Annotated in this window: 59 protein-coding genes, 1 tRNA gene and 3 pseudogenes (2 of these 63 running past the window's edge); 22 read left to right on the top strand and 41 right to left on the bottom strand. The window is 62.8% G+C overall.

Going from position 1 to position 54,789, the window contains the following annotated elements; translation table 11 throughout:
- From NKJ90_RS33560 to NKJ90_RS20870, 6 genes and pseudogenes are all read right to left on the bottom strand, one after another.
- Window positions 1-186 (bottom strand): annotated as a pseudogene (locus tag NKJ90_RS33560) (ATP-binding cassette domain-containing protein); its annotated part reaches 510 nt to the left of the window's first position; the annotation flags it as partial.
- Between the two features lie 318 nt (window positions 187-504).
- Window positions 505-954: pseudogene (locus tag NKJ90_RS33555) on the bottom strand (ATP-binding cassette domain-containing protein); the annotation flags it as partial.
- A gap of 130 nt (window positions 955-1,084) precedes the next feature.
- Window positions 1,085-2,068 carry a substrate-binding domain-containing protein gene (locus NKJ90_RS20885; RefSeq protein WP_031260540.1) on the bottom strand — a complete coding sequence of 328 codons (984 nt, stop codon included), beginning with the start codon at window positions 2,066-2,068 and terminating at the stop codon, window positions 1,085-1,087.
- A gap of 25 nt (window positions 2,069-2,093) precedes the next feature.
- A complete protein-coding gene (locus NKJ90_RS20880; protein WP_023760273.1) occupies window positions 2,094-2,870 on the bottom strand; it encodes an SDR family oxidoreductase in 777 nt (258 codons plus the stop codon).
- Between the two features lie 5 nt (window positions 2,871-2,875).
- Window positions 2,876-4,048: a galactonate dehydratase gene (gene dgoD / locus NKJ90_RS20875; protein ID WP_023760272.1), complete on the bottom strand. Its 1,173-nt coding sequence runs from the start codon at window positions 4,046-4,048 to the stop codon at window positions 2,876-2,878.
- 381 nt (window positions 4,049-4,429) lie between these two features.
- Entirely contained in the window at window positions 4,430-5,833 is a 1,404-nt protein-coding gene (locus tag NKJ90_RS20870) for an MATE family efflux transporter (protein WP_352486680.1), read from the bottom strand.
- Window positions 5,834-6,100: 267 nt separating this feature from the next.
- Here NKJ90_RS20870 and NKJ90_RS20865 point away from each other — a divergent pair, with 267 nt between their 5' ends.
- The 6 genes from NKJ90_RS20865 to NKJ90_RS20840 all read left to right on the top strand — a co-directional run bounded on the left by NKJ90_RS20865 (window position 6,101) and on the right by NKJ90_RS20840 (window position 12,537).
- Window positions 6,101-7,018 carry an AraC family transcriptional regulator gene (locus NKJ90_RS20865; protein WP_352486679.1) on the top strand — a complete coding sequence of 306 codons (918 nt, stop codon included), beginning with the start codon at window positions 6,101-6,103 and terminating at the stop codon, window positions 7,016-7,018.
- 241 nt (window positions 7,019-7,259) lie between these two features.
- On the top strand, window positions 7,260-8,531 hold the full coding sequence (locus NKJ90_RS20860) for an ABC transporter substrate-binding protein (protein WP_023760269.1): 1,272 nt from the start codon (window positions 7,260-7,262) through the stop codon (window positions 8,529-8,531).
- Between the two features lie 158 nt (window positions 8,532-8,689).
- Window positions 8,690-9,556: a carbohydrate ABC transporter permease gene (locus tag NKJ90_RS20855; RefSeq protein WP_023760268.1), complete on the top strand. Its 867-nt coding sequence runs from the start codon at window positions 8,690-8,692 to the stop codon at window positions 9,554-9,556.
- Between the two features lie 14 nt (window positions 9,557-9,570).
- Entirely contained in the window at window positions 9,571-10,383 is an 813-nt protein-coding gene (locus tag NKJ90_RS20850; RefSeq protein ID WP_023760267.1) for a carbohydrate ABC transporter permease, read from the top strand.
- 14 nt (window positions 10,384-10,397) lie between these two features.
- On the top strand, window positions 10,398-11,444 hold the full coding sequence (locus NKJ90_RS20845; protein ID WP_023760266.1) for an NAD(P)-dependent alcohol dehydrogenase: 1,047 nt from the start codon (window positions 10,398-10,400) through the stop codon (window positions 11,442-11,444).
- Window positions 11,445-11,451: 7 nt separating this feature from the next.
- A complete protein-coding gene (locus tag NKJ90_RS20840) occupies window positions 11,452-12,537 on the top strand; it encodes an ABC transporter ATP-binding protein (protein ID WP_023760265.1) in 1,086 nt (361 codons plus the stop codon).
- Window positions 12,538-12,547: 10 nt separating this feature from the next.
- Here NKJ90_RS20840 and NKJ90_RS20835 read toward each other — a convergent pair whose 3' ends face one another.
- From NKJ90_RS20835 to gcvA, 9 genes are all read right to left on the bottom strand, one after another.
- Entirely contained in the window at window positions 12,548-14,134 is a 1,587-nt protein-coding gene (locus NKJ90_RS20835; protein WP_023760264.1) for an FGGY-family carbohydrate kinase, read from the bottom strand.
- Entirely contained in the window at window positions 14,131-14,814 is a 684-nt protein-coding gene (locus NKJ90_RS20830; protein WP_023760263.1) for an HAD family hydrolase, read from the bottom strand. The genes NKJ90_RS20835 and NKJ90_RS20830 overlap by 4 nt, the downstream gene beginning before the upstream one ends.
- 14 nt (window positions 14,815-14,828) lie before the next feature.
- Window positions 14,829-16,307, bottom strand: coding sequence for a mannitol dehydrogenase family protein (locus NKJ90_RS20825; RefSeq protein ID WP_023760262.1), 1,479 nt, complete (start codon window positions 16,305-16,307; stop codon window positions 14,829-14,831).
- Window positions 16,308-16,465: 158 nt separating this feature from the next.
- Window positions 16,466-17,236 carry an L-iditol 2-dehydrogenase gene (locus NKJ90_RS20820; protein ID WP_023760261.1) on the bottom strand — a complete coding sequence of 257 codons (771 nt, stop codon included), beginning with the start codon at window positions 17,234-17,236 and terminating at the stop codon, window positions 16,466-16,468.
- A gap of 2 nt (window positions 17,237-17,238) precedes the next feature.
- Window positions 17,239-18,237 carry an ABC transporter ATP-binding protein gene (locus NKJ90_RS20815; RefSeq protein WP_023760260.1) on the bottom strand — a complete coding sequence of 333 codons (999 nt, stop codon included), beginning with the start codon at window positions 18,235-18,237 and terminating at the stop codon, window positions 17,239-17,241.
- A gap of 50 nt (window positions 18,238-18,287) precedes the next feature.
- On the bottom strand, window positions 18,288-19,112 hold the full coding sequence (locus NKJ90_RS20810) for a carbohydrate ABC transporter permease (protein ID WP_023760259.1): 825 nt from the start codon (window positions 19,110-19,112) through the stop codon (window positions 18,288-18,290).
- 11 nt (window positions 19,113-19,123) lie between these two features.
- The gene (locus NKJ90_RS20805) at window positions 19,124-19,996 is read right to left on the bottom strand and encodes a carbohydrate ABC transporter permease (RefSeq protein WP_023760258.1); all 873 of its coding nucleotides are present in this window, start codon (window positions 19,994-19,996) and stop codon (window positions 19,124-19,126) included.
- Between the two features lie 124 nt (window positions 19,997-20,120).
- Window positions 20,121-21,431 (bottom strand): ABC transporter substrate-binding protein, encoded by a 1,311-nt coding sequence (locus tag NKJ90_RS20800; protein ID WP_023760257.1) that lies wholly within the window; start codon window positions 21,429-21,431, stop codon window positions 20,121-20,123.
- Window positions 21,432-21,655: 224 nt separating this feature from the next.
- Window positions 21,656-22,561: a transcriptional regulator GcvA gene (gene gcvA / locus NKJ90_RS20795; protein ID WP_023760256.1), complete on the bottom strand. Its 906-nt coding sequence runs from the start codon at window positions 22,559-22,561 to the stop codon at window positions 21,656-21,658.
- Window positions 22,562-22,671: 110 nt separating this feature from the next.
- On the opposite strand from gcvA, the gene NKJ90_RS20790 reads away from it, so the two are divergent.
- Window positions 22,672-22,857 (top strand): hypothetical protein, encoded by a 186-nt coding sequence (locus NKJ90_RS20790; protein WP_023760255.1) that lies wholly within the window; start codon window positions 22,672-22,674, stop codon window positions 22,855-22,857.
- A gap of 41 nt (window positions 22,858-22,898) precedes the next feature.
- Here NKJ90_RS20790 and NKJ90_RS20785 read toward each other — a convergent pair whose 3' ends face one another.
- On the bottom strand, window positions 22,899-23,858 hold the full coding sequence (locus NKJ90_RS20785) for a sugar-binding transcriptional regulator (protein WP_023760254.1): 960 nt from the start codon (window positions 23,856-23,858) through the stop codon (window positions 22,899-22,901).
- Between the two features lie 255 nt (window positions 23,859-24,113).
- Between NKJ90_RS20785 and NKJ90_RS20780 the strand changes: the two genes are divergently transcribed.
- Window positions 24,114-24,746 carry an HAD family hydrolase gene (locus NKJ90_RS20780; protein WP_023760253.1) on the top strand — a complete coding sequence of 211 codons (633 nt, stop codon included), beginning with the start codon at window positions 24,114-24,116 and terminating at the stop codon, window positions 24,744-24,746.
- 4 nt (window positions 24,747-24,750) lie between these two features.
- Here NKJ90_RS20780 and NKJ90_RS20775 read toward each other — a convergent pair whose 3' ends face one another.
- The 9 genes from NKJ90_RS20775 to ureC form a co-directional block, all read right to left on the bottom strand.
- Window positions 24,751-25,518, bottom strand: a complete 768-nt coding sequence (locus NKJ90_RS20775; RefSeq protein WP_023760252.1) for a class II aldolase and adducin N-terminal domain-containing protein — start codon at window positions 25,516-25,518, stop codon at window positions 24,751-24,753.
- 82 nt (window positions 25,519-25,600) lie between these two features.
- A complete protein-coding gene (gene ureG, locus NKJ90_RS20770) occupies window positions 25,601-26,242 on the bottom strand; it encodes an urease accessory protein UreG (protein ID WP_023760251.1) in 642 nt (213 codons plus the stop codon).
- Entirely contained in the window at window positions 26,239-26,679 is a 441-nt protein-coding gene (locus NKJ90_RS20765) for a DUF3995 domain-containing protein (RefSeq protein ID WP_023760250.1), read from the bottom strand. Before NKJ90_RS20765 ends, ureG begins: the two co-directional genes overlap by 4 nt.
- Window positions 26,676-27,347 (bottom strand): urease accessory protein UreF, encoded by a 672-nt coding sequence (locus tag NKJ90_RS20760; RefSeq protein ID WP_023760249.1) that lies wholly within the window; start codon window positions 27,345-27,347, stop codon window positions 26,676-26,678. Before NKJ90_RS20760 ends, NKJ90_RS20765 begins: the two co-directional genes overlap by 4 nt.
- Window positions 27,340-27,924 carry an urease accessory protein UreE gene (ureE, locus tag NKJ90_RS20755; RefSeq protein ID WP_023760248.1) on the bottom strand — a complete coding sequence of 195 codons (585 nt, stop codon included), beginning with the start codon at window positions 27,922-27,924 and terminating at the stop codon, window positions 27,340-27,342. The genes NKJ90_RS20760 and ureE overlap by 8 nt, the downstream gene beginning before the upstream one ends.
- Window positions 27,921-28,526 carry a glutathione S-transferase family protein gene (locus NKJ90_RS20750; protein ID WP_023760247.1) on the bottom strand — a complete coding sequence of 202 codons (606 nt, stop codon included), beginning with the start codon at window positions 28,524-28,526 and terminating at the stop codon, window positions 27,921-27,923. The genes ureE and NKJ90_RS20750 overlap by 4 nt, the downstream gene beginning before the upstream one ends.
- A 45-nt stretch (window positions 28,527-28,571) precedes the next feature.
- Window positions 28,572-29,165 (bottom strand): hypothetical protein, encoded by a 594-nt coding sequence (locus NKJ90_RS20745; protein ID WP_023760246.1) that lies wholly within the window; start codon window positions 29,163-29,165, stop codon window positions 28,572-28,574.
- A gap of 31 nt (window positions 29,166-29,196) precedes the next feature.
- The gene (locus NKJ90_RS20740; protein WP_023760245.1) at window positions 29,197-29,631 is read right to left on the bottom strand and encodes a YfbO family protein; all 435 of its coding nucleotides are present in this window, start codon (window positions 29,629-29,631) and stop codon (window positions 29,197-29,199) included.
- 33 nt (window positions 29,632-29,664) lie between these two features.
- Window positions 29,665-31,377 carry an urease subunit alpha gene (gene ureC, locus NKJ90_RS20735; RefSeq protein ID WP_031260536.1) on the bottom strand — a complete coding sequence of 571 codons (1,713 nt, stop codon included), beginning with the start codon at window positions 31,375-31,377 and terminating at the stop codon, window positions 29,665-29,667.
- Window positions 31,378-31,586: 209 nt separating this feature from the next.
- On the opposite strand from ureC, the gene NKJ90_RS20730 reads away from it, so the two are divergent.
- Both NKJ90_RS20730 and NKJ90_RS20725 read left to right on the top strand, forming a co-directional pair.
- On the top strand, window positions 31,587-31,964 hold the full coding sequence (locus tag NKJ90_RS20730) for a hypothetical protein (protein WP_023760243.1): 378 nt from the start codon (window positions 31,587-31,589) through the stop codon (window positions 31,962-31,964).
- Between the two features lie 126 nt (window positions 31,965-32,090).
- Complete coding sequence (locus NKJ90_RS20725; RefSeq protein WP_023760242.1) at window positions 32,091-32,585, top strand: hypothetical protein; 495 nt, start codon at window positions 32,091-32,093, stop codon at window positions 32,583-32,585.
- Between the two features lie 20 nt (window positions 32,586-32,605).
- Here the strand turns inward: NKJ90_RS20725 and NKJ90_RS20720 are convergent, their stop codons facing one another.
- The 5 genes from NKJ90_RS20720 to NKJ90_RS20700 are packed head-to-tail and all read right to left on the bottom strand — an operon-like array spanning window position 32,606 to window position 34,968.
- Entirely contained in the window at window positions 32,606-32,911 is a 306-nt protein-coding gene (locus NKJ90_RS20720; protein ID WP_023760241.1) for an urease subunit beta, read from the bottom strand.
- A 2-nt stretch (window positions 32,912-32,913) separates the two neighbouring features.
- On the bottom strand, window positions 32,914-33,507 hold the full coding sequence (locus NKJ90_RS20715) for a HupE/UreJ family protein (RefSeq protein ID WP_031260534.1): 594 nt from the start codon (window positions 33,505-33,507) through the stop codon (window positions 32,914-32,916).
- A 31-nt stretch (window positions 33,508-33,538) separates the two neighbouring features.
- Entirely contained in the window at window positions 33,539-33,793 is a 255-nt protein-coding gene (locus NKJ90_RS20710; protein ID WP_023760239.1) for a DUF1272 domain-containing protein, read from the bottom strand.
- A gap of 10 nt (window positions 33,794-33,803) precedes the next feature.
- Window positions 33,804-34,106 (bottom strand): urease subunit gamma, encoded by a 303-nt coding sequence (locus NKJ90_RS20705; protein WP_023760238.1) that lies wholly within the window; start codon window positions 34,104-34,106, stop codon window positions 33,804-33,806.
- Between the two features lie 28 nt (window positions 34,107-34,134).
- Window positions 34,135-34,968, bottom strand: coding sequence for an urease accessory protein UreD (locus tag NKJ90_RS20700; RefSeq protein WP_023760237.1), 834 nt, complete (start codon window positions 34,966-34,968; stop codon window positions 34,135-34,137).
- Between the two features lie 214 nt (window positions 34,969-35,182).
- Between NKJ90_RS20700 and NKJ90_RS20695 the strand changes: the two genes are divergently transcribed.
- The 3 genes from NKJ90_RS20695 (at window position 35,183) to NKJ90_RS20685 (ending at window position 37,528) form a co-directional block, all read left to right on the top strand.
- Window positions 35,183-35,437: an acyl carrier protein gene (locus tag NKJ90_RS20695; protein WP_023760236.1), complete on the top strand. Its 255-nt coding sequence runs from the start codon at window positions 35,183-35,185 to the stop codon at window positions 35,435-35,437.
- A 5-nt stretch (window positions 35,438-35,442) separates the two neighbouring features.
- A complete protein-coding gene (locus NKJ90_RS20690) occupies window positions 35,443-36,651 on the top strand; it encodes a beta-ketoacyl-[acyl-carrier-protein] synthase family protein (protein WP_023760235.1) in 1,209 nt (402 codons plus the stop codon).
- A gap of 172 nt (window positions 36,652-36,823) precedes the next feature.
- Complete coding sequence (locus NKJ90_RS20685) at window positions 36,824-37,528, top strand: glutathione S-transferase family protein (RefSeq protein ID WP_023760234.1); 705 nt, start codon at window positions 36,824-36,826, stop codon at window positions 37,526-37,528.
- Between the two features lie 30 nt (window positions 37,529-37,558).
- Here NKJ90_RS20685 and NKJ90_RS20680 read toward each other — a convergent pair whose 3' ends face one another.
- From NKJ90_RS20680 to NKJ90_RS20660, 5 genes are all read right to left on the bottom strand, one after another.
- The gene (locus NKJ90_RS20680) at window positions 37,559-37,900 is read right to left on the bottom strand and encodes a hypothetical protein (protein ID WP_023760233.1); all 342 of its coding nucleotides are present in this window, start codon (window positions 37,898-37,900) and stop codon (window positions 37,559-37,561) included.
- A gap of 85 nt (window positions 37,901-37,985) precedes the next feature.
- Window positions 37,986-38,606 carry a nucleoside triphosphate hydrolase gene (locus NKJ90_RS20675; protein ID WP_023760232.1) on the bottom strand — a complete coding sequence of 207 codons (621 nt, stop codon included), beginning with the start codon at window positions 38,604-38,606 and terminating at the stop codon, window positions 37,986-37,988.
- A gap of 130 nt (window positions 38,607-38,736) precedes the next feature.
- Window positions 38,737-39,837 (bottom strand): hypothetical protein, encoded by a 1,101-nt coding sequence (locus NKJ90_RS20670; RefSeq protein WP_023760231.1) that lies wholly within the window; start codon window positions 39,835-39,837, stop codon window positions 38,737-38,739.
- 286 nt (window positions 39,838-40,123) lie between these two features.
- Window positions 40,124-40,795, bottom strand: a complete 672-nt coding sequence (locus NKJ90_RS20665; protein ID WP_245266696.1) for a hypothetical protein — start codon at window positions 40,793-40,795, stop codon at window positions 40,124-40,126.
- A 45-nt stretch (window positions 40,796-40,840) separates the two neighbouring features.
- Window positions 40,841-41,938, bottom strand: a complete 1,098-nt coding sequence (locus NKJ90_RS20660) for a hypothetical protein (RefSeq protein WP_352486677.1) — start codon at window positions 41,936-41,938, stop codon at window positions 40,841-40,843.
- A gap of 224 nt (window positions 41,939-42,162) precedes the next feature.
- On the opposite strand from NKJ90_RS20660, the gene NKJ90_RS20655 reads away from it, so the two are divergent.
- The 3 genes from NKJ90_RS20655 (at window position 42,163) to NKJ90_RS20645 (ending at window position 45,788) form a co-directional block, all read left to right on the top strand.
- Complete coding sequence (locus tag NKJ90_RS20655) at window positions 42,163-43,053, top strand: D-alanyl-D-alanine carboxypeptidase family protein (protein ID WP_023760230.1); 891 nt, start codon at window positions 42,163-42,165, stop codon at window positions 43,051-43,053.
- Between the two features lie 256 nt (window positions 43,054-43,309).
- Window positions 43,310-44,416: an ISAs1 family transposase gene (locus NKJ90_RS20650; protein WP_352486675.1), complete on the top strand. Its 1,107-nt coding sequence runs from the start codon at window positions 43,310-43,312 to the stop codon at window positions 44,414-44,416.
- Between the two features lie 448 nt (window positions 44,417-44,864).
- Entirely contained in the window at window positions 44,865-45,788 is a 924-nt protein-coding gene (locus NKJ90_RS20645; protein WP_023760228.1) for a DUF1003 domain-containing protein, read from the top strand.
- Window positions 45,789-45,792: 4 nt separating this feature from the next.
- Here the strand turns inward: NKJ90_RS20645 and NKJ90_RS20640 are convergent, their stop codons facing one another.
- From NKJ90_RS20640 to NKJ90_RS20630, 3 genes are all read right to left on the bottom strand, one after another.
- Complete coding sequence (locus NKJ90_RS20640; protein ID WP_352486674.1) at window positions 45,793-46,200, bottom strand: type I restriction-modification enzyme R subunit C-terminal domain-containing protein; 408 nt, start codon at window positions 46,198-46,200, stop codon at window positions 45,793-45,795.
- Between the two features lie 91 nt (window positions 46,201-46,291).
- A complete protein-coding gene (locus NKJ90_RS20635) occupies window positions 46,292-47,548 on the bottom strand; it encodes a helicase-related protein (RefSeq protein ID WP_352486673.1) in 1,257 nt (418 codons plus the stop codon).
- On the bottom strand, window positions 47,539-47,991 hold the full coding sequence (locus NKJ90_RS20630) for a DEAD/DEAH box helicase family protein (RefSeq protein ID WP_023760225.1): 453 nt from the start codon (window positions 47,989-47,991) through the stop codon (window positions 47,539-47,541). The genes NKJ90_RS20635 and NKJ90_RS20630 overlap by 10 nt, the downstream gene beginning before the upstream one ends.
- A gap of 473 nt (window positions 47,992-48,464) precedes the next feature.
- On the opposite strand from NKJ90_RS20630, the gene NKJ90_RS20625 reads away from it, so the two are divergent.
- Window positions 48,465-48,683 carry a hypothetical protein gene (locus NKJ90_RS20625; RefSeq protein ID WP_352486672.1) on the top strand — a complete coding sequence of 73 codons (219 nt, stop codon included), beginning with the start codon at window positions 48,465-48,467 and terminating at the stop codon, window positions 48,681-48,683.
- A gap of 52 nt (window positions 48,684-48,735) precedes the next feature.
- Window positions 48,736-48,812, top strand: a tRNA-Arg gene (locus NKJ90_RS20620).
- 362 nt (window positions 48,813-49,174) lie between these two features.
- On the opposite strand, the gene NKJ90_RS20615 is transcribed toward NKJ90_RS20620, so the two are convergent.
- On the bottom strand, window positions 49,175-49,849 hold the full coding sequence (locus tag NKJ90_RS20615) for a protein-L-isoaspartate(D-aspartate) O-methyltransferase (RefSeq protein WP_352486671.1): 675 nt from the start codon (window positions 49,847-49,849) through the stop codon (window positions 49,175-49,177).
- Window positions 49,850-50,561: 712 nt separating this feature from the next.
- Between NKJ90_RS20615 and NKJ90_RS20610 the strand changes: the two genes are divergently transcribed.
- From NKJ90_RS20610 to NKJ90_RS20600, 3 genes and pseudogenes are all read left to right on the top strand, one after another.
- On the top strand, window positions 50,562-52,319 hold the full coding sequence (locus tag NKJ90_RS20610) for an adenylate/guanylate cyclase domain-containing protein (protein ID WP_023761867.1): 1,758 nt from the start codon (window positions 50,562-50,564) through the stop codon (window positions 52,317-52,319).
- 267 nt (window positions 52,320-52,586) lie between these two features.
- A pseudogene (locus NKJ90_RS20605) lies at window positions 52,587-53,045 on the top strand (DUF6772 family protein); the annotation flags it as partial.
- The gene (locus NKJ90_RS20600) at window positions 52,990-53,325 is read left to right on the top strand and encodes a hypothetical protein (RefSeq protein WP_031260931.1); all 336 of its coding nucleotides are present in this window, start codon (window positions 52,990-52,992) and stop codon (window positions 53,323-53,325) included. The pseudogene NKJ90_RS20605 and the gene NKJ90_RS20600, both read left to right, overlap by 56 nt.
- On the opposite strand, the gene NKJ90_RS20595 is transcribed toward NKJ90_RS20600, so the two are convergent.
- The gene (locus tag NKJ90_RS20595; protein ID WP_023761870.1) at window positions 53,315-54,109 is read right to left on the bottom strand and encodes a SapC family protein; all 795 of its coding nucleotides are present in this window, start codon (window positions 54,107-54,109) and stop codon (window positions 53,315-53,317) included. The genes NKJ90_RS20600 and NKJ90_RS20595 overlap by 11 nt on opposite strands.
- 268 nt (window positions 54,110-54,377) lie before the next feature.
- On the opposite strand from NKJ90_RS20595, the gene NKJ90_RS20590 reads away from it, so the two are divergent.
- Window positions 54,378-54,647, top strand: coding sequence for a DUF6916 family protein (locus NKJ90_RS20590; RefSeq protein WP_023761871.1), 270 nt, complete (start codon window positions 54,378-54,380; stop codon window positions 54,645-54,647).
- 106 nt (window positions 54,648-54,753) lie between these two features.
- Here NKJ90_RS20590 and NKJ90_RS20585 read toward each other — a convergent pair whose 3' ends face one another.
- Window positions 54,754-54,789: the 3' end of a GNAT family N-acetyltransferase gene (locus NKJ90_RS20585; protein ID WP_245266819.1), read on the bottom strand. Its footprint extends 507 nt past the window's final position; only the last 36 of its 543 coding nucleotides appear in the window; its start codon lies off the right edge, out of view; its stop codon occupies window positions 54,754-54,756.

The following is a 54,789-nucleotide window of genomic DNA, read 5'->3' as shown; positions in this document are numbered from 1 at the left end:
TTCCGGGGCAAAGCCAATGCCGGCGACGATTGCCGCATGCGGACTGTTGGCGAGAACCGACACACCGTTCATGGCTATGGTTCCAGCGAGGCGGCGGTCATAGCCGACAATCGCCTTTGCCAGTTCGGATCGGCCCGCACCCACGAGGCCGGCGATGCCGAGCACTTCGCCTCGGCGAACCCTGAGGCTGACATCGCTGACGCGGTCGGTGCTCAGGCCCGCCACGTCCAGCAACAGTTGTCCCGCCCGCCACGTCTCGCGCGTGAACAGGTCGGCTATGTCGCGGCCGACCATGAGCTTGGCAATGGTCTGTTCGCTGGCACCGGCTGCCGGCGAATCGTCGACCAGCCGACCGTCGCGCAAAACGACGATGCGGTCGGCAAGGTCGATGATCTCGTTCAGCCGGTGCGAGATGTAGACGATCGATGTTCCCTCTTCGCGCAGTCGGCGGATGACTGAAAACAGGCGGCGCGCCTCGTCATCGGTCAGCGACGAAGTCGGCTCGTCGAAGGCGATCAGGCGGCCGCCGGCGCGGATGGCGCGCATGATCTCGATCATCTGCCGTTGCGCCGGGCCGAGTGTGCTGCACAGTTGCCGCGGCCGCATGTCCTGCTGCATGCCGAAGGTCGCAAGCACCCGGTCGGTCTGTTCCTCCAGCTTGCGCCAGTCCAGCAGCACCCCCGCCAGTCGCGGCAATTCACCGACGAAGATATTTTCGGCAACCGTCAGGTTCGGCACGATCTCCGGCTCTTGATGGATGACGCGAATTCCGGCCCGATGGCTGTCGCGCGGCTCGCCGAAAACAATCGGCGTGGAACCGTGCCGCACGGTGCCGCCGTCGGGGCCGAACACACCTTCGAGAATGCGCATCATCGTTGATTTGCCGGCGCCGTTCTCGCCGACCAAAGCGAGCACCTCGCCCGGCCGGAAGGCGATCGAGACGCTGTCGAGCGCCTGCACGACGCCAAAGCGCTTCGATACCTTGTCGAGCGAGAAGAATTCCGGTTGGGTCAAAGCTCACTCCTTGGGAATACGTGCAACCGTACAGCGTCATGCGCCTTACGTCGCATGACGCGTAGCCGGTTCACTTGCAGAGCTTGGCCTTGTAGTCCGAGGCAAAATTGTCGGCGGTGATGTATTCCGGGTCGGTGAAGGATTGAACCGGCAGCTGCGTTCCATCCTTGATCGAGGCCAACAGGATCTTTACCGCCAGCGCGCCATGGTTTGCAGAGTTCAGCCACATCGTACCACGGAATGCCGAAGGCTTTCCGGATCCGAAGGCCTCACAGGCGCGACTGCCGTCAATGCCGATGCCCATGCCCTGGTCCGGGGTATAGCCGGCGTTTTCCAGGGCACGCGCCCCACCCAGCACGCCGTCGTCATTGCAGGAATAGAATATCCAGTTGGTGACACTGGGGTTGGCGGTCAAGGTGGTGGTCATCACGTCGATGGCATTGACCATCGTGTTGTCGTAGGGGACGCGAACGATGTTGGCGGGCTTGAAGTCGGGCACCGCCTTCAGGAACGCCTCTTCGGCGCCCTTGTTGCGCTGCATGCAGGTATCCGCCTTGCGGTCCTCGATCGAGGCGATGCGCACCTCTTTTCCGGCCCAGCCGCCGGTCTTGTAGAGCTTGGCCAGCTCTTCGCCCACCCGCGCGCCGATATTGTACGCATTCATCCCGACATAGGGGACCTGGGAGCCGTCCTGGTAGTAGATGTCGTCGTCGACCGCCACCAGAGGAATTTTCGCTGCCTTGGCTTTCTCGGCGATGACCGGTCCCAGCGCCTTGTCGGGAACGACGATGGCGATGCCCTTGACGCCGTCACCGACCATTGTATCGAAAGTGGTGATCGTCAAATTGGCGTCGAACTGGACGTCCTGCGATACGAAGGTGGCTCCGCCCGCCTCTGCCGCTTTCTTGGCGCCGCCGACTTCGGCGACGAACCATGGATGGTCACCCATCTTGTTGATGTAGCCGATCTTGATGTCGTCGGCGCTTGCCGCGCCGGCCATCAATCCGCCAGCCAGTATCGCCAGTGCTGCCACTGTCTTGGTCGTCGATTTCATGTGGATCCTCCCTGCTTGATGGTTGTCAGTCGTGGTAGAGAACCGAGCGGCCACCATCGATGGTGATCGTTTCGGCATTGATGAACGGCGCTTCGTCGGAAGCGAGGAAAACGGCCGTCATTGCAACCTCGTCCGGTCGGCCAATGCGCTTGGGCGGATGGAGGTCATAGGCCCGCCGCTTCTCCTCGGCGGGGTTTGGAAATGTGTTCCAGTAGGCTTCCGCGATCGGCGTCTCGATATAACCGGGGGCGATCGCGTTCACGCGGATGCCGCGCGCCGCATATTCGATGGCGAGCGAGCGGGTTAGGCCGACAAGCGCATGCTTGGCAACCGGATAGGGAAAAGTGTGAGGAATGATCTTGAAAGCGTGGCAACTGGCTATGTTGACGATCGATCCCGAACCGTTCGCCAACATCGTCGGCAGAACCGCCTTGGCGCAGAACCATGCGGCCTGGAGGTCGAGCTTCAGGCAACGGTCCCATTCCTCGTCCGGCATCAGCAGGGGTTCGTGGAAGACGTTAGCGCCGGCATTGTTGACGAGAACGTCGATGCCGCCATAAGCCGCTATCGTGTGGGCTACCATGTCGGCTACCGCCGATTGGTCCGTGACGTCGATTTCGACGAAAAGCGCGTCGGCACCCTGGGCACGCAATGCGTCGGCGATTGCCTTGCCGCTTGCCGCATTCAGCTCGGCGATAACGGTCTTTGCCCCCTGCATGGCGAAGGCCCGGGCCGTGGCGGCACCAATGCCCTGTCCGGCGCCGGTGACGATTGCGATCTTTCCCTGAAGCCTGCCTGTCATGGCGCTCACCAATCGACCACGGTGCCGTCGGGCATGATCGCGTTGCGGGCATGCAACACTTCCTGCTTGAAGGGGTGGCGCGCTATGACATCCTCATTGACGGTGACGCCTAGTCCCGGCAGTTCAGGCACGTCCCAGCGGCCTGGTTTGCGTTGGATCGGCCAGGAAACGACGTCGTCGTACCAGGCGACCGCGCCGGACATCTCCTCCTGGATGATGACGTTCGGCGTCGATATGCCGAAGTGAAGTGCTGCAACGCCGGCGATCGGGCCGAGCGGGTTGTGCGGCGCAAGGCCGACGCCGGCCGTTTCCGCCAAGGCCGCGATCTTCTTGGTCTCGAGCAGGCCGCCGGTGTGGCAGATATCCGGCTGGGCAATGTTGAAGGCGCGCGCCGCGATCGAGTGGGTGAACTCGCGGCGCCCGATCAGCCGTTCGCCGGACGCGATCGGTACCGCCGATCGCGCGGTGATATGCGCCAGGCCGGCGACATCTTCAGGCGGCACCGGTTCCTCGGCGAACATTATGCGGGCCGGCTCGATCGCCTTGAGGTAGTCCATCGCCGCGTTGACGGAGGCCGGGCGTCCGTGAAAGTCGACCATGATGTCGATATCGGGACCGACGGCTTCGCGCAGCGCGCCAACCATGTTTGCAACGGCGTCCACTGCCTTCGCCGGCGAGACATAGTGGGTGTAGGGAATGCAGACGACCTTGACCGCATCATAGCCAGCCTGCGTCACGATGCGTCCGCGTTCGACGATCATGTCCGCCGACCCGCTCTCATAGACCGCCTTCATGTCGCCCAGGCCGAGATGCGTGTAGGTGCGCAGATAGTCGCGAACCTGACCGCCGAGAAGCCGCCAGACCGGGACGCCCAGCGACTTACCCAGAATATCCCAAAGTGCGATCTCGATGCCGCTGACGGCTGACATTCCCTCGACGCCGAGACGCCAGAAGCCATGCCGCGTCAGGATCTGGTAGCACTGTTCGACATTGCGCGGATCCTGCCCGATCAGCAGCGCCTCGAGGTCCTGCAACGCGCCGACAACGGCACGCGTCTTCCATTCCAGCGTCGCCTCACCCCAGCCAAACAGACCGGGCTCGTCGGTTTCGACCCGAACGAAAACCCAGTTGCGCATTTCCGCATTGCAGACCAGCGCCTTGATGGCCGTAATTTTCATTGATCCTCCCCGTGTCGTCTTTTTTTACGACATTATGTATGATTTATTACGGTTAACATGTGCAAGTCAAGTGCAGCATGGCCGGGTTCATGTCGTATTTTGCTGGCAATGCCGGCAGCAGGCGCAAAGCGTCATCAGGGCCTGAGCCCTTCAACGTCGGCAGTTCACGTCGGTGCACACAGGGTGTTAGAAGGCCCGCTCCTGGCCTTGCGAGCCTCGAAGCCGCCAGTCCGCCACGGCCCGTGCCGAAACGTTCATTGCGTCGGCTAATCGCCGGCTCATGGCGCTTAGCCGACGTTTCGCGTCAGTTCTGAAGGCGCCGCTGGATGGGCCTCAAAGTTGGGACATAACGGCCACCTGGCAGCGGGCGTCCGGCTGCTCTCAGTGCCCGAACACCAGCGGCGGCGCCAGGCGATCCCGCCGCAGCCAGCGCGCCAGAAGCAGCGCCGCCACCACGGCCAGCCCCGACGACAGGCCGATCCAGATGCCGACGCCACGGAAGCTGAAATGGAAGGCGAGCAGCACGCCGAGCGGCAGGCCGACGCCCCAATATCCGATCGCGGCATAGATCATCGGCACTTTGGTGTCGTGCAGGCCGCGCAGCATGCCGGCGGCCACCGCCTGCGCGCCATCGAAGACCTGGAACAGTGCTGCGAAGGCGAGGAACGACACGGCAAGCGCGATCACCCTGGCATTGGCCGGGTTGCTCAGATCGATGAAGGCGCTGATCAGCGGATGCGGCCACAGGATCATCACCAGCCCCATCAGCGCCATGAACGAGACGCCGATGACGAAGGCGGTCCAGCCGGCGCGCGAAACGCCTTCCGGATTGCCGGCGCCGTGGGCAAGCCCGACGCGCACCGTCACCGCCTGGTTGAGGCCGAGCGGCACCATGAAGCTGATCGAGGCAATCTGGATGGCGATCGCATGCGCGGCGAGCGAATCCGCGTCGATCAGGCCCATCAGCAGCGCCGCCGCATTGAAGATCGTCACCTCGAAGGCGAGGAGGCCGGCAATCGGCAGGCCGAGCCGCAGAAGACCCCTGAAGCGCGGCCAGTCGGCGCGCCAGAAGCGCCCGAACAGACGGTAGCGCCGGAACCTCTTCTCCAGCATCACCACGACGGCCATGCCGACGAACATCAGCGTGCTGGACAACGAGGTGGCAAGGCCTGAGCCTGCGATGCCCATCGACGGGATGCCAAGATTGCCGAACATGAACAGCCAATTGAAGAAGGCATTGCAGGCGACGGCGACGAAGACGATGACCAGCGCCCAGCCCGGCCGCTCCAGTGCCGAGATGAACGAGCGCAGCACGATATAGCCGTAGAAGGGCAGCACCGCCCATTCGAGCCATCGCAGATAGATGCCGGCCTGATGGGCGAGTGCCGGATCCTGGCCCATGGCCAGCAGGATAGCCTCGCCGTGCCACAGCACGAGCCAGATCGGGATCGAGATCAGGATCGCAAGCCACAGGCCCTGGCGCACGGTGCGGCGCAGGTCGCGCACCGAATGGCGACGGCGGCCGAGCTCGGTCGCGATCATCGGCGAGGTCGCCAGCATCAGGCCAAGCCCGAAGATCAGCGGCATGAAATAGAGGTTGGCGCCAAGCGCGCCGCTGGCCAGCGTATCCGGCCCCAGACGGCCCATCATCATGACGTCGGTGGCCGTCATCGCGGTCTGGCCGAGATTGGTCAGCACCATCGGCCAGGCGAGCGCCAGCGTCGCCATGATTTCCTGGCGCCAAAGATTTTCCGGCGCGCGAGCGCCGGCTTCGATCGCAGACATTGTCCTGTTCTTTCCAGTTGCGGCGCGTCGGCAAAGAGCCGGAAGCCGCATTCGAACGGCAAAACCTTCGGTTTCGCGGCGTTTGCGCCAGCTTTTGGACGAAACGCGACATGAAGGCAAGAGAGGAGGAGCGGGAACAGATTGAGCCAGCCGGAACACCGGGACCACCACTGGTTGCCGCCGAAGTGCATTTCACACTTGAGCAATCGGCTGCTACGGATTGCATGGAGGGTGTGGCGACAGATTCCGGATTTTCCAGGAGGCAGGATGCAGTTCAGGCGCAGGAAGAACCCGGTTGCGATCCCGCGGACAGCGCCGTCCTTCGAGCACATCGTCACCCAGGCGAGCGAAAGCTTCCTGTGGCGGCGCGACGACTATCCCTGGGAGCGCAACGTCTGGAACTTCCATCCGGAATACGAGATCCACCTGCTGCGAAAATCCTCCGGCGTGGTCCTGGTTGGCGATCATATCGGCGAATTCGGGCCGGGCTACCTGACCATCGTCGGTGGCGGGCTGCCGCATGACTGGGTGACCTCGGTGCAACCGGGAGAACTGATCGAAGGCCGCGACATCGTCCTGCAGTTCGATGCGCAGAGGTTGCGCGGATCGGCAGGCCTGTTGCCGGAATTGCGCGAACTGGAACCGTTCCTCGAACGGTCGCTGCGCGGCATGGTCTTTTACGGCCGCACCGCGCTGGATGGTGCCGACATCATGGAGCGGATGGGCGAGGTTAGCGGGCTAAGCAGGTTCTGTCTTTTCCTGGATCTCGTCGACCTTCTCGCACGCACCGACGAGTACGAATTGCTGTCGTCGCCTGATTTTTCGCCGGTTCTCGATGCCGCCTCGCTCGACATCATCCAGCGCACGCTGACCTATCTGTTCCAGCATTTTGCCGAGGATCTGAAGCTGCCGGAGGTGGCGGAACTGGCCGGAATGACGGAGAGCACGTTCTCGCGGTTCTTCCAGAAGAACACCGGCAACAGCTTCAGCGACCACCTAGCCAAGCTCAGGCTCTGGCAGGCTTGCAAGCTTTTGGCGGACACCGATATCGCGATCACCGATATCTGTTTTCAGGTCGGCTACATGAACATCTCGAACTTCAACCGCGCCTTCATGCGCAAGCACAAGATGACGCCGTCATCTTATCGCCGGCTGTCACGGCAGCGGCTGACAATGCGTGCATAAGCGCATCCTGAAATACCGTTTCAGCCCAAATCGATACTCATGTGACAGGCGTCGTATCCCGGCGCCGGTTTTTGCACCGCACAATGCATAAAAGTACAGGTCTGCTGCAACGAGGCTTCTAGCAAGCCTCGTCGCAACTCCGCATTTTAGCGATGGGTGGCATGTCACTCGGGCGATGGTGAGGATCGCGCAAGCCGAGGACTTCCGCTTCCTGCGAAATGTTCCTGGAGGAGAAAAGATCATGAAACCAGTTCGGCTTGCTGCCAGCCTTGGCGCAGCTTTTATGCTTTCCGCTACCGTTTCCACCATTGCCTTGGCGCAGGCGCCGGTCTGCTCGGCGCCGGTCAAGGTGCTGGCGCAGCCACGCGACGGCCTGACGCTTCTGGAGGACTCCAAGGACGAGTTCCAGAAGCTAGCCGGTGCCAGCTTCCAGATCGACTATCTGAACGAGAACGACCGCCGTGCGAAATCGCGCGCCGATGCGTCCACCGTCGGCAACTACAACGTCTACTATGTCGACGAAGCCAACGTGGCGCTATTTGCCTCGTCGAAATGGATCGTGCCGCTCACCGACTATTATCCGGCGGACTACGACTATGCCGATTTCGATCCGGGCCGCCAGAAGGTCGCCACCTATGACGGCAAGGTCTGGTTCGCGCCGCTGACCGGCGGCGGCGACCTGATGGTCTACCGCAAGGATATTCTGGAGGCCGCCGGCATCCAGCCGCCGAAGACGCTGGACGAACTGATCGCCGACGTGCCGAAGCTGACCAATCCGGACAAGGGCATATATGGCATCGCGCTGCGCGGCGCACGCGGTTCGGGCGCCAATGTCTGGCGCTGGATGCCGTTGTTCAAGGCCTATGGCGGCCAGTGGTTCGACGGCGACAAGCCAGCCTTCAACTCGGAGGCCGCCGTCAAGGCGACCGAAACCTATCTGAAGCTGTTCAAGGATTCGGCACCCGGCACGCAGACCGGCAGCTGGGATGAATCGACCGGCGCCTTCCTGGCCGGCCAAGTCGCCATCCTTGTCGAATCGACGCCGCTGTCGGGCATGGCGGTCGATCCGAAGACCTCGCAGGTGGTCGGCAAGATCGGCTTCCTGCCGCCGCCGGCGCCGCTTACCGGTGGTGGCTACGGTCATGGCCTTGCCATCGCGGCAAAGGCCAATGCCGACGATGCCTCGAAGAAGTGCGCCGGCCTGTTCATCGCCTGGGCAACGTCGAAGGAAAACGAGAAGCGCCGGCTCGACGCCCACCAGTTCGGTGAGCTGAACCGCACCAGCATCCTGTCCAGCAAGGAATTCGCCGACATCTACGGCGCCGACCTCGGTCAGGCGCTGGCCGAGACCGGCAAGGTCACGGCGGTCAACTTCTGGCAGGATCCGCGCTGGCCGGATCTCGGCGATCGCTGGGGCATCATCCTCGAGGAACTGGTCACCGGCACCCGCACCGACGTCAAGGGCGGCCTCAACGAGCTTGAAGCCTATGCCAACGAGCTGGTGAAGAAATAAGCCATCCTCCCCTGCGGCGCGCGATCCGCGGCATTCGACCGAATGTCGGGACCTGTGCGCCGCAGGTCCCCTTTTCTCTCCCGCTGCCGTTTGAGCCGGCCATCGCGCGAAAGGTCCAGCCATGTTCAATCGCCCGAGACGCAGCCAAGGATAGACAGATGCCGCGACGCTCATCCTTGCCGGTCACCTTCATCGTGCCGACGCTCGTCATTCTCCTGATCCTGTCTATGGTGCCGACGCTCTACGCGATCGTCATTGCCCTGCAGAACCGCGAGCTCTCCTCGACGGCCTATTCCTATGTCTGGTTGTCGAACTTCTATGACCTGTTCTTCGACCGCCGCTTTCTCAATGCGGTCTGGGTTTCGGTGAAGTGGGAGGTCGTCACCGTTGTCGCCACCATGGCCGTGGCGATCGGACTGGGCGTGCTGATGTTCGAGGTCGCCTCGCCGCGCCTGCGCAACATCTACTGCCTGCTGTTCATTGTCCCGGTCCTGCTGCCGCGTGTCTCGGCCGCCTTCGTCTGGAAGTTCGCCTACCATCCGCTCTACGGCATCGCCACCTACCCGTACCGGCTGCTGACCGGCGGGCTGATCTTCGACCCGCTGTCCAAGCCGGCGACGGCACTGTTCGCCGTCGCCTCCGTCGATGTCTGGCAATGGGGCCTGTTCTTCGCCGTCATCGTGCTGAAGCTGCTGGAGACCTTGCCGCCGCAGCCGATCGAGGCGGCGCGCCTCGACCACGCCAGGCACTGGCAGATCCATGCTTATGTGACCTTGCCGATGCTGAAGGCGCCGCTGATCAGCCTGATGTTCGTCAAGATGATCGAGTCGCTGCGCTCCTTCGACCTGATCTATGTGATGACCCGCGGCGGACCGGGCGTGGCGACCGAAACGCTCGATATGTACGCATTCTCGCAGGGCTTCATCGAGTCCGGCAAGGTGTCCTATGCCTCGGCGATGGCGGTTCTGATGATGATCGCCACCGTCATCACCTTCACCATGCTGTGGAAGCGGGTGCAGGCATGAGACCACCATATCGCATGAGGCCGGGCCGCCTTGTCGGCAAGGCCGTGCTGGCCTTCGCCTGCTTCATGGCCGTGTTTCCGCTGTTGTGGACGGCGCTCAATTCGCTGAAGAACAATGTCGATATCATCACCCGCGTTCCGCGCCTGGTGTTCACGCCGACGCTGGCCAACATCAGCTACATCATCGGCCGCGACAGCGTCATGACCGGCCTCTACAACTCGGTCATCGCCTGCGGCGTCGCGGTGCTGATCGGCGTGGTGCTTGGCCTGCCTGCCGCCTATGCTGTGGCGCGCTACCCCAACCGCTGGGCCGGCGACATCCAGTTCTTCGTGCTGTCGCTGCGCTTCCTGCCGCCGGTGGCTGTGGCCATCCCGCTGATGGTGATCTGGCTGCAGCTCGGCCTCTACGACACGCTCGCTGCGCTGATCGTCACCTATTCGCTGCTCACCATCTCGGTGATCATGTGGCTGGCCATTCCCGCCTTCCAGAGCGTGCCGAAGGAGGTCGAGGAAGCCGCCTTCGTCGATGGCTACGGCGCCTATTCCGTGTTCTGGCGGATCGCACTGCCGGTCGCCGCGCGCTCGCTGATCGGTGCGGTCGCGTTCAGCTTCGTGCTGGTCTGGAACGAGTTCCTGATCGCGCTGATGCTGTCCAGCTCCAATGCCAAGACCTTGCCGATCGTCGCCTCGGAACTGTCCCAGCAAGGCATGAACGTGCCGTGGGGCATCCTCAATGCCTCGGTCGTGCTTCTGTCGCTGCCGCCGCTTCTATTCCTCGGCGTGCTCAGCGGCTTCCTGAATTCCGTTTTCCGGCAAAAAAAGACTTGAAGCGAGGACGAGATATGCGGGCTTTGGTGCTTGAGAAAAAGGGCGAGCTGGCTCTGCGCGAGATTGCGTTGCCGCTCGACGTCGGGCCGGACGACGTCAGAATCGCCATCCACACGGTCGGTGTCTGCGGCAGCGACGTGCACTATTACACCCATGGCGCCATCGGCAGTTACGTCGTGCGCGCGCCGATGGTGCTTGGCCACGAAGCGTCCGGAACGATCGTCGAAGTCGGCGCCAATGTCAGGACGCTGAAGGTCGGGGATCGCGTCTGCATGGAGCCGGGCGTGCCGAACCTGTCATCGCGCGCAACAAAACTCGGCATCTACAATGTCGACCCCGACGTAAGCTTCTGGGCGACGCCGCCGGTGCATGGCATTCTTGCGCCGCAAGCCGTGCATCCGGCGGCGTTCACCTACCGGCTGCCGGACAACGTCTCCTTCGCCGAAGGGGCGATGGTCGAGCCCTTTGCCATCGGCATGCAGGCTGCTGCCCGCGCTCGCATCGTTCCGGGCGACGTGGCGGTCGTCGTCGGCTGCGGCCCGATCGGCATCATGATCGCGCTGGCAGCCCTTGCCGGCGGCTGTTCGAAAGTGCTGATTTCGGACTTCTCCGCCCCGAAGCTCGAGATCGCGGCGCGCTATCCGGGTATCGTCCCGGTCAATATCGGCGAGCAGTCGCTGGTCGAAGCGGTGGCTGTGGCGACCGACCATTGGGGCGCCGATATCGTCTTCGAGGCCAGCGGCAGCCCGAAGGCGTTCGCCGATCTGTTCGAGGTCGTGCGCCCTGGCGGCGCGGTGGTCCTCGTCGGATTGCCGGTCGAGCCGGTGGCGCTCAATGTGCCTGCGGCCATATCGAAGGAAGTGCGCATCGAGACGGTGTTCCGCTACGCCAACATCTTCGACCGTGCTTTGCAGCTCATCGCCTCCGGCAAGGTCGACCTCAACCCGCTGATCACCGGCACCTATCCCTTCGACGACAGCATCGAGGCCTTCGAGCGCGCGGCCGCGGCGCATCCGGAAGACGTCAAGCTGCAGATCCTGATTTCGAGCGAGAAGGGCTGACCGAACCATGTCCGCGATCACCTGCTCCAATATCGAGAAGTCCTACGGCGCGACGACCGTCATCCGCGACCTGAACCTCGCCATCGAGGAACACGAGTTCGTCGTCTTCCTCGGCCCTTCCGGCTGCGGCAAGTCGACCTTGCTGCGCATGCTGGCGGGGCTGGAGGACATCAGCGGCGGCGAGGTCTCGATCGGCGGCAAGGTGGTCAACGACCTCGACCCTGGCGACCGCGGCATCGCCATGGTGTTCCAGAACTACGCGCTTTATCCGCACATGACGATCTTCGACAACATCGCCTTCGGCCTGAAGCGGCAGAAGGTGCCGAAGGCGGAAATCCAGCAGCGCGTCGAGGCGGTCTCGAAGACGTTGGGGCTGGATCCCTATCTCGGCCGCAAGCCGGCGGAGCTGTCCGGCGGCCAGCAGCAGCGCGTGGCGATTGCCCGCGCCATGATCAAGACTCCAAAAGTGTTCCTGTTCGACGAGCCGCTGTCCAATCTCGATGCCAAGCTGCGCAATCACATGCGCATCGAGATCGCCCGGCTGCACCAGTCGCTGGAGACGACCACCGTCTACGTTACCCACGACCAGCTGGAAGCAATGACGCTCGCCGACCGCATCGTGCTTTTGCGCGACGGCCGGATCGAGCAGATCGGCTCGCCGGCCGAAATCTACGAGCGGCCGGGCAATCTGTTCGTCGCCGGGTTCATAGGGACGCCGAACATGAATTTCATCGACGTAGCCGTGGGGCGCAAAGACAACCGCTGGATTCTGACGAGCGCCGGTGCAGTCTTTTCGATCGAAGGCTTGCGTTTCAATCTGCAAGGGGTTGAGCGCGCGGTGCTTGGTATCAGGCCTCCGGATCTAAAGACCGCTGCCGCTGATGCTGGCAACCTTCTTGAAGGCACAGCCGATCTCATCGAGTTTCATGGCAACGACGCGCTGGTGATCTTCGGTTCCGGCGGCAAGGAGATCAGCGCGCTGGTGCCGACCCGCGAATGCCCTGCCGTCAACAGCCATGTCCGCTATGCGGTCGACGAAACGAGCCTTCACCTGTTCGATGCGAAGTCTGGCGTGTCCCTGCTGAGACAGTAGCCCGCTTTACCTACCGGATCGCGTCCAGCATCTGCCGCTGGCGGTGCATCTCGAGGAAAACCTTGTAATCGCGGTCGAAACGCCCGGCTGATTTAGGGTTCGAGGCACGCATCCTGCCGCCTTGCTGCATGGCCAGACAGGCCGCGTTGAGGTCGGGAAACAGCCCGGCCGCGGTTGCCGCGACCATGCCGGTGCCGAGCAGCACCGCCTCGTCGGCCAACGGCTCGATGACCGCGCAGCCGGTGGCGTCGGCATAGAGCTCCATCAATAGCGGGTTCTTGGTATGGCCGCCGGTGACATGCAGCGTATCGATCAGGTAGCCGTTCTCGTTCAGCGCCTCCAGTACGTGGCGCACGCCGAGTGCGATGCCGACGGCGGTGCGCCAGTAGAGCTTGCACAGGCTGTCGAAGGAGGAGTCCAGCGTCAGCCCGCTGACGACGCCGACGGCATGCGGATCGGCGAGCGGCGAACGGTTGCCGTGGAAATCGGGCAGCACATGCAGCCTTGCGGCAAGGTTTTCACCCTCGGTGGCGCGCAGCTCGGCGACGCGCCTGGCGATCTTTGCATGCATGGCGGCATCCGGCTCGCCGCCGGCTCCATGCCAGCGAATGATGTGGTCGAGCAGGGCGCCGGTTGCCGACTGGCCGCCTTCCGACAGCCACAGCTTCGGCAAGGCTGCGCCGTAATATGGGCCCCAGACGCCGGCGAAGGGTTGCGGATCGGGCGACATCGCCATGACGCAGCTCGACGTGCCGGCAATCAGAGCCAGGTGCCGGCCGATATTCTGTTCGTCGCCGGCAAAGCCGCCGAGCACGCCAAGCGCGCCGGCATAGGCATCTATGACGCCGGCTCCGACCCGGCATTTTTCGCTCAGGCCAAGCTCTGCCGCCGCTTGCGCCGTCAGCTGACCAATATCGGTTCCGATCGGACTGGCCCTTTCGGGCAAATTGCCGTGCTCGAAAAGATCGTCGAGGCCGACGAGCTCGAAGAAATCGCGGCGCCAACCCATCTCCTCATGCGCCAGATAGGTCCATTTGGCGGTCAGCGTGCATTGCGAACGGGCCGTCGAGCCTGTCGCTTGCCAGGTCAGGAAATCGGTGAGATCGAATAGATAGCCGGCTTCATTCCAGGTCTTGGGCAGGTTCCGCTTCAGCCACATCAGCTTTGGCGTCTCCATTTCCGGTGACATGACGCCGCCGACATAGTCGAGCACGGCATGGCCGCTTGCCGTGCATTCGTCGGCCTCGGCAATGGCGCGATGGTCGAGCCAGACAATTGTGTCCCAGCGCCTGTCGCCGGTGGTCGAGACGCTGAGCTGGCCGCCTTGCCGATCCCGCACCACCAGCGAACAGGTGGCGTCGAAGGAGATGCCGACGACGTCCTCGGCGGCGACGCCGGCCTTTTCGCGGGCAGTGCGCACGGCGGTGCAGACCGCCGACCAGATATCGCGCGAATCATGCTCGGCGTGGTCGGGCTTCGGCTGGTTCATGACGATCGGCCGCTCGGCGCGGCCGAGCAAGGTGCCACTGGCGTCGAGAATGCCCGCGCGGGCGCTCCCGGTGCCGACATCGACCGCGCAAACGAACTGTTTCGTCAAGATGCTCTAACTCTCGCTCCCAGGCCTGCAATCAGATCGGGCAATTGCAGCATGTCAGCGAATATAAAGTCCGGTTCACTCGACGCAAGCCGCGCTTTCAATGTTGGGTTGCCGGCATGCGATCCGCCGCTGAAGGCAAACACGCGCATACCTGCCGCCCGCGCCGCAGCGATGCCTGCCGGGCTGTCCTCGACGACAAGGCATTTGCGTGGTTGGGCTCGCATGCTGGCGGCGGCATGGAGGAACAGGTCGGGCGCCGGCTTTCCCTTGGCCACCATGGAGGCGCTGAACAGATGCGGTTCCATCAGCCCCAGCAATCCGGTGACTTCGAGCGCGTAGCGGATCCGGTCGAGCGTGCCCGAGGACGCGACGCAGAACGGCAGCCCTAGCCTCGGCAGCATCTCCTTGACGCCGGCAATCGGCTTCAGCTCTTCGCGAAACCTGCGCATCAGTTCGACACGCATCTCGGTCAGGTGGCTGTCGGTGATATCCAGCCCGAAGTCGCGGCCAAGGATCTCGCGCACGCTCTTCATGCTCTTGCCGAGGAAATGCTCGTAGGCGGCATCCTCGCTGAAATTGCCGCCGGCCAGCTTGATCACGCCGAGCAGCGCCGAGACGGAGAGTGCCTCGCTGTCGACCAGCACGCCATCGCAGTCGAAGATAACCAGTTCAGGCGTCATGACGTCGAATGGTCTCAGAGCTCGCCGGCGAGATAGCGCGTCAGCGTCGCGCGCGCGCCATTCGCCCACAGCACGTTGAGCGCATGGGCGAAGGCCTCGACAAACGCCGTCGCGCGGCCGACATCGCCATAGATGTCCTCCATGGCAAGCCAGGCAGCAGGCGCATCCTTTGCCGCCTTTGCCGTCGCCTGCAACCGGTCCCAGCTCGGGTCGTTGGGTTCGATGACGGCGCCGCTGTCCGTCGTGCCGAAGCAGTAGCGGCACCACAGCGCCGATTCCAGCGCCAGGCCGTCGACGCTTTTGCCGGCCTTCAGCCGGTCGGCAATGGTCGGGATGATGAACTTCGGCTGACGGTTGGAACCGTCGAGGCAGAGCCGGCGCACCGTGTCGCCGATCTTGGGATTGGAGAAGCGGCTCTCGATGAGCTGGTAATATTCTTCCAGAACCGTGTCCGGCACCGGCGGCACGGTCGGGATGATTTCGTCCCGTTCGAGCTTGGCCAGAAAACCGCTCACCAGCGGCTCCTGCATCGCCTCATGGACGAAATGAATGTCCATCAGGCCGGCCGGATAGGCGATGGTGGCATGGCCGCCATTGAGGATGCGGATCTTCATCAGCTCGTAAGGGGCAACATCCCTCACGAACTGCACGCCGACCTTTTCCAGCGGCGGACGGCCATCGGTGAAATGATCCTCCAGCACCCATTGCCGGAACGGCTCGCAGAACACTGGCCAGTTGTCCTCGAGGCCAAAATCCTTGGCCAGGATGCCGCGCTCGCGGTCTGTGGTGGCCGGTGTGATGCGATCGACCATGCCGTTCGGAAAGGCAACCTTTTCACCGACCCAGTTCGCCAGATCCTCGTCGATCAGACGGGCCAGGCCAATGACGCCGTCGGAGGTGACATGGCCATTGTGGGGAATGTTGTCGCAGGACATCACCGTGAACGGCACAGTGCCCTCGTCGCGGCGGCGGACCAGGCCGGCGAGAATGATGCCGAACACCGTCTTCGGCGTCGCGCCTGCCTGCGCGTCCGCCACGATGTCGGGATGGGTCGGGTTGAAAACACCGGAGGCCGGGTCGATGAAATAACCTCCTTCGGTGATGGTCAGCGAAACGATCTTGATCGCCGGGTCGGCAAGCCGTTCGACGATGCCGGCCGCGTCGCCCGGCATCAGGAAGTCGACCATGGCGCCGGTCACGCGGGCGCTCATATGCCCAGAGTCCTGCTCGACCACCGTGGTCAGCCAATCCTGCTCTTCCAGCTTGGCGCGGCCGATCTTCTCGCCCTCGAACACCCCGGCGCCGACCAGCGCCCAGTCATGGCCGATGCCCGAGTTGAACAAATCGTCGAGATAGACGGCCTGGTGCGAGCGATGGAAATTGCCGACGCCGAAATGCACGATGCCGGCCTTGAGCCCCGAGCGGTCGTATTTCGGACCGGCGACCTTGACGGGTAGATTGGAGAGGTTTGCGGACGAGAGTTTTACGGTCATCTGTTTTACCCTTTGGCCGGGCTGCGGCCTTCGTTACTCCCTCTCCCCGTTTCTCACGTGGAGAGGATAAGGGGCGGCACGTATTCCAAGGTCGATGCGCCCTGCGATGTCGGCCTCTGCCCCCCGCGGAGGTACGAGGAGCAGAGGCCGTCCCCGCCTCAACTCATCCACTGGCCGCCATCGACATTGTAGGTCTGGGCGACGATGTATTCGGCGTCGGCGCTGGCGAGAAAGACCGCCATGCCGGTGAGGTCCTGCGCCGTGCCCATGCGGCCATACGGTACTGCCTCGCCGACCAGTTTCTTCTTCTCGCCCTTCGGCCGGTTTTCATACTTGGCGAACAGCGCATCAACGTGATCCCAGTGCTCGCCGTCGACGACGCCAGGGGCAATCGCGTTGACGTTGATGCGATGCTTGATCAGGTCGAGCCCCGCCGACTGGGTCAGTGAGATGACGGCGGCCTTGGTGGCGCAATAGACACCGACCAGCGCCTCGCCGCGCCGCCCGGCCTGGCTCGCCATGTTGATGATCCTGCCGCCCTTGCCGCGTGCGATCATCGAGCGGGCGGCTGCCTGCAGCATGAACAGCGTGCCGGCGACGTTGACCGAAAACAATTTGTCGTAGCTGGCCTTGGTGATCTCGACGATCGGCGCCAGGTCGAACAGGGCGGCGTTGTTGATCAATATATCGAGGCCGCCGGTCTTCGCCTCGACGGCTTTCACCGCCGCTTCGATGGAGGCGAGGTCGGTGACGTCGAGCTTGACCGCATAAGCCTTGCTGCCGATCTCGGCGGCCGTCTTGCGCGCAGCCTCGAGATTGATGTCGGCAATGGCGACGGTGGCGCCTTCGCCGACATAGGCTTCGGCGAAGGCCCTGCCGATGCCGCGCGCCGAGCCCGTGATCAACGCGGATTTGCCGGCCAGTCGCATGCTCAGATTGCCTTCCCGTCGGCGCCGAAGCGATGCAGCTTGGTCTTGTCGGGCGTCAGATAGATGGTGTCGCCGTGATGGACGGCCAGTTCGCCGTCGGCACGCACCGTCAGCGGCCCGACGCCATCAGCTTGAACGTGCAAGAACGTGTCGGAGCCGAGATGTTCGGCGACGCCCACGGTGGCCTTCCATTCGCCCGCCGTGGTCGAGATTTCCAGATGCTCGGGGCGGATGCCGATGGTCTTGGCGCTGTATTTGGCAGCCGGCGCGCCTTCGATCAGGTTCATCTTCGGCGAGCCGATGAAGCCGGCGACGAACAGGTTCTTCGGCGTCTTGTAAAGTTCCATCGGCGAGCCGACCTGCTCGATGTTGCCGGCGTTCAGCACGACGATCTTGTCGGCCATGGTCATGGCTTCGACCTGGTCGTGGGTGACATAGATCATGGTCGTCTTGAGCTGATGGTGCAGCTCGCTGATCTCCAGCCGCATCGTGCCGCGGAGTGCTGCGTCGAGATTGGACAGCGGTTCATCGAACAGGAAGGCGGTCGGCTGGCGCACGATGGCGCGGCCGATGGCGACGCGCTGGCGCTGGCCGCCGGAAAGCTGGCCCGGCCGGCGTTCGAGGTAGTTGGTCAGGTTGAGCACGCGCGCCGCGTCCCCCACCTTCTTTTCGATGGTCGCCTTGTCTTCGCCGGCCATCTTCAGCGGGAAGCCGATGTTCTTGGCCACCGTCATGTGCGGATAGAGCGCGTAGGACTGGAACACCATGGCCAGCTTGCGCTTGGCCGGTGCCTCACCGGTGACGTCGCGGCCGTCGATGTTGATGGAGCCGCCGCTGGTATCTTCCAGGCCGGCGATCAGCCGCAGCAGCGTTGACTTGCCGCAACCGGACGGGCCGACGAAAACGACGAACTCGCCATTTTCGATCACCAGGTCGAGGCCGGGGATGATGGAGGTCGCTCCGAAGGATTTGGAGACGTTCTTGAGCGTGATGTTTCCCATGGTTTCCTCCCCGGGGGGTTATTGTCCGGCGTCTGTTGCTTGCGGCGGTCTTACTTCACGGCGCCAAAGGTCAGGCCGCGCACCAGCTGCTTCTGGCTGAACCAGCCCATGATCAGGATCGGTGCGATGGCCAGTGTCGAGGCCGCCGAAAGCTTGGCCCAGAACAGGCCTTGCGGGCTTGAGAACGAGCTGATGAAGGCGGTCAAGGGTGCTGCTTCCGTGGTTGTCAGCCGGATTGTCCAGAACGCCTCGTTCCAGGCCAGGATGATATTGAGCAGCATGGTCGAGGCGATGCCGGGCACGGCCATCGGTGTGAGTACATAAATGATCTCGTTCCATAGCGATGCGCCGTCCATCCGCGCCGCTTCCAGGATCTCCCCCGGGATTTCGCGGAAGTAGGTGTAGAGCATCCACACCACGATCGGCAGGTTGATCAGCATCAGCATGACCATCAGGCCGATACGGCTGTCGAGCAGTCCCGTGTCGCGGAAGATCAGGTAGATCGGAAACAGCACGGCAACCGCGGGCATCATCTTCGTGGACAGCATCCACATCAGGATGTCCTTGGTTCGCTTGGTCGGCGAGAAGGCCATCGACCAGGCGGCCGGTATGGCGACCAGCAGGGCCAGGATGGTCGAGCCGACCGAGAGCAGCACCGAGTTGAAGAAGAACTTGAAATATCCGTTCTGCGCCTGGACCTCGGAATAACTCTCGAACGTCCCCGACGGGATGATGCTGAAACCCTGGATGGCTTCCTGCTCCGACTTGAACGAGGTGATGATCGTGTAGAGGATCGGGAAGAAGATCAGCAGCGCGACGATCCAGGCGGCAATTGTCGCGATCGTCTTGTGCCGGGTGGTGACTGAGCGTGCCATCGTATCCTCCCTTACTTGTCCAGGTTCTTGCCGACGGCGCGCATGGCGAAGAAGGCAACGATGTTGGCGAGAATGACGGCGATCACGCCGCCGGCGGACGCCTGACCGATTTTGAACTCCAGCAACGCCTTCTGGTAGACGAGGAAGGGCAGGTTGGTGGAGGCGTATCCCGGGCCGCCATTTGTGGTGACGAGGATCTCGGCATAGACGGAGAGGAGGAAGATCGTCTGGATCAGGATGACGACGGTGATGGCGCGCGACATATGCGGCAGCGTCAGATAGATGAAGCGGCTGATGAAGCCGGCGCCGTCCATTTCGGCGGCTTCCTTCTGCTCACCGTCGAGCGACTGCAGCGCGGTCAAGAGAATGAGCGTCGCGAAGGGCAGCCATTGCCAGGCGACGATGATGATGATGGCCAGCATCGGATGCTGCCCGAACCAGTCGATCGGCTGCGCTCCGAAGAAGCGCGCCATGTCGGCGAACACTCCGTATTGCGGGTGCATGATCATGTTCTTCCAAACCAATGCGGCCACTGGCGGCATGACGAAGAAGGGTGAGATGACGAGGATGCGCACAATCCCCTGGCCCCACATCGGCTGGTCGATCAGAAGCGCCAGCAGGATGCCACCGATCACCGTGATCAAAAGCACGCTGATCACCAGGGTGAGCGTGTTGAGGATCGACTGCAGGAAAGCCGGGTTGGAGTAGAACAGCGCGTAGTTGGAAAAGCCGACGAATCCGTCGCGGATCGGATTGAGCGGATTGTACTGCTGGAAGGAGAACCAGATGGTGATGACCAACGGCACGATCATCCAGACGAACAGCAGCACCACGGATGGCGCCATCATGAAACGGGCAAGCGAACGGGTCTGCTGAGTAGCCATGACGGTCACCCTTCACTGGTCAGGCTGAATTTTCAAAAGGCGTTAAAGGCGGCCGCCCGAACTGGGAACTCGGGCGGCCGTTGCCGGTCAAGAAGGCGACCGGCATTCGGCACCGGGAGGAGCCTTACTTCATGTATCCGCCTTCGGTCATCGTCGCGGTGGCAGCGTCCTGGGCCTGCTTCAGGGCATCGTCGACGCTCGACTGGCCGGCAAGAGCCGCCGAGAAGAGCTGGCCGACGGTGGTGCCAAGGCCCTGGAACTCCGGGATGGCGACGAACTGGACGCCGACATAGGGCACCGGCTTGACGGTCGGATGCGTCGGATCGGCTGCGTTGATGGAGTCGAGCGTCATCTTGGCGAACGGAGCCGCCTTCTGGTACTCGGCATTGGCATAGAGCGAGGAGCGCGTGCCCGGAGGAACGTTGGCCCAGCCCTCCTTCGAAGCAACCAGTTCGGCATAGTGCTTGCTGGTCGCCCAGGAGACGAACTTCTCGGCGGCATCAGCTTTCTGCGTGCCGGCCGGGATGGCCAGCGACCAGGCCCACAGCCAGTTGCCGCGCTTGCCGAGGCCATTGTCGGGCGCCAGCGCATAGCCGACCTTGTCGGCGACCTGGGATGCCTTAGGGTCGGAGACGAAAGACGCGGCGACGGTGGCGTCGATCCACATGCCGCACTTGCCCTGCTGGAACAGCGCCAGGTTTTCGTTGAAGCCGTTGGAGGACGCGCCCTCGGGGCCGTCGGCCTTCATCAGGTCGACATAGAACTGCAGCGTGTTCTTCCATTCGGGCTGGTCGAACTGGGGCTTCCAGTTCTCGTCGAACCAGCGTGCGCCGAAGGAGTTCGACATCGCCGTCAGGAACGCCATGTTCTCGCCCCAGCCGGCCTTGCCGCGCAGGCACACACCGTTCACGCCATTGGCGCGGTCGGTCATCTTGTCGGCGGCCTGCTTGATGAAGTCCCAGGTCGGCGCATCGGGCATCTTCAACCCGGCCTTGTCCATCAGGTCCTTGCGGTACATGACGAAGGAGCTTTCGCCGTAGAAGGGCGCGGCATAGAGCTTGCCGTCGACTGAAAGACCACCGGCGATGGCCGGGATGATGTCCTTTACGTCATAGTCGTCGCCAAGCTTGTCGAGCGGCAGCAGCCAGTTCTGCTTGGCCCAGATCGGAACTTCATAGGTGCCGATGGTCATCACGTCATATTGTCCACCCTTGGTGGCGATGTCGGTGGTGACGCGCTCGCGCAGCACGTTCTCTTCAAGCGTAACCCAGTTGAGCTGGATGTCGGGATTCGCCTTGGTGAAGTCATCGGTCAGCTTTTGCATGCGGACCATATCGCCATTGTTGACGGTGGCGATGGTGATGGATTCGGCGTGTGCGGCGAACGCGAGCGCGCTGGCCGACAACAAGCCCAGGGTGAGCGTGCGAAGTTTCATGAAATTCCTCCCTTGAACCAAGATGAGCATTTGCCTTGGCTTTGAGCAATTACTCACTTGGCGTCAATTATGTCAAGCCGGATTCGATGCTGCAGCGCAGCACTCGGCGTGGCTGACGGATACTGGGTGGGTGGAAATTGCGAAGGCAAACCGCGCCCCGCCGGACGTCAGACGACCGGACAGAACGGCTTGCGGAATTGAATGCAGTTGCTGAGGCTTGCCTGTCAGCAGGCGATCTCGGCCAGCAGCCAGTCGCGGAAGGCACGGATCTTCGGCACGTTGCGGCGCGCCTCCGGATAGACCAGCCAATAGGCATGACCGTCGTCGCCGACCAAGTCGAAGGGCTGGATCAGGCGGCCGTCCGCCAATTCCGCCTTGAACAGCGCCCTGGTCAGGATCGCCACGCCATGGCCGGCGATTGCCGCATTGGCCTCATAGGCCTGCGCACCCATGCTGCTGCCGGGCCGTCTGGCAAGATCGTGCGAGTGCACGCCGGCAGCCGAAAACCACTCGTTCCACCAGATGTCGCCAGGATCGAGGATCGGCAACCGCAAGAGATCGGCCGGTTCCTTGACGCCACCGATGCTTGCCGCGAGCTTGGGGCTCAGCATCGGCGTGAAATCGGCATCGAACAGCTTGTGCGCTTCCAGGCCCGGCCATTTGCCGGCGCCCGAGCGGATGGCGATATCGGCTTCCTCACGGGCGAAGTCCGTCAGGCGGCTCGACGTCTCAAGCCGAACGGCAAGCGCCGGATGGGCGATCTGGAACGACCCCAGCCGGTGCGCCAGCCAGTTCGAGGCAAAGGTCAGCACGGTGGTGACGCACAGCAACCCGTCGGCCCCGCCACGCACCGCGGCATAGGCCTGGCCAAGAATGGCGAAGGCCTCGCCGACGGCGGGCGCCAGACGCTGCCCGGCCTCGGTCAATACGATCTGGCGCGGCCGGCGCAGGAACAGCGGCGCGCCGATGCGTTCCTCCAGCACCTTGATCTGATAGCTGACCGCCGCCTGCGTCATGGCGAGTTCGCCGGCGGCCCTGGTGAAGGAAAGATGGCGCGCCACCGCGTCGAACACCCTGATCGCCTGCAGCGGCGGGAGTTGCGAAACCTGTCGCGAGCTGAGGTCCGGCATAAGGCCTCCTTATGGGTCATAACAGACGTTCGATTGGCAAAGGCGGCCGGTAAGACCGACATTCCTGATCAACCCGTCATTCGGGTTCAGGATAGCGAAGGTTGACGATCATGACCATGGCGCAGCAAAGATGCACTCCCGCTCCGGATCACCGCTGGATTTCGTGGCTCACGGACGGATTTGGCTTGTTCGCGATAAAAAAGAAGGCATATCTCGACATCAGGGACCTGTCGCCGCATCTGCAGCGCGACCTCGGTTTCCTCGATGGCAACGACCCTTTCGGGCGGCATGGGTAGCGTGGCCCGCTTTATTGCAAATCAGGCGTCGCTACCTGCCGTCAGATGCTGGCCAGCAGCGCGGCAGCCGTCCGTTCATCGGTGATGAGGCCGTTGATCAGCCGCCGGTTGGCGGCCGCCAGGATGCCCGGCAGCTTTCGTTCGCCCATGGCCAATGCGATGACCAGCGACTTTTCGCGCGACGGCAGTGAGGCCGACGACACTCGGTCGTTGGTGATGCCCTCGATCATGCGGCCTTCGCGATCGAACACCCAGCCGACGATCTCGGCGATGCCGCCGGCCTTCTGCAGGGCTTTCAACTCGCTTTCAGAGATGAAGCCGTCCTCGTAGAGCGGCGCCTTGGGACCGAGGTCGCCAATGCCGATGAAGGTGACGTCGGCTTCGGCCGCCAGCGCCAGGGTCGGCTGGATCATCGGCTGGTTGAGCAGCATCTCGCGCTCCTCCGGCGAAGAGGCGATGACCGGCAGCGGCATCGGGAAGGATCGCGCCTTCACCCTGTCGGCCATGGTGAAGATGACGTTGTAGAAGGCGGCCGAGCCGTCCGGCGAGATGTTGCCGGTCAACGACACCACCTTGTGCTGCGGGCATTCCATCGGCGGCAATTGCTCGATCGCCGCCTTCAGCGTGCGGCCGGTGCCGATCGCCATGACGATCGGCGTCGGTGACCGCAGCCGCCGCTCGATCTCGGCGGCAGCCGCCTCGGCGATGCCGATCGTGGTGGAGGATGAATTGGGATCGCTCGGCACCACTTCGACCAGATCGAGCGCGAAGCGGGATCTCAACCGTGCCGCCAGATCGAGGCAGTTGGCGATCGGATGGTCGACGCGAACCTTGATCAATCCTCCCGACACGGCCAGCGACACCAGCCGCTGCGCCGTCTGCCGCGAAATGCCGAGCGTGGCGGCGATCTGGTCTTGCGTGTTGCCGGCAACATAATAAAGCCAGCCGGCACGCGCCGCGTCGTCCAGCCTGTTGCTGCTACCATCCTGCCGGGTATTCACGTCCTGCCTCCCAGGACCGCCGGTTCCAGAGCGGTCCGCGCCTAGTTTCGCAGGGAACGGCCTGCTGCGCAATTGTCAATCGCAAGGGCAATTGCTTGCCAACTTCCGGCGCACACAGCCGGATTTTGCGCTTCCGGCAATGCCCGCATCAGGCAAAGAAGGGCGGTTGCCGTCCCGACCTGCGGCACGTTCTTCGGTCCCGAAGGTTTATCTCCCGGCGCAAAGGCTTTAATGGATCGCAAAAAGGAGCGCTGCATGACACCGAAAGCGGTTTTCTGGGATATGGACGGCACGCTGGTCGACAGCGAGCCGCTGCACGAAGCAGCCCTTGTGGCAGCAATGCGCAGTGCCGGCCTTGTGCCGCCTGAAAATCTGCATGAGCGTGTGCTCGGCGTCGCCGCCTGGCCGGTCTACGAGATGATGCGCGACGAGTTCGGCCTTGCTCTGCCTTTCGACGATTGGATCATGCGCAAATACGAGCACTATCTGCCGCTGGTGGAGGGCTTGAAGCCACGCCCCGGCGCGATCGAGATTTTCACCGAATTGCGCGAAAAAGGCGTGGCGCAGGCCGTGGTGTCCAATTCGGACCGAATGATCGTCGACGCCAATCTGAGCATGGTCGGCCTCATTTATCCCGGCATGAAGACGATCAGCCGCAACGATGTGCGCGAAGGCAAACCGCAGGCCGAACCGTTCCTGCGCGCCGCCTATCTGGCCGATGTCGATCCCGCGCAGGCGATAGCGATCGACGACAGCTGGCCGGGCGCCATGGCGGGGCTGGCGGCGGGCATGAAGACGATCTTCTGGCCGGAAAAGCCTATGGGCGGACCGCCCGGTGCCGTCGTCATCAACAGCGCCGAGGAGTTGCGGGCAGAATTGGGCCTGTAGGCGATCAGTTCCGGTAGACCGGCTCCTGCTCGTCAAGGATCGCCTTCAACTCGCTGAGATGGCGTTCGGCCTGGCCGGGATAGTCGTCCATCTCGCTTGCCGTCTTCTCGGCGACCGCGTCGGACAGCATGCGCAGAGGCCGGCCAGTCCACAGCGCCTTGATGTAGGTTTCTGCGGCGCGCTCGAAGTAGAACATGCGGTTGAAGGCATCGGCGACCGTATCGCCGATGACCAGCACGCCGTGATTGCCCATCACCATCACCTTGACCTTGGGATCGACGAGAAGCTGCGAGCAGCGCTCGCCCTCTTCCTCGAAGGCCAGCCCGCCATAATGCGCGTCGACGACATGGCGGTTGAAGAACATCGCCGAATTCTGGTCTATCGGCGGCAGGCGGGAGTCGGCCAGCGACGCCAGCACCGTGGCGTGGATCGAGTGCACATGCATGACGCAGCGCGCGTGGCGCACATTGCGATGGATGGCGCCGTGCAGGCCCCACGCCGTCGGGTCGGGCGCGTTGGGGCCGGAGAGCGTTTCGGGATCGTTGGCGTCGATCATCAAAAGGTCGCTCGCCTTGATGCGCGAGAAATGCACCTGGTTGGGGTTCATCAGGAACTGCGTGCCGGCATCATTGACGGCCAGCGAGAAATGATTGGCCACCGCCTCGTGCATGTTGAGCCGCGCCGTCCAGCGAAAGGCACAGGCGAGGTCGACGCGCTCCTGATAGAAGGGCAGGTTGGTCAGCGTTTCCTTCTGCAGGCGGGCGATGCTCATCGAAAAATCCTCCGGTTTTGCCAAGAATGCCGTGGCCAGCCCATGCCCGCAACCGGTTTTGGTTGGTGCAGCGATGGCTATCTCACGCTGCGGTGCTGGCAGCAGCGCCGGCCCTGAGCCCGCCATGCTCGACGATGAAATCGATCACCGCCTGCAGCCCCTTGCCACGCGACAGGTCGGTGAAGCCGAAGGGCCGCTTGCCGCGCATGCGGCCGGCGTCGGTCTCCATCACATCGAGATTGACGTTCACGTAGGGTGCCAGATCGCTCTTGTTGATCACCAGGAAATCGGAGCGGGTGATCGCCGGCCCGCCCTTGCGCGGGATCTCCTCGCCCTGGCAGACCGAGATGACATAGAGCGTCAGGTCGGCGAGATCCGGCGAGAAGGTGGCGGCGAGGTTGTCACCACCGGATTCGATGAACACGATATCGAGATCCGGAAATTTCCGGTTCATCTCGGCGATCGCCTGCAGATTGATCGAGGCATCCTCGCGGATCGCGGTATGCGGGCAACCGCCGGTCTCGACGCCCATGATGCGATCCTCGGGCAGCGCCTGCAGCCGCGCCAGCATCATGGCATCCTCCTTGGTGTAGATGTCGTTGGTGACGACGGCGATCGAGAATTCGTCGCGCAGCGCCTTGCACAGCTTCTCCGTCAGCGTCGTCTTGCCCGAACCGACCGGACCACCAATGCCGACGCGCAGCGGGCCATTTGTCTGTGTCATGCGGGAAACTCCGTGATGGCGAGGATGGCAAAGCCGAGCCCGATCAGCAGGCACAGCGGCGAATAATAACGGACATCGAGCCGCGCGAAAGGCTGTTCCGGCGTCAAGCGCCGCCACCACGGCGTGAAGCCGGCAATGCCGCGTCCAAGGAAGACCAGTCCGATGAGCAGCGACGTGGCGGCGAGGCCTTCCCTGGGAAACGGCGAGGCAAAGACGCCTTCAAGCGCCAGCGGCCATAGCGTCGCCAGGCATAGGCACGCGGCAACGGCGAAACTGGCGAACGGCGTCGGCATCTCGTCGACGCTGCGAAAGCCGACCACTGCGTGGGCGCAGGAGGCCGCATCCTTGCCCGGCCAGATGCCGCCAATGCCCCAATAAACATGCAGAGCGGTGATCAGCAGCAGAACGGTCGAAAGCGCGAAGGCGAGGATGATCATGAGCGGAACAATCGCGAATACTGGGTTTCGTGCTTCATCGCCATGACGTCGGAGACGAAGGCGCAGCCGCCGAGATCGTCCAATGTCGAGCGCGCAGCGCGGGCGGCGGTCGCAACGGCCAGCGGCTCGAAACCGGCAAGCAGGGCGGTTGCCCTGTTTTGGCCAACGACGCCGAGCCGTATCGCGGCCTGGACGAGGTTGGAGAAGAAGGTCTGCAGGAACGCGGACAGCGCATCCCAAAGTGCAATTGAATTGCCGCCGGCAATGGCGCCGACAGTGACGCAATAGGCGCATTCGGCCGGCAAACGCTGGAGAACGGGATTTGGCCAGGCCGCTGCCGCCTTGAGGAAGGCCGCACCCTGCAGCATCGTCTCGATGTAGCGTTCGCGCGAGCTGGCGAGCGCCTCGGCGAGTGCCGCTATTTCATCGAGATCACCAGCGCCGCGTGCTCGGCGCCAGCTTTCTGCGAACAGCACCGCGTCGTTCCAGCCCGAGCCCATCTCGACCAGCGTTTCCAGCCAGGCGGCAAGGCTTTCGCTGTCGACGATCAGCCCGTCATGCACCGCACGCTCGAGGCCATGGCTGTAGGAAAAGCCGCCGACCGGAAAGGCCGGCGACAACCACGCCATCAGCCGCAGCAGGGCGATGTTCGAAGGCTGTTCAGTCATGGTCGTGGTGGTGGCCGGCGTGACCGTGCGAATGGGAATGCGATTCGCCATGTGAGTGGGAATGCGCTTCCGCGTGGCTATGGGCATGCGCATGGCCGTGATCGTGGCTTTGCCCGGAATAGGCGCCGCGCACCGGCTTGAACGGCTCGGAAACGTCGGTCACCGTGGCGCCGAGCCCTTCCAACATCGCCTTGATGACATGGTCGCGCAGGATGAGGATGCGCCCGGCCTCGATGCTGGCCGCGAGATGACGGTTGCCGATATGCCAGGCCAGTTCGGCCAGATGCACGGTGTCGCGAGCCCGGATGTCGTAGACTTCTTCCGGCGCCGCGATGATCTCGATATGGCCGCCATCCTCCAGCACCAGCCGGTCGCCATCGTTCAGGGCGACGGGCTCAGGCAGGTCGACCAGCACCTTGCTGCCGTCGGCAAGTTGGATGGCTCGACGGCGCAGATGCCGCTCGTCATGGGCGAGCACAGCCTGCCCGGATGGCGTGATGGTTCCGGCTTTGTCGGCGGACAGCACCGAGACGGCACGCGGGAATTTGGTGAAGTCGGTGTTGAGATTGAGCTTCATTTCATGGATCCCCCATTTGCTTGCGCCCTTGCGCGGGCAGGTCGCGCCAGCACGCGGTCGAAATAGGCGTTGATGCGGTCGGATTCGATCGGGAACCGGCCGGCGCGGGCCCAGCCGCCAATGTCGCCGAGCAGCACGTCGACAGCCGAGAACCGGTCGCCCAGCGCGAAGGGCCTGTCACCCAGCCGCCGCTCCAGCGCCCTGAGCTCCGAGGCAAAATCGTAGACCGCCGCTGGGCCGACATCGACGCGCATGTCCTTCGGCAGCAGGAAGCGGTGGCGCAGCTTGTTCCACAGTGGCGCCTCCAGCTCGCTTTGGGCAAAATGCATCCAGGAATCCATCTCGGCACGACCGGCTAGGCCCGGGTTGGTCCCCATGCCCATATCGGCGTGTTTGTCTGAGAGATAGACGCAGATCGCCGCCGAATCGGTCACTGTCAGCTCGCCATCGATCAGGATCGGCACCTTGCCCGACGGGTTGAGCGCATAGGCTTCCGGCGAGCGCAGCTTGACCTCGACGAATTCATAGGCCTGCCCGAGTTCCTCGAGCATCCAGAGAACGCGGCTGACCCGGGACCCACGCGATCCGATGGCCTTGTACATGGTTGAAACCTGCCTTTCCCGAGCAACCTAGACCATCGCGTCCGCTCAGACGATGGTGTCGAAGAGCCGCAGGATGAACGATATCTGATAGATGAGCGCCGCCGCGACAAAGGCGATGTGGAAGCGGCTGTCGCGCACCAGGATCGCGACAATGCAGAGCGCGACGAAGACCGGCGTGCGGAACAGGTACTCGTTGCCGAAGCGGGCGAAATGCTCCGGCCCTTTCAGCAGCGTGTCGATCACATCGAGCAGGTACGTCGCCGCCAGCAGGCCGAAGAACCAGGCCCGACGCGAATAGAAGAAATCCTCGTAGCTGGTGTAATCCAGCATCGAATCCGGGAACAGCAGGGCGCAGAGCAGGAACAGCGTGATCGCATAGAAGATGATGAACAGGTACTTGCCGAAGGTCCACGTCTCGATGGCGTAGAGACCGAACTCCCACCACCAAAAATGCACCAGCATCAAAAGCACCGAGGCGACCCAGGCCAGATGCACTGGATAGAGCCGGTACTGGCCGGGATGCTGGACGATGCGCGCCACACCCGACAGCAGGCGGGCGACACCAAGCCCGATCACCATGCCCATGACGATGCGGATGTGCGGGAAGATGTCGTGAGCGGAGGCGATTTCGGTGGCCATTTGTCTGTTCTAGAAGCTTGGAAAGTTGCGGCTAATCATACCAAAGCCATAGCTTTCGGTAACCGGCTGGAATTTCAACCTGCTCGGCGGGTAGGTGATCGACATCTCCCTCCCAGGTCTCGTCCGGCTCAAAGCCTGATGGCAGCCAGCCAGTCACATGTTCTTCGCTGACGCGCGTTGTGATGACGACCTTGTCAGAGAACGGCCATTCTCCATCATCACACTGCACGATGGCTATCCGGACGTCATGAACTTCAGGCCTTTTCCGTATCGACTGAAATGTGGCCAGAACCGTATCATTGTTCAGCGCTTCCGGACTGTTGCACAGCAATCCGGCTTCACCTTCAGCTCCATCGAAATATTCTTCCAATGTAACAAGTGGCATAGTGAGGGGAGCAACGCCGCCATTGTATTTTTGCAGCGCGCCCATTCTCGAAATCAAGGCAAGTTTCTTTTGCTCATCCATGATGGGGTCCGATACTTCGCAGGCGCACCAATCCTAAAACAGAAAATACCTCTGCGCCATCGGCAGCACCGTTGCCGGCTCGCAAGTCAGCAATTCGCCGTCGGCGCGGACCTCGTAGGTTTCCGGGTCGACCTCGATATGCGGCGTGGCGTCGTTGAGCACCATCGAGTGCTTGCCGATGCCGCCGCGGGTGTTTTCGACGGCGACGAACTGCTTTTCGACGCCCAGCCTGCCGTGCAGGCCGGATTCGAACGCTGCCTTCGAAACGAAGGTCACCGACGAGTTGGTCCTTGCCTTGCCATAGGCACCGAACATTGGCCGGTAGTGCATCGGCTGCGGCGTCGGGATCGAGGCGTTGGGGTCGCCCATCGGAGCGGCGGCGATCATGCCGCCGATCAGCACCATATCCGGTTTGACGCCGAAGAAGGCCGGGTTCCACAACACCAGGTCAGCACGTTTTCCGACCGCGATCGAGCCGATATCCTTCGACAGCCCGTGCGCGATGGCCGGATTGATCGTGTATTTGGCGATATAGCGACGGACGCGGAAATTGTCGTTGTTGCCGGTTTCCTGCGGCAGCGACCCGCGTTGCCGCTTCATCTTGTCGGCGGTCTGCCATGTGCGGATCGCCACCTCGCCGACGCGGCCCATGGCTTGCGAATCCGACGAGATGATCGAGAAGGCGCCGATGTCGTGCAAAATGTCTTCCGCCGCGATGGTCTCCTTGCGGATGCGGCTTTCGGCAAAAGCGATGTCTTCGGGGATCGACGGCGACAGATGGTGGCAGACCATCAGCATGTCGAGATGCTCGGCCAGCGTGTTGACCGTGTAGGGCCGTGTCGGATTGGTCGAGGACGGGATGACGTTGGGCAAGCCGCAGACCTTGATGATGTCGGGCGCATGGCCGCCGCCGGCACCCTCGGTGTGGAAGGCGTGGATGGTGCGGCCCTTGATGGCGGCGACGGTGTTTTCAACAAAGCCGGATTCGTTCAGCGTGTCGGTGTGGATCATCACCTGCACGTCGTACGCGTCCGCAACCGACAGGCAGCAGTCGATGGCCGCCGGCGTCGTCCCCCAGTCCTCGTGCAGCTTCAGCGAACAGGCGCCGCCCAGCACCATCTCCTCGAGCGCGGCAGGCAAGGACGCGTTGCCCTTGCCTGACAGGCCGATGTTCATCGGGAAAGCGTCGAAGGACTGGATCATGCGCGCCATGTGCCAAGGCCCAGGCGTACACGTCGTCGCCAGCGTGCCATGCGCCGGGCCGGTGCCGCCGCCAAGCATGGTGGTGATGCCGCTCATCAGCGCTTCCTCGATCTGCTGCGGGCAGATGAAGTGGATATGCGCGTCGAAGCCGCCGGCGGTCAGGATCTTGCCTTCGCCGGCGACGATCTCCGTGCCGGGACCGATGATGATGGTGACGCCATCTTGAGTGTCCGGATTGCCGGCCTTGCCTATTGCCGCAATCCGCCCGTCCCTGAGCCCGATATCGGCCTTGAAGATGCCGGCGCCGGCATCGACCACCAGCGCGTTGGTGATCACGGTGTCGACGGCGCCCTGGGCTCGGGAAACCTGGCTCTGGCCCATGCCGTCGCGGATCACCTTGCCGCCGCCGAATTTCACTTCTTCGCCGTGGATGGTGAGATCCTTCTCGACCTCGATGAACAGTTCCGTGTCGGCAAGCCGCACTTTGTCGCCCACCGTCGGGCCGTACATCTGCGCATAGGCGGCGCGGGTAATTCTGGCCATCAGCGATTGCTCCCAAAATGCGGTTTGCCGAAATGCGGTTTGCCGAAATGTAGTTTGCCGAAATGCAGTTTGATTGAAGTCCGGCACATTGCTGCCATCCAATGGTCACGCAATGACCCACTGGGCGACACCTTCTGATCCCATTTGGCGTTTGAGGTTAGGGGGTCACCCCAAAACGACCGTTTGCCAATCGATGGAAAGGAAAATCCATGCGCAAAACCATAGTTCTTGCCGCTGCCGCTACCCTGATGCTGGCGGGCGCCGCCAGTGCCCAGCAGCAACCCGCGCAGCAGCCAGCTCCGGCGCCGACCACGCCTGCTCCGGCCACCCCGCAGCCGGCCGTACCGACGATCCAGAGCGTCAACATCGTCGACATCACGGAACTGCCAAAGGACACCCAGACGCAGGTCAATCAGGTCATCGCCCAGCGTGGTGACGCCGGCTTGAAGAAACTGCGCAGCTCGATCGACGCCACGCCCAAGGTGAAGTCCGCGCTGGAGGCCAAAGGGCTCAGCTCGGCGCAGGTCGTCGCCGCCAGCATGGAACCCAATGGCGCGCTGACCCTGATTACCAAGAAGGCCAGCTGACAGACGGGCTGGGTGGGCCGGCATTCGGTCCGCCGGCCGCATCGGGACGGGAACCTTCGCCGGGCGGGATTCGTTTTGTTCTCGCGCTAGACCGCGTCCCGAAACGAATTCCCTCAGGAGCGAGCGATGGCGATCACTCCTTTTCCCGCCCAAAGACGGTTGCAGGCCGTCGCCGCAATGGCGTTGCTGGCGGCGGCCGATCCTGTTGCCGGCCTGAAGGCGCAGGGTCTTGAAAGCACGGAGACCGTCAACCGCATTGTCGGCTCGGAGGTCAAGCAGGAAGAGGCCAAGACCACGGCCGAAGCCGGAAACGTCAACACGGCCATCGACCGGACGCGTGAAAACATCGGCCTGGTGCGCAAGACCTCCAAGCTCGACAAGGTCGATATCGTATTCCTGACCGACGCCGCGCGCACCGAAGGCGGCCCACCGGCGGTAATAGAGAGCAAGATCAAGCAGCATCAGGACGACATTACCGAACTGCGCAAGGAGATCGAGGCCAACGCGCTCTTGTTCAATGCAATCGAGTCGCGGCGCGTGCTTGTGCAGGATGTCCTCGCCGTCGAATTCGACGATCCCGGAAAGGTCGTCATCTATGCCGCGGCCAAGCCGTCGAACTGAGCTGACCGCGCTGGCAGATCTCACAGCTTGCCCATCACCTTCTGCTGAAATCCGTAGACCTCGCGCTTGCCGCCAAGCGGCACCAGCGTCACGTCGCGCTCCTGTCCCGGCTCGAAGCGCATGGCCGTGCCGGCGGCGATGTCGAGGCGCATGCCTCTGGCACGCTCGCGGTCGAACTTCAGACCCTCATTGGTCTCGAAGAAATGATAGTGGCTGCCGATTTGGATCGGCCGGTCGCCGCTATTGGCCACTTTCAAGGTGATCGTCGGCAGGCCCTTGTTCAGTTCGATGTCGCCACCCGCTGTGATGATTTCGCCCGGGATCATCTTCACAGCACACCGAAAACGAGGCCGATACCGATCGCCGCGCAAGCGGCACCGGCAGCGCGGGACAGGCCACGGGACCGGCTGCCGAGACCGAGCCCGGCGGCGATGCCGGTGGCATGCAGGAGCGCGGTGGCGATCGCAAAGCCAGCCATGTATTCGAGCCCGCCGGCATTCTCCGGTATTTCGGTGCCATGGGCGTGGCCATGCAACAGCGCGAACAGGCCGATGATGGCAATGCCTGCCGAGACCGGGAGATCGACCGCCAGGGTCACCAGCAGCCCGAGCACCACGACCGATGCCAGAATGCCCGGTTCGACGAAGGGCAGGGGCATATGCAGCATGCCGAGCGCGCCGCCGGCCAGCATGACGCCGACAAAGGCCGCCGGCCAGGCAAGAACCGCCTTGCCGCCCTTGAGCGCTGCCCACAGTCCGACCGCGATCATCACGGTCATGTGATCGAGACCGGTGAGCGGGTGCATGAAGCCGGCCGTGAAGGAGGAGGTCGTGCCGATGCCGACATGGGCATAGGCCGGCATGGACGCCGCCAGAAGTGGAATTGTGGAAAGCGAAGCGCGTTTCATCGGAGCAGGGATCATCGAAATGCCTTCTGGTTAAGGGGCGCGGTGTTCAAGCAGCCTTGCGAGGGCCGCAGCCTTCGGCCTTGAGAACGCGTTTGGTCGAGGCAGGGTATTTCTTCAGCATCGCCGCCGGGCGGATCGGCCGTGCGGAAAAATTGCCCCCGCAATTGGGGCAGATGCCACCCAGCACATGCTCCACGCAGTCGGCGCAAAAGGTGCACTCGAAGGTGCATATCAACGCATCCGTTGCCTCCGGCGGCAAGCCCTTGTCGCAGCATTCGCAGTTGGGGCGCAGCTCAAGCATCTTTTCTTCCTCACCGTATCGGTTCGTGCACGGTCACCAGCTTGGTGCCGTCGGGAAATGTCGCCTCGACCTGCACGTCGTGAATCATCTCGGCGATGCCTTCCATGACTTGCGCGCGGGTGACGACATGGGCACCGGCCTCCATCAGGTCGGCGACCGGGCGGCCGTCGCGGGCACCCTCGACGACGAAGTCGGTGATCAGGGCGATCGCTTCCGGATGGTTGAGCTTGACGCCGCGTTCGAGCCGCTTGCGCGCCACGATCGCCGCCATGGCGATCAGCAGCTTGTCCTTTTCCCTCGGCGTCAGGTTCATGCGTTTTCCCAGACTGGTAGCGACAGGCCTACAGTGACCATAATTTGGGCAACCCCGCCCTTCCATTGAGCAATTCGATGAGTGGAACCAGCCGCTGGCGCAGCCGGTAGCTATCCCCGGCGTAGAGCCTCGCAAGAAGCTTGCCAGATTTCTTGACGCTCCAGACGCTGGCGCTGCCGTGGTCGCCGACGATCTCCAGAACCGGTTCGAGCAGCGCTTCGGCCCGCGGCGAAACCAGCAGCAGCGTCGCCATCGCGATCGCGCCGCCGGCAACCGCCGGGCGGTCGAGCGTGGCGGCGATATCGGGTCCGATGCGGAAATCCTCGGCATGAATGAGGCATCCGTCCTGGCGCACACGCCAGCGGTCATGGAAGTTGCCCTGCGTGGCACGTTCGCCCATTGCCAGGCGGCCGAAGACGGTGACTTCCAGCACCAGCGCCTCGGCGCCAGCGGCAAGCTCGACGTCGAGCTTACGGGCAAAGGCCGCCCGGTCGTAGACGATGGTTTCCTGCGGCAGCCAGGCAACGCGGCCGTTTTCACCGACCGACAAATTGACCCGCACCTCGGCACGATCGGATGCCGCCCGATAGATCTTCTCGCAAGCCTGGGTCGTGATCGATGCCGATGCGGCCGCGCCGACATCCACGTCCCAGGCGATCCGGTCGCCGCCGGTCATTCCACCGGCGGTGTTGATCAGCACCGCTTCGAGCGGATCGGCCGAGACGGCCGGCATCCTTATTTTGGCGGCACCGTCCTGATAGAGGCCCCGCAGGCGCGTGCGACCGTCACTGAGTGCGCAGGAAAGCCGCGCCACGCCCGCAACGCGCTGCGTCGAAATCCCGCCATGTTCAGCCGTATCCATGCCTGCACGTTAAGCACTCCGGCGGCTTTGTCGATATGGAGTTCGATATAGCTTGTTGCTTGACAACGTTTCGGTTTCTATAGAGGGAACCACCTTGGTACGGTCACAGAGCGCTTGGCGGGGGTATAAAACGACGACGGCGGCTTGATACCAGGAGAATAGGGGCGCTGCTCAGTTGGCGTCGGGAAACGCGACACAGTGGGGAAGAAACCGAATGGCCGACCAGCTGGCAACGGATATCATCGCGAAGATCAAGGCTCATGCCGAGCCGGGTGGCGAGGAAATCACCACCAACACCGAATTGACCTCGCTTGGTATCCATTCGCTCGAGCTGACCGAGATCATCTTCGATCTTGAGGAAGAGTATGGCATCGAGATCGAGATGAACACGGTCGACGCCTGGAGCAATCTGAAGAATGTCGGCGATATGGTCGAAGCTGTCCGCGCGCTGATCGCGAAAAAAGCCTGAACTGAATGCGGCAGCGCGTCGTCATTACCGGCATGGGCGGCATTTGCGGGCTCGGCACCAGCGCGCCTGCGATCTGGAACGAGATGCGCGCCGGCCGCTCGGCCATAGGCCAGATCACAAGTCCGCAACTGCATGATTTGAAGGTCAAGGTCGGCTGCGAAATCAAGACGCTTCCCGATCACGGCATCGACCGCAAGCAGACCGTGTCGATGGACCGCTTCAGCCTGCTGGCGACGATCGCGGCCAGGGAAGCCATGCAGCAGTCCGGACTGGTTTCGAATGATGCCACCACCTATCGGATGGGCACCGTCGTCGGTGTCGGCGTCTGCGGCTGGGAAGCGATCGAGGAGAACTATCGCGCCATCCTGATCGAGGGCAGGAATCGCGCCGGCATCTTCACCGTGCCAAAGGTGATGCCAAGTGCCGCATCCGGTCATGTCAGCATGAATCTCGGCCTGCGCGGGCCGGTCTTCGGCGTCACGTCGGCCTGCTCGTCGTCCAATCACGCCATTACCTCGGCCGTCGACCAGATCAGGCTCGGCCGCGCCGACGTGATGGTTGCCGGCGGCACCGATGCGCCGCTGGTCTGGGGCGTCCTGAAGGGATGGGAAGCGCTGCGGGTTCTGGCACCGGACACCTGCCGGCCATTTTCGGCCGATCGCCAGGGCCTGTCGCTTGGCGAAGGTGCCGGCATGGCGGTGCTGGAGAGCTACGAACACGCCATGGCGCGCGGCGCCACCATTCTTGCCGAGATTGCCGGCGCCGGCCTTTCCGCCGACGCGTCCGACATCGTCGCGCCGACCATCGAAGGACCGACGGCCGCCATGCGCGCCTGCCTGGCCGACGCCGGGTTCAATCCCGAGGATGTCGACTACCTCAATGCCCACGGCACCGGCACCAAGGCCAACGACCAGATCGAGACGGCGGCGATCAAGCGCGTCTTCGGCGACCATGCCTACAAGCTCTCGATGTCGTCGACCAAGTCGATGCATGCCCATTGCCTCGGCGCATCGGGCGCGCTCGAGTTGATTGCCTGCGTGATGGCGATCCGCGAAGGCATCGTGCCGCCGACGGCCAATTTTCGCGAGGCCGATCCCGATTGCGATCTCGACGTCACGCCGAATGTGGCGCGCGGGCGCAAGGTGCGCACCGCGATCAGCAACGGCTTCGCGTTTGGCGGCACCAATGCGGTGCTGGCCTTCAAGGCCGTCTGATCCTGCATCGGCCGTTACAGCTACCCGGGGCGATCCCGGTCGTCCCAGAGTTGACCGTCCGTGCACGATGAAACGTTCACCGCCATATTGATCGTGACGTTTGGCGCATCTAATTCTTGGCCGCCCCCGCCAAATCGTGCCGCTCGGCGCAAATCCCCTTCAGGAGTTTCCCATGGCCGACCTGTCCGCCTTCCCGATCGCAACGCGCTGGCCAGCCAAACACCCGGACCGGATCCAGCTCTACTCGGCGACAACGCCGAACGGCGTGAAGATATCGATCGCCCTGGAAGAAATCGGCCTGCCCTACGAGCCGCATCTGGTCAACATCAGCAAGAACGAAAGCTGGACGCCGGAATTCCTGTCGCTCAATCCCAATGGCAAGATACCGGCGATCATCGACCCGAACGGTCCGGACGGCAAGCCGATCGGCCTGTTCGAATCCGGCGCCATCCTGCTCTACCTCGCCGAAAAGACCGGCCTGCTCATGCCCGTGGACGCGGCGCGCCGCTACGAGACCATCCAGTGGGTGTTCTTTCAGATGGCCTCGGTCGGGCCGATGTTCGGCCAGGTCGGTTTCTTCCACAAATTCGCCGGCCGCGAGATCGCCGACAAGCGCCCGCTGGAGCGCTATCGCGATGAATCGCGGCGGCTGCTCGGCGTCCTCGATAGCAGGCTGAAGGGCCGCAAATGGATCATGAGCAATGACTACACTATTGCCGATATCTCGCTGCTCGGCTGGGTACGAAACCTGATCGGCTTCTACGAAGCGCGCGACCTCGTCGGTTTCGACGATTTCACCAATGTGGCGGCGTGGCTGGAACGCGGCCTGGCGCGGCCTGCCGTGCAGAAGGGCCTGACCATCCCGGCCAGAGCCTGACCCCCCAAACCTGCGAGCTTTGAGAAGGCTCTACTTCGCCTTGGCTTTCGAATCGCCCTTGCCCACCACGGATGCTGCAAGCGATGCAGTACTCCTGGCGGCGGCGACGACGGCGCCTGCAGCCACATTGGCCGCAGCCTTGACCGTACGCAATGCGCTGCTCGAAATAGAACCGTCAGCGCCTGCTGGTTTCTTGGGCTTTGCGGTTTTCGGCGCGGCTTTCGCGGCCGCCGGCACCACTTTCTTCGGCGCTGCCTTGCCGAAGGCCGGCTTGGTATCCTTGGAACGCGCCGTGGTTGCCGGGCCGGCGCCTGCCTTGGATTGGGTTGCCTTGCCCTTGGAGGGCGCGGGCTTTCTTGCCTTCTGTGCCATCGGACGGACTCCCTTCTTGGCAGAATTGCCTTGTCCGCGATAACGGCCTGAAAGTCTTAAGGTTCCCCTTGCGCAATCCGTAGAATCAAGCGGAAAGGCCGATCACTAGGTCGGCAGCGCGGCGGCGAGCGATAACCCGGTCGATGTTGGGCATGTCGTTTGAAGCGATCCAGGCGCGCGCATCCTCATCGGAGCGGCCGTGCCCATGCCAGCGCTCCAGCAGGCGGCGCTCGAGCTCGTCACGCGGCACGTCGACGAAGATCGAGAAATCGAACAGCGGCGCCAGCCGCGACCACGGTTCCTCGTCGAGCAGCAGGTAATTGCCCTCGACCAGGATGAACTTGGTCTCGGTGGCGACGATCGAGGCGGCGGCGCGCGACAGTTCAAGGCTCCGGTCGAAGACCGGTATGGCGATATCGGGTTCGCCGGCCCGGATGCGCTTCAGCAGGGCCTCAAAACCGGCAAAGTCAAAGGTTTCCGGCGCACCCTTTCGCGCGCGCAGGCCGCGCTGCTCGAGCACGGCGTCGTCATAGTGGAAGCCGTCCATCGGCACGACCTCCGAAGTGCCTTCGGGCAACAGCTCACGCAGCCTCGCCGACAGCGTCGACTTGCCGGCGCCAGGCGGCCCGGCAATGGCGACGATGAAGCGGCTTGCCTTGCCGGCACGCTTGAAGATGGTGGCGGCGAGATGGGCGATTTCGGACATTGGAGCCTCTCTCTGGCCTGCATGATCGCCAGGATAACCACAATCGCGGCATCTTGTCGGCAGCAAGCGGAAATTTCAAACCGGAATTTGCGCGCCAACGTTCCTTGAGAACAAACAGGAAGCCATCCGATCAAGCTGCCGCCGTTCGCCCTATGCGCAGGAAGTCGCTGTCGAAGGGAACCTCCCAGGCCGAGCTGCCGGTTGCCAGCCGCATTCGGCCATCCTTAGTCGTGACCTCCTGCGGCGGCCCGCCGCCGGACAGCGGCATGGCGCCGATCACATGGCGAAAGGAAACGCTGCGGCCTTCGCCAAGCGCAAAGGCGGTCGCCACGCCTTCGCGCGTCAGCCAGTTGTCGGCGATCGAGGCAGCATGGCCTATCGCCGTTCGGCCATCCTCGATGCCGAGCACGCCGCGGTGGCGGCCGCTCCAGGGCGCGTAGTCGCGTCCGCCATTGCTGAACCACAGCATGGTGATCGGCAGCTCGGAGGGGTTCTTCAGCACCAGCACCAGGTCCTGTTCGGCCTCACGCGCCAGGGCGGTCCAGCCCGGCCCGCCATGATCGGCCTCGACCAGCGTCAGGAAATCCTCGCGGCGGTCGCCCATGCGATATTCCGTCAGGTCGAGCGTGCCGCCGCCGGCGGCGGGAAAATGCCCGAGATCGGCGGACCGACCGGGGTAAGCCAGCATGAAGCGGCCGCGCGCCGGATCCGGCTCCAGCGGATCGTCCGGCGTCGCGGCGAACAGCTTTGGCGAAAAGGCCAGCCTGCCGCCGCCCGTCATCGCCGTCATCGGGTGATGGGCGACCGAGATCGCGCCATGACCGCCGGAAAACACATGCTCCTGGTAGAGGAAGGGATGGCCGTCGCGCAGCGTCAGGATCTTGTCGACTAAAGCGCCCATCACCTTGTGCCGCAAGCGGTAGACCGCACGCCAGCCATCTTCCGTCGCGGCACTCTCGACGACGTCCCAGGCGCTGTTGGCCGGCCAGCCATGCAGCGGCGCCTCCTCGACATCGCTGCGTGAAAACGGCGCGCAGAGAAAATCGCCGGACAGCCGGACGGTGCCTTCAGGCAGATCATCCGGCAGCGTCTCGCCCGCGTCGACCCAAGGTGCGCGGTGCAGCGGCCTTAATTGCCGCCCGCCGCCCTCGACGACCATGTCGGCGATGTGGCCGACGGTGAGGTCGAGAGAAACCGAAATATCCCTGGCCTTGATGGTGCTGACAGTCATTGCGCTCTCACCGATTCTGAATGCGCAACCAGAACCCTTCGGCGCCGGTTGCGCAAGGATGATGTCGGGCATTTCGTATCAAAAGGAGGGTGGCGACTGATCGCCGAACGTCGGCGCTGCCCCCGCTCCGCCTCGCTGCGCGAGGCACCTCTCCCCCGCTTTGCGGGGGCGAGGAACCCAAGTTCTGCAAGACTGGCCTTTCGAAGTTGGCGGTTCCTCGCCCCACGAAAGTGGGGAGAGGTGGCTCGGCGAAGCCGAGACGGAGAGGGGAATGGCACCGCCCCCTCTACTGCCGCTTGTACTCCCGCACCGGCGACTTGGTGTCGTCGGTGTAGGTGACCTGCACCGACATCGATTTCACGCTGTCGGCGACCTTGAAATAACCCTTGGCATCGTAAGGGATGGCGTAAGGGTCCTTCTTGTCGCAAGGCGGTATCTCGAGCGACTTGTCGAGCGCGGCACCGTTCAGGCTGTAGTGCACCTCCTTGATGGCGCAGCGGTAGGACAGCATCTGCGTGAAATAGACCAGGCCGTGGTTGCCGCCGGCATCGAAGGCGATCCACGACGTCCAGAACTGGTCGAGGATCTGCTTGTTGCCTTGCTGGAGTGCTGTCTCAGGATCGAAACGGATGTCGAACGGGCCAGTTTCGCGGCCCCTGATGTCGAGATATTTGATCGCGATAATCCCGGCCGCGGTGCTGTCGGGCATCTCGAAGCTCGGATTGGCCATCGGCTTGCCGGTGGTCTGGTCGTTCATCGCCAGAAAACCGGTGTCGGTGAACGGACCGCTGTCGCCCATGCGCCAGGAGATGGCGGTCGCCGGCTCCGGCAGCGAGATGGTCATCGACCAGCCCTGGTTGGAGCGCATCGGCGTCAGCGAAGGCACGAAGCGGGCTGGGTCGAGCACGTCGCCGAGGGCTGCCAGCCGGCTGCGGCTGCGGTCCAGCCAGTCGGCCAACTGCGTCTGGTCGACGAAATATTTGAGCAGCCCGCCATCCTTTTCCTAGGAAACGAATTTGGTCAGCGCCTTGGCCTCGTTGCGCTTGTCGGCCAGCGTCTGGGCGCCGAGACGGTCTTCCGAGAACTCCTGCGCCAACAGGAAATAGGCCGGCGCGAAATCCGCATTGGCCGCGATGAAAGCGTTGAGCTTCTCGAGGCGCTGGGCGTCGTCGAATTGCAATATATGCACCAGCTTGATCGACAGCGCCTTGCCCTTGTCGGCAAGCGCGCCGAACACCTCGCGGGCGCCGGCCTTGCCGTCCTGGACCCGAAGCAGCGTGGCAAAGCGCGTGTAGGGGTCGATGGCATCGACATCGAAACCGGCAAAGGCGAGATACGAGCGCCGCGCGTTGAGCATGTCGCCCGAAAGCTCGTAGACGCGGGCATTGTGGTAGAACTCGTCCGGCCGCTTCGGCTCGGCGATCGCCCCGCCTTGCGCGGCAAGGGCGGCAAAGCCCTTGGCGATGGTGTCGATCGAGGCGGCGATCTGCTGCATCGTCGCCTGCAGCTTCTCGGTCTGGGCCTGTTGCTGCGCCTGGCCGGCGGCCAGCGTCTCGGTCTGCTTCTTCACCTCTTCGGTGGTCTTCTGCACCTGCGCGGTCTGCTGCGTCTGCTGCTGCTGGGCGTTGGCGATCTCGTCGGTCTTCTTCACCACCGTGTCGGTCGACTGTTTGACCGCTTCGACCGTCTTCTGCGTCTGCGTGACCGTCTGCTCGATCTTGGCCACCTTGGCCGAAACGATGCCCAGCGACTGCTGCAGCCCGGCGATGGCTGGCACCAGGCTGGCGATCACCCCGTTCTGGGCGTTGGTCTGCTGTTGCAGGCCGTAGACGCCGCCGGCGACGGCGGCAGCACTTGTGGCGAAGATCAAGGCCGGCAGCGCCTTGGCCGCCAGCACCAGCCTGAGCACGATGGCAATGGCGATGATGACGGCAGCCACCGAGGCGGCCAGCGCGATATAGGCGGCGAACGGCGCCAGCGGATTGAGGATATCGGAAGCCGCACCTCCGATAAAGGCGACGCTGCCGGCCCATTTGCCGGTGCGGCTGAGCGATGCCCTGATAAGCGAGGGCGCCGCGCCCCCGGCCCCGATGTCAATCATGCCAAGCCCCCAAGCCGCCAGATACCGCGACTTCCCACAGGAAACGTGGTTTTGGCAAGGAAAGACACGGGAAACAGGCCGTTTCGGGGCGCTTTTCGGAGGAACCAGGTCCTGCGCGGCCTCGACAATCCTGGGGCTAACCTCCATTAACCAAATGGACGCAGCTGACGCGTTACGTTAGCTTCGCCTTATCTCAGCAACAGCTTGACCGAACAGACTTGCCCTTGCCCCACCTGCGTCCCCTTCCGCTCATCCAGCGCGTTTTTGCGGTCCTTGGCCTGTTGCTGCTGTTTGCCGGCTGCACGACCGTGACGCCGCCGGACGCCGTATTGGCGGTACCGGCGCCGCCGCAGAAATATGCCGCCATCGTCGTCGACGCCGGGACCGGCAAGCAGCTGTTCGAGGTCAACTCGACGGCGCAGCGCTATCCGGCCTCGCTGACCAAGATGATGACGCTGTACCTGCTGTTCGAGGCGCTGGATGCCGGCCGCCTCACCAAGGAAACGCAGATCCCGGTTTCGGACCATGCCGCCTCGCAGCCGCCGACCAAGATGCGCTTCCGGCGCGGCGAGAGCATCGACGTCGATTCCGCGATCCGCGCCATCGTCGTCAAATCGGCCAATGACGTGGCGGTGGCGGTCGGCGAATATCTCGGCGGCTCGGAGGATCAATTCGCCGCCATGATGACATCCAAGGCGCGCCAGCTCGGCATGACCAGCACCTCGTTCCGCAACGCGTCCGGCCTGCCCGACGATGGCCAGATGACGACCGCGCGCGACATGGCGGTGCTCGGCATGGCGTTGCATCGGCGGTTTCCACAGCAGTTCCACTACTTTTCCGAAAGCGACTTCATGTTCCGCGGCAGGTTGGTGCGCGGCCATAACGACATGCTCGGTCGCGTGCACGGCGTCGACGGCATCAAGACCGGCTACATTAGGGCCTCGGGCTTCAACATCGTCACCTCCTACAATGCCGACGGCCGCAATCTGATCGTGGTGGTGATGGGCGCCGACAGCGCCCGCCAGCGCAACGACCATGTCGAAGCGCTGATCCAGCGCAGTCTGTCGCCCGCGATGGCCGACACCAAGACCAGGCTGATGTTCGCCAAGCAGTGAGGAGTGGTACGCGCAGCGGACAAAAAGCCAATTGCTTGGCTTTTTGAACGACGACCGGTGAAGCCCCGGTCCGCCTTCGGGCGGATCGAAAGGTCCAGTGGACCTTTTGAAGGGGCTGAACGCCCGAAGGGCAGGGAGCCTGCGAAGGGCGAGCTGCCGGTAGCAAGCATCGCGCTCGGCTGCGCAAGGCGGAATCATGAATCGTTAACGCTCTGGTAACCAAGCGGGATTCTGTTGGCCGGGAAGGAGACCGGCGATGGACGCAAGCTTTCTCGATCATATTGACGACATTGAAGACCCTCGCGTGCCCGGAATGGTGGTCTATCGGCTCGACGAGATCCTGCTTACGGTGCTGGTGGGCCTGTTGTGCCGAGCGGAGGATTTCGACGAGATCGAGGACGTGGGCGTCGAACTGCTCGACTGGCTCCGGCGCATCTTGCCGTTCGCGCATGGGGTTGCGCCGGCGCAGACCTTAAAGCGGACGCTGGCACGGCTCGATCCGCGACAGTTGGAGACGGCGTTCGCCGCCTGGGTGAAGAGCCTCGCCGGGCGCATCGGCGGCGTCGTCGCCATCGACGGCAAGACCGTGCGCGGCTCCAAGCAGGACGCCGACGGGACAGGCGCGTTGCATCTCGTTCAGGCCTGGGCGCACGAGGCGGGCCTCGTGCTGGCTATGCGGGCGGTGGACACCAAGAGCAACGAGATCACCGCCATTCCCGAGCTTCTCGACATGCTCGCCCTCGAAGGCGCGATCGTCACCATCGACGCGATGGGAACGCAAAGGCAGATCGCCGCCAAAATCGTCTCCAAGAAGGCCGATTATGTCCTGGCGCTCAAAGGCAATCAGGGAACTCTCGAGGAGGATGTCGCGCTGTTCTTCGACGATCCCGTGCTTGCGGCCGCTTGTTCGTGTCATGAAGAAGAGCCGCAAGCCGGCCACGGCCGGATCGAGGAGCGCACGATCCGCGCCGCCGATGCCGCCTGGCTCGCCGAGCGTCATCCCGATTGGAAGGGGCTTGCGAGCTTTCTCGCCGTCACAACGCGTCGCACGATCAAGAAGACCGGCGCGGTCTCGATCGAGACGCGGCTCTTCATCTCCTCGCTGCCGCCCGACCCCGTCCGCCTCGCCGCCGCCGTGCGCGCCCACTGGAGCGTGGAGAACAATCTGCATTGGGTCTTGGACGTGGCGTTCCGCGAAGACGAGTGCCGCGTCCGTAAAGACCATTCGGCGCGCAACCTCGCCATGATCCGCCGCGCGGTGCTCAACATGCTCCGACGCGAGCCTTCAAAGACCTCGCTCAAGCGTAAGCGCCTCAAAGCCCTCATGAACCCGACCTACCGACAAGCCGTCCTTGCAGGTTAACGATTCATGATTTGGCCCTGCTCGGCTGCGCGTGGCGCATTGCCCGGTGAGGGCAACTATGCTACATATCCAAGCATGGTGCTGAGTCGCGCCAGTGACCCGCCGCAAGGCGGTTTTTTGTTGCCGTCACCCTCCCGCAGCCATGTACGCCCTGGTTCGCAATGCCGTTCGAGCAAGGTAGGCGATCAGCGCAAACCCTCATCGCTTCGTCATCCACGGGTCTACGCGTCCGCTTCGCCCGTGGATGACGAAGTTGGTGAGGCTTCGGCCAATCTCGAATGTCCCCACCCGCCCTGAGGCCGCGAAGAGCGGGCCGCAGCCAGCCACACCGACCCCCTCCGATCGATCAAAACCACTTGTCCGGCCCGCGAAATCCGTGCCCCGCGCTGGCTATGCGCCGCCACCTCTGTTTATCGTCCCGCCCAGCACCGCAGCAGGAGCCCCCACCATGAGCACCGTCCCGAAAACGCCCGAGCAGCCGCCAGACAATCAGAACGACAGCGGCGGCGAATATTTCGAGGCGCCGACCACAGGGGAGCTCGAGGCCGACCAGACTTCGGACGAGCACCTCGAAACGCCCGACGTGCCAGATTCGGAGCCGTCCGTTCCGGGCGCCCACCGCGGCAAGCCGAAGAAAAAACCATCGGCGATATCAGGCCGCAAATTCCGCAAGCGCGATCTGGTGCGCATCGACACGCTGCGCCCGAGCCTCGCCGACCGCATTCGATCCGATCATCCGGACCTGCCGGCCGGCGCCCGCATCACCCGCGCCGAGCTCGGCCGCTACCGCATGCGCTACATGGAGGAGCTGCTCCAGCAGGAACACGGCGAATTCTCCGAACTCGACCGCCAGGTGGTCGAATCGATCGCCAGGCAGGACACCATTTCCGAAAACTCGGAGGAAGAGTTCGAGGAGCACCGGACGTTCGCCGACCGCGTCTCCGACAACATGGCTTCCTTCGGCGGCAGCTGGTGGTTCCTGATCTCGTTTGCCAGCGTGCTTCTGGTGTGGATCGGCATCAACCTGTTCGCCGGCATGGCGGGCGCCTTTGATCCCTACCCCTTTATCCTCTTGAACCTGCTGCTCTCCTGCATTGCCGCCATCCAGGCGCCGATCATCATGATGAGCCAGAGGCGGCAGGAATCCAAGGACCGCCTGCGCTCCTTCAACGACTACCGCGTCAACCTCAAGGCCGAGCTCGAAGTGCGCCATCTGCACGAAAAACTCGACTACCTCATCTCGCGCCAATGGACCCGCCTGGCCGAAATGCAGCAGATGCAGCTGGACGCGATGCACGAACTGACGGGTGCCAGGAAGCCGAAGCGGGCGGTGCGGAGAAAGAGGGCGGTGAAGAGCGAGGCGGCGCAGTGAGCGGCTAGGCCACCGCGCTGTCGCTGATCTCACGGATACGGCTGACGAGTCTGGTAACTCTGTCCTCGTCGAATACTTGCTCCGGCCCCGTAGGAGCTAGATCGGTAAAGGGTGGCTCATAGAGCAAGCTCGGGTCCATAGTGCCCTGGTCGGTCAGGTGCTCGATGATCATGCCGACGAACTCGATCTGGGCGGCGGAAGCTGTTCCCGCAGACAGGAATTCGCCCAAGGCTTCCGAAACGGCGGCACGGTCGAGCCCTACCAATGAACGCACGAACCGACCGAAGCCACGGCTGGTCTCGCGGGCTCGTTCGATATCGCCGGCGTCACCAATGCCTGCATCGAGCAGCATCTTTTCCAGCGCGGCCAGATCGATGGCCGTCAGCGGCTTTCCCTGCCTCAGCTTGTGCAAGACGAGATGGTCCTCGTGCCTCTTGAGGAAGTGGCGTGCTTTCTGCTTGAAGCGAGCGAAGTCGGCTTCGCCAACTTGGGGCAGATCGATTTCAACACCATCGCCGATCTCGTCGGCAAAGTCGGAATAGACAATCGCTTTCCGACCCTTCTCGATGTGCTGGACGAGATCGCGCAGCCGTAGCCGAACCAGTTCGAGCAAAGGAACGTTGACACCCTCCCACCAGATGTCCGTCTGGATCTCTTCGATCAGGACGGCCCGATGAGCGATCGCCGGAATGCCAGTCTGGTCCTCCAGCGCTGACGCGATTTCCAGCAGTTGCTTCTTCAGCGTGTCGAACCGCTTGGAGCCCTTCAGCAGCGCAAGCTGCAGCGAAAACATCAACAGGTCGAACCGCTTCGCCTCCTCGGTTCCAAACTGCTTCGCCGAAGGTAAAGGCGCAATCTCGTCGACAAGCTCCTTGCGCTTCTCGTCGTCGATCGCGATCCAGGCTTCCGGTCTTTGGTATTTTTCCACCGCGCGACGACGCTGACGCACGATGAAATTCTCGAGGGTTCAGCCCGGCTAGGGTGTCGCGCAGAACTTCGACCGCATCGGTTCTGATATCTTCCTCGGTCAGCGGCGAGGCGACATAGGTCGAGGCTTTGAAAGGTGTCGGATCTTCGGCTAGGCCATCGGACTTGCGCTTCTTTTCGTCAAGCGCGCGCACCAGGTCGAGCCGCGCTGCAAACAGCCGTTCCGACAATGACTTCGCGGTGCTTGCATCCTTGAGTTCCGGATTGGCGCCGAAGAATTCAAGGTTCTGGCAGTAGTCGAAGACGCGGAAGAACTCCTTGTCTTGGCCCGGCGCGAACAGGTCGGGACACAGCCGGGTGCCGCGCCCCATCATCTGCCAGAATTTCGTCTTCGAGCGCACCTGCTTGAAGAAGACGAGGTTCACCACCTCCGGCACGTCGATACCGGTGTCGAGCATGTCGACCGAGATGGCGATATGAGGGGCCTTCGTTTTCTTCGAAAAATCGTCGATCAGCGTTTGCGCATAAGCGCCGCTCTCATGCGGATAGGCCGCGTTGAACCGCGCCTCGATGAACACCGCATGCGCCTGGTTCTTGGCGAAGATGATGGTCTTGCCGAGCCGATCACCACCTTCGACCTTGAGTCCGTTGGTCATCAAATGCGCGATGACGAGATCGACGGTGTCGGTGTTGAAGAGCCGCTTGTTGACCTCCGCGGCATCGACGCTGTCGGGGATCTCCTCTTCGCCCCATTCCAGCATGTCCCAGCGGTCTTTCTCTTCATCGCTGAGATCGTCGTAGCGCAGGCCGGAGCGCACGATCTTCAGCGGCACGGAAATCGCCTTGGGCGGCACCAGATGGCCATCGGCCACCGCCTCGTCGAGCGAATAGGCGTCGGTCGGGATGCCATCCTCAAGGTCGACAGCGAATAGGTGTTATGGTCGATTTCGTCCTTGGGGGTCGCCGTCAATCCGACGAGGAAAGAGTCGAAATATTCGAAGATCGCCCGATAGCGTTGGTAGACAGAGCGATGCGCCTCATCGATGACGATCAGGTCGAAATGGCCCGGTCCGAACTTGCGCTTCTCGTCGGCCTTGCCATCGATCAGATTCATCATTGTCGGATAGGTCGACAGGAAAACGCGGCCATCGCTGGTGCGCTCGGTGACGAGGTTGACCGGCGCTGAATCCGGCAGATGTGCCTTGAACGCGCCGGCGGCCTGGTTGACCAGCGCGACACGGTCGGCGAGGAACAGCACGCGCTTTGGCGATGCCACCCGCCCAGAAGGCATTCCACACGGCGTCGATTTTTGAGCGAAGTTCACCTGTGATCATTCATTCCTCGAATACTGACTGTGATTTCGTCGCGACCGTAAGGCAGGTCGGCTCACGATCAAAGTGCCGATAGAGCACCAAATGATTTTGCAGCTCGGCCTTGCATCTTTGAGTCCGCCCTTCACTTTGCATAGGTCGCGGCGGAGGACAGCGTTGATTCCCATTTTGGATTTTGTGTCCGAAAAAATTATCGCCGGCGTTCTGCAAAGGGGCGAAAGAGGGCGCCGCTATCAAGCTGTCTTGACGGGTCTCACGTCGCCGGAATTGGAAGGCGTGAGGGCGGCTCTCGATGCGAAGATCGACGGAGATAATATCTTTACGGCTGGCTGGATGCCTGGCAAGAACTGGATCAACACTCCTTTTTGGCCGATATGCGTAGGTCCCGCGCAACGCGATATCACTTGGGCCAGGGTTGATGGTCTGGGAAGCATTCGAACGCCATTCCGATGACTGGTTGGTTGGAAACTTTGAACTAACGGCGTTGACATCGGCAGCCGCACCTATTGGAAGCGGAGATACTAAATTCAACCTCCACTCCATCTGGAACGAGCAGCATTCGATTCGAGCCTGTGGTTTTGCCTTTGCCGCAGCCGCTATCCATTTGCCCGTTGAAGCCCGCCGCGGCTTCCGCTAAGAAGCCGTGACTTGCCGGTTCACCGGCTGGTACGTTTTCCGGATTCCGGGAAGCACCCGTAGCTCAGCTGGATAGAGCGCTGCCCTCCGAAGGCAGAGGTCACAGGTTCGAATCCTGTCGGGTGCGCCAGTTTCAACATAAATATCAGGTGGTTAGGTGAGAATGGTTTTGGCGAGTGTCTCAACGCCTACTCGGTATCAGTAGACCATTTCGCTTTAGCGCGTTCGGCTTCCGCCGCGCAGCAATCACAGCGTCACCGGCGAATGGCAAAGCACCCCTCCGAAAATGGTCGAGCGTTCTTTGCCACAGGGCCGGTAACCAGAAAGTTTGCAATCGATCCGCCATGTCACACCCTGGCGCCCGATCACTTGCCTGTCGCCGCTGGCCGAGACGGATCGTTTCTTGGCGTTCACCACGGGCGAAGAAATGCGAAAGGCTGGTATCCGGTTGACGGTCGGAAAAGCGCGCTTGCGCCAGTTGCGCGGTCCTCATTAGACGGTTTCGAGCCGGCTGAACCGAACGGGGATGAGCTTCCGAGTCTTGAGTTGCCCTGCCACATCCTTGTCGATAACAGTCAGAAACTGTACGTCTTCAGACACCAAAGGCAGAACCAGACGTCCCCCTGGCTTGAGCTGCTCCAGCAAAGCCGGCGGCGTCCGCTCAGCGGCTACGCTAACCAGGATCTTGTCGAATGGGGCGTGCTCGAGCCAACCGCGAGACCCGTCTCCGACACGAATGGCGACATTCGAGAAGCCAAGGCCCTGCAGCAGGGTCGAGGCATGGCTTGCGAATTCCTCGATGATTTCGACGCTCCAGACTTGTCCGGCGAGTTCCGCGAGGATTGCGGTTTGATAGCCCAGTCCAGTACCGATCTCGAGCACAGCCTGGTGCGGTTGGGGAGCAAGGAGATCGGTCATCAGAGCGACAATGAAGGGCTGCGAGACGGTCTTATCGAAGCCGATCGGCAGCGGCATGTCCTGGTAGGCATAAGGCGCGACCGGGGCTGGCACGAAGAGATGCCGCGGGACCCGCCGCATCGATGCCATCACCCGCTCATCGAGCGTTGCTTTGCCGAGTTCTTCGCTTGCAAGGTCGGCATGGATCGCAATCATCTCGACCATGTGCCTGCGTAAAATCGCAAGGTGCTCTTCGGTCATCGGTTTCATGACGGTGGGGGCTTTCTCCAACCAGTCTGCTGCCAGGTACAGTCTACCACTGTCGCGAATCGAAAAGCGATCCTCGGTCGCTCGAAGTGGCCGAAGCAGGAAGGCTGACGCTCCGCAGAGGCCAGTGCCGCCGCCGAGATTCTCGGCGCGGACATCGAGTTCTTCGACGCCGACGACTAAATCCACATGTCACAGGCCGATTGGCGAATGTGGTGCAAGTTTCTTGTCGCTAAGAGTAAAGCCGGTTCTTCAGTCGTGCAGAAGATCTCCCCTGGTAGACAGCGCGGAGCATAAGGGCTGTCCCGACAATAGTGCCAGTCTCCGTGGGGAACGCACGACAGCGGCTAGGGCTGCATCGTTGATCGCCATGGGCAGACCGGGCTGCTGCCAGGCCGTCAGAGGAAAGTGGACCGTCCGTTGGCGGAGCCAAAGCGGACCTGTGGCTTCGACGCTTGGAATGTGGGAAGCGGACATTCAGGCGCTCACATGAATCGACGTGAACTCACCTAACCGGTCATTCACGGCGTGGAATCCTGGCTCGGAAGCGGACATGCCATGTGATCGAAGATCATGACCCTGTCCGACATTCGGGCTCTCATGCAGCAAGATACACAGACCCGAAAAGCTGTCTTTCAGGGGCGGCGGCAATGGCATCAACCTGCGACCTGCTGTAAGCTTGGAAAGCGGGTAACAATCCGCGAAGGAATGGGGGATGGAACGTCATCTCGCAGCCGTCCTGATTGCCGATGTTGTCGGCTATGGCCGCTTGAGCCAGATCGACGACGAGGGTACGCGTGCACTTTTCCGAACCGACCTGAACGAAGTATTCGAGCCAAGGATCACTGCGCACCATGGTCGACTGGTGAAAACCATGGGAGATGGGATGCTGGTCGAGTTCCACAGTGTGGTCGACGCCCTACGCTGCGCGGTCGAAATCCAGCAACAGAAGGCGGAGGTGAACGTTCTCACGCGGCCAGAACGGCGGCTTGATTTCCGCATCGGCATCAATCTGGGCGATGTTATCGTTGAGGGTGACGACATCCACGGCGATGCCGTGAACATCGCCGATCGGCTGCAAGGGCTGGCGGAACCTGGAGGAATCGCGATTTCCGCCACCGCCTGCGACCATGTGAGGGGAAAGGTGCCGATCGGCTTTGCCTCACTCGGCGAGCAGAAAATGAAAAGTATCGCCGAACCGGTTTGCGTGTACCGTGTCTTGATCGACCCCGCCACTGCGGGCAAGATCGTCGGTGCCAAACCCGGCCCTTCTTCCGGCGACGACAGTAAGCCGCCGGTAATTGCGGTTTTGCCGTTCGAAAACCTGAGCGCCGACGACGGCTGGACGCGGCTGGCAGACGGCCTGTCGGCCGACATGATCGGCGACCTGGCGCGCTATCCCGACCTTGCGGTCATTTCGCGCCAGACCATGCAGTCCTATCGGGGACGGGCGAGCGACACACGCTCGGTTGGACGGGAACTGAACGCCGATTATCTGCTGGAAGGCACCCTCCAGGCGATCGGACAGCGTGTCCGCGTCGCGGTGCAGTTGGTGGACACCCGGACCGGAGCCAACCTTTGGTCGGCGCGGTTCGATGAGTCGACCGATGATTTTTTTCTCATGCAGGACAGCATCACACAGAACGTCATCAATGCCCTGGCAGGTACTTTCGGCAAGCTCGCCAATCTCGGGCGCGAGGTGGCTCGGCGGAAGCCTCCCTCGAGCCTGGGTGCTTACCACTGCTATCTACTCGGGGTGGAACTGCACGACAGATTCACGACCGAGGCGAGGGCAGAAGCCATACGCATGCTGTCCCGCGCCGTGGAACTTGACCCCGGCTTCGCGCGGGCCTGGATGACGTTGGGATTGGCACATGCGGTCGATGCCTTCAATGCCTTCACGCCAGATTCAGCCGCTTCGGTCGAGCGCTGGCGAGAATGCGTGGAAACGGCTTTGGCGCTCGACCCTACCGATCCGATGACGCGCCTTTACATGGGCGCTCTCCGCGCCCTTGACGGCGATATCAGCGGGGCCGCAGAGGAATACGACCGGGCGCTGGCCCTGGCACCCAATGACGCCGATGTGCTGTCGATGCTTGCCTCAAGCCGAGCTCTCGTGTGTGGAAACCCGGAAGAAGGCTGTGCTCTTGCCGAACGGGCGCTTCGCCTCAATCCGCAGGCTCCGAGTTGGTACTACGCGCAGCTCGCCCGGGCGCGGTTCGTCGCCGGTCGCTATGCCGACAGTCTGTCGTCGCTGTGCCAAAGTCCGCCGGATATTCCCGTCACTCTGATGTTCCGTGCCCTGTGCCACGCGCTGCTCGAAGAGCCGGCGCAGGCGCAGTCGATCGCCAGGCGGATTGCCGTCGAGTTTCCAAGGTTCACCGTCGAGAACTTCATCCGAACCTATCCTGTCACCAATCCTCTTGCCCTCGCTGCGATCAAGGAAGGGGCTCGTCGTGCAGGTATAGCATAGCATAGAGCCGAAAACGGTGCCTAGTTCAGGAGGGGGACGCGCTTCCTGGATATGCCACGTGGCAAGCCGGGCCCAGCTTCCAGGCTGAAGGTCTGCTTCGTAACGCTAATTGGGCGCTGGCGTGACCCCTGCTAAGCTTCCGCTCCTGGCGCTGCCACGACCTTCAAGCCGGAGGCCACCGAACTGAAGCTGTCGGAAACGGAAGTGCGTTCGGTCGGCTTCCTGTTCGATCTCTAAGGCGGAGACCGGGACAACAGCGATGACAGGGTCATGCCGCATCTGCGCTTCCTCAATGCGCTCGACGGCCAGCATCTGCAAAAATGGCAATACAAGCGTGAAACGGAACGCATTATCCCGCTCGGCACCGAGAACAAGACGATCAGCCACTACCATCTCTCGCCGGAGGGCTGGATCGACATTGCCGGCGGCGCGCAGAGCCTCTGCTACAATGAGATCCCGACGAAGGTGAACTGGACCTATCTGTGTTTCGACTTCGACCTGGAGTCGATGCGGGCGCTCGCCCTGCGCTGCAACGACCGCAGCTTCGATTTGTCTGGTTTCGAGTCGATTCACATTCCGGCCATGAAGAACCTCTGGTGCATGCTCAATTTCTGCGTGTTCGCCGAGACCGACGTCGCCAAGCGCGCGTTCCTCTTTCGGGGGATTTCTGATGCTGCCCGAGAGCATTACCGCCATTGTCGCGCGCAACGAGCGATGGAGCGGTGAGGCCGCCAGTGAACCTTATGAGGCGGGATGGGCGCGCGAGGCGATTTTCTTCGTTCGGGCCTTGAAGGAGCCTAGCGGTCCCGTGCCGATGGCACGAGTCGAAATCTCGCCGGACGGGATGCGGTGGTTGCCGGAGGGCACCGAGTTCCGCATGCCCAACCGACGCGACGGCATGGCGATGGCGCGCTTGACGCATTTCGGCAACTGGCTGCGTGTAACGGCCCGCTTCGAGGAAGGTGGGGAATGTTTCGTGCTGGTGACACTCCACCTCAAGGCCTGACGGGCGGCAATTTCGTGGTTCGCAGCGATGCCTGGTGCACCAGCGACGTCCAGCTGTTGGTCGAGGCGAGGTGGCAGTAGAGCAGGCCGAGCGCGCCTGACCTTCTGAGGTCGAGGAAGGCTTCGTCGCTCAGCTTGTTGAAGGCCGGCTCGTCGATCACCTGGAAATCGGTGAGGTTGAGCACTTCGCCGCCCTCCAGCGTCACTTTGCTCTGGCGCGGCGCGAACAGGCCATGCGCGTCGATCCTGTCGATCATGATGCGGGTGGCTCTGAAATCGATCTGGAACTGATCGCAGAAGGCGAGCGCCTGCTTCGTCGCCTCGGTCGCCTCGGCGCCGCTGAAGAACGACGCGATCTTGTTGTCGCGGAATGGCGCCATGAGCTGGTCGACGACGCGCTCGCTTGCCCGGTCGACGCACAGCGTGAGTCGGCCGGGCGCGTTCGGGTCGTCGGCCAGAATGAAGGGATAGCGGCGGACATAGGCGGGAACATAGTGCGGCCCGGTCCACCGTCCGTCGGCATCGACGAACAGGTTTTCGTTCTGTCGCACGCCGGTGATGATCACCGGCGCCTTGGCGGCACCGATGAAGACGATCGGGTAGGAGCGCATCGCCGCCGGCATTTCCGACGCCACCACCGGAATGGCGTGCGCCGAGCGGGCGAACGAAAAGTCGCTGCGCGCGGTCAGGCCAAGCGAGCCGTGCCGCACCGGGTTGAGCGCCTCCGGCGTGGAATAGAACAGCGGCATCGCATCGCCCGCCACTTCCGTCTTTGCATCCGCCATCGTCCGTCTCCCGCAAGCCGATCCGGCCGCCAATGGTCCCAAAGCCGGGATCCGGTCTTGTTTGCGCTGATCTTGGATCGAAAAGAATCCCGCGCGCGAACAAAGTACTACAGCGTCTCTTGCGCGCATAAAAGGACAGGCGGTGCTGTATTTTTGGGTTTGCGGCGGCGAATTGTCTTGCGGGCACGGCCCGGCCGCCTGCCCACCTCTGGACAGCTTGCGGCGAAGCGGCGACAGTGCCGCCGGCAGTGGACAAATTGAGGCTTGCATGGCGTCGGTAGCGGATTTTGAACAGGGACAAATCTTCACCATCGAAGCCGGGGGCCAGCAGATCCCGCTCGAGCTGAGCGCGGTCAACCCCATCGCCGCCAGCCCGCGCCCGGGCGGCGGTTTCTCGCTGCTGTTCAGGGGCCCGCGCGAAATCGCCCTGCCGCAGGCGACCTATCTTTTCAGCGGCACAAGCGGCACCCACGAGATCTTCATCGTGCCGGTGGCGGCCGATGCTGCGGGGCGGCTTTACGAGGCGGTGTTCAATTAGGCGTCGCTAGCTTTCTGAGGCGACGCTTGCGCTGCGGCGCTGAACGTTGACGTCAGCGGGACAGTACGCGGCAGAACTATCCTGCAACCCAGCATGCTTCCTCCGGTCACATACCAGCTGCCTCACCACCCGGCGGCGCACA

The sequence above is a fragment of the Mesorhizobium sp. M0051 genome (assembly GCF_040323235.1).
Taxonomy (GTDB): Bacteria; Pseudomonadota; Alphaproteobacteria; order Rhizobiales; family Rhizobiaceae; genus Mesorhizobium.
The sequence above is the reverse complement of the archived record's forward strand: the minus strand, read 5'-3'. Positions and strand labels throughout refer to the sequence as shown.

Coding starts and splice junctions, on each gene's coding strand:
- NKJ90_RS20650 (WP_352486675.1), top strand. CDS start 43,310: ATGGACGCAAGCTTTCTCGATCATATTGACGACATTGAAGACCCTCGC.
- NKJ90_RS20880 (WP_023760273.1), bottom strand. CDS start 2,870: ATGACAGGCAGGCTTCAGGGAAAGATCGCAATCGTCACCGGCGCCGGA.
- dgoD (WP_023760272.1), bottom strand. CDS start 4,048: ATGAAAATTACGGCCATCAAGGCGCTGGTCTGCAATGCGGAAATGCGC.
- NKJ90_RS20670 (WP_023760231.1), bottom strand. CDS start 39,837: ATGACTGTCAGCACCATCAAGGCCAGGGATATTTCGGTTTCTCTCGAC.
- NKJ90_RS20765 (WP_023760250.1), bottom strand. CDS start 26,679: ATGATCATCCTCGCCTTCGCGCTTTCGACCGTTCTGCTGCTGATCACC.
- NKJ90_RS20885 (WP_031260540.1), bottom strand. CDS start 2,068: ATGAAATCGACGACCAAGACAGTGGCAGCACTGGCGATACTGGCTGGC.
- NKJ90_RS20805 (WP_023760258.1), bottom strand. CDS start 19,996: ATGGCTACTCAGCAGACCCGTTCGCTTGCCCGTTTCATGATGGCGCCA.
- NKJ90_RS20675 (WP_023760232.1), bottom strand. CDS start 38,606: ATGTCCGAAATCGCCCATCTCGCCGCCACCATCTTCAAGCGTGCCGGC.
- NKJ90_RS20705 (WP_023760238.1), bottom strand. CDS start 34,106: ATGAACCTGACGCCGAGGGAAAAGGACAAGCTGCTGATCGCCATGGCG.
- NKJ90_RS20745 (WP_023760246.1), bottom strand. CDS start 29,165: ATGGCCACCGAAATCGCCTCCGCTCACGACATCTTCCCGCACATCCGC.
- NKJ90_RS20845 (WP_023760266.1), top strand. CDS start 10,398: ATGCGGGCTTTGGTGCTTGAGAAAAAGGGCGAGCTGGCTCTGCGCGAG.
- ureG (WP_023760251.1), bottom strand. CDS start 26,242: ATGACACAGACAAATGGCCCGCTGCGCGTCGGCATTGGTGGTCCGGTC.
- NKJ90_RS20840 (WP_023760265.1), top strand. CDS start 11,452: ATGTCCGCGATCACCTGCTCCAATATCGAGAAGTCCTACGGCGCGACG.
- NKJ90_RS20830 (WP_023760263.1), bottom strand. CDS start 14,814: ATGACGCCTGAACTGGTTATCTTCGACTGCGATGGCGTGCTGGTCGAC.
- NKJ90_RS20790 (WP_023760255.1), top strand. CDS start 22,672: ATGACCATGGCGCAGCAAAGATGCACTCCCGCTCCGGATCACCGCTGG.
- NKJ90_RS20815 (WP_023760260.1), bottom strand. CDS start 18,237: ATGGGAAACATCACGCTCAAGAACGTCTCCAAATCCTTCGGAGCGACC.
- NKJ90_RS20810 (WP_023760259.1), bottom strand. CDS start 19,112: ATGGCACGCTCAGTCACCACCCGGCACAAGACGATCGCGACAATTGCC.
- NKJ90_RS20725 (WP_023760242.1), top strand. CDS start 32,091: ATGGCGATCACTCCTTTTCCCGCCCAAAGACGGTTGCAGGCCGTCGCC.
- NKJ90_RS20750 (WP_023760247.1), bottom strand. CDS start 28,526: ATGTACAAGGCCATCGGATCGCGTGGGTCCCGGGTCAGCCGCGTTCTC.
- NKJ90_RS20645 (WP_023760228.1), top strand. CDS start 44,865: ATGAGCACCGTCCCGAAAACGCCCGAGCAGCCGCCAGACAATCAGAAC.
- NKJ90_RS20690 (WP_023760235.1), top strand. CDS start 35,443: ATGCGGCAGCGCGTCGTCATTACCGGCATGGGCGGCATTTGCGGGCTC.
- NKJ90_RS20680 (WP_023760233.1), bottom strand. CDS start 37,900: ATGGCACAGAAGGCAAGAAAGCCCGCGCCCTCCAAGGGCAAGGCAACC.
- NKJ90_RS20870 (WP_352486680.1), bottom strand. CDS start 5,833: ATGTCTGCGATCGAAGCCGGCGCTCGCGCGCCGGAAAATCTTTGGCGC.
- NKJ90_RS20775 (WP_023760252.1), bottom strand. CDS start 25,518: ATGAGCATCGCCCGCCTGCAGAAGGAAACGCTGACCAACCTGCCCTTC.
- NKJ90_RS20865 (WP_352486679.1), top strand. CDS start 6,101: ATGCAGTTCAGGCGCAGGAAGAACCCGGTTGCGATCCCGCGGACAGCG.
- NKJ90_RS20740 (WP_023760245.1), bottom strand. CDS start 29,631: ATGGATGAGCAAAAGAAACTTGCCTTGATTTCGAGAATGGGCGCGCTG.
- NKJ90_RS20660 (WP_352486677.1), bottom strand. CDS start 41,938: ATGATTGACATCGGGGCCGGGGGCGCGGCGCCCTCGCTTATCAGGGCA.
- NKJ90_RS20710 (WP_023760239.1), bottom strand. CDS start 33,793: ATGCTTGAGCTGCGCCCCAACTGCGAATGCTGCGACAAGGGCTTGCCG.
- NKJ90_RS20855 (WP_023760268.1), top strand. CDS start 8,690: ATGCCGCGACGCTCATCCTTGCCGGTCACCTTCATCGTGCCGACGCTC.
- NKJ90_RS20715 (WP_031260534.1), bottom strand. CDS start 33,507: ATGATCCCTGCTCCGATGAAACGCGCTTCGCTTTCCACAATTCCACTT.
- gcvA (WP_023760256.1), bottom strand. CDS start 22,561: ATGCCGGACCTCAGCTCGCGACAGGTTTCGCAACTCCCGCCGCTGCAG.
- NKJ90_RS20850 (WP_023760267.1), top strand. CDS start 9,571: ATGAGGCCGGGCCGCCTTGTCGGCAAGGCCGTGCTGGCCTTCGCCTGC.
- NKJ90_RS20780 (WP_023760253.1), top strand. CDS start 24,114: ATGACACCGAAAGCGGTTTTCTGGGATATGGACGGCACGCTGGTCGAC.
- ureC (WP_031260536.1), bottom strand. CDS start 31,377: ATGGCCAGAATTACCCGCGCCGCCTATGCGCAGATGTACGGCCCGACG.
- NKJ90_RS20730 (WP_023760243.1), top strand. CDS start 31,587: ATGCGCAAAACCATAGTTCTTGCCGCTGCCGCTACCCTGATGCTGGCG.
- NKJ90_RS20615 (WP_352486671.1), bottom strand. CDS start 49,849: ATGAAACCGATGACCGAAGAGCACCTTGCGATTTTACGCAGGCACATG.
- NKJ90_RS20695 (WP_023760236.1), top strand. CDS start 35,183: ATGGCCGACCAGCTGGCAACGGATATCATCGCGAAGATCAAGGCTCAT.
- NKJ90_RS20600 (WP_031260931.1), top strand. CDS start 52,990: ATGCTGCCCGAGAGCATTACCGCCATTGTCGCGCGCAACGAGCGATGG.
- ureE (WP_023760248.1), bottom strand. CDS start 27,924: ATGAAGCTCAATCTCAACACCGACTTCACCAAATTCCCGCGTGCCGTC.
- NKJ90_RS20590 (WP_023761871.1), top strand. CDS start 54,378: ATGGCGTCGGTAGCGGATTTTGAACAGGGACAAATCTTCACCATCGAA.
- NKJ90_RS20700 (WP_023760237.1), bottom strand. CDS start 34,968: ATGGATACGGCTGAACATGGCGGGATTTCGACGCAGCGCGTTGCGGGC.
- NKJ90_RS20820 (WP_023760261.1), bottom strand. CDS start 17,236: ATGCGACTGGCCGGCAAATCCGCGTTGATCACGGGCTCGGCGCGCGGC.
- NKJ90_RS20625 (WP_352486672.1), top strand. CDS start 48,465: ATGGTCTGGGAAGCATTCGAACGCCATTCCGATGACTGGTTGGTTGGA.
- NKJ90_RS20825 (WP_023760262.1), bottom strand. CDS start 16,307: ATGACCGTAAAACTCTCGTCCGCAAACCTCTCCAATCTACCCGTCAAG.
- NKJ90_RS20860 (WP_023760269.1), top strand. CDS start 7,260: ATGAAACCAGTTCGGCTTGCTGCCAGCCTTGGCGCAGCTTTTATGCTT.
- NKJ90_RS20760 (WP_023760249.1), bottom strand. CDS start 27,347: ATGACTGAACAGCCTTCGAACATCGCCCTGCTGCGGCTGATGGCGTGG.
- NKJ90_RS20595 (WP_023761870.1), bottom strand. CDS start 54,109: ATGGCGGATGCAAAGACGGAAGTGGCGGGCGATGCGATGCCGCTGTTC.
- NKJ90_RS20610 (WP_023761867.1), top strand. CDS start 50,562: ATGGAACGTCATCTCGCAGCCGTCCTGATTGCCGATGTTGTCGGCTAT.
- NKJ90_RS20800 (WP_023760257.1), bottom strand. CDS start 21,431: ATGAAACTTCGCACGCTCACCCTGGGCTTGTTGTCGGCCAGCGCGCTC.
- NKJ90_RS20720 (WP_023760241.1), bottom strand. CDS start 32,911: ATGATCCCGGGCGAAATCATCACAGCGGGTGGCGACATCGAACTGAAC.
- NKJ90_RS20685 (WP_023760234.1), top strand. CDS start 36,824: ATGGCCGACCTGTCCGCCTTCCCGATCGCAACGCGCTGGCCAGCCAAA.